Source organism: Nostoc sp. (assembly GCF_036917455.1).
Classification (GTDB): Bacteria; Cyanobacteriota; Cyanobacteriia; order Cyanobacteriales; family Nostocaceae; genus Nostoc.
Window position 1 is genome coordinate 57,672 of sequence record NZ_JBALDK010000089.1, and the last position, 42,438, is coordinate 100,109.

The 42,438-nt window shown below is 40.7% G+C and carries 38 protein-coding genes, 2 tRNA genes and 3 pseudogenes (1 of these 43 cut by a window edge); 21 read left to right on the forward strand and 22 right to left on the reverse strand.

Annotated features, from left to right (window positions below; genetic code table 11):
- On the reverse strand, window positions 1–1,141 hold the 5' portion of the coding sequence (murA, locus tag V7K42_RS09580; protein ID WP_334915675.1) for a UDP-N-acetylglucosamine 1-carboxyvinyltransferase. 227 nt of this gene lie to the left of the window's left edge; the window shows 1,141 of its 1,368 coding nt (coding positions 1–1,141); its start codon is at window positions 1,139–1,141; its stop codon lies off the left edge, out of view.
- Window positions 1,142–1,550: 409 nt separating this feature from the next.
- Between murA and V7K42_RS09585 the strand changes: the two genes are divergently transcribed.
- Together V7K42_RS09585 and V7K42_RS09590 are read left to right on the forward strand one after the other, a co-directional pair.
- Window positions 1,551–1,631 (forward strand) — tRNA-Leu (locus tag V7K42_RS09585).
- A gap of 68 nt (window positions 1,632–1,699) precedes the next feature.
- Window positions 1,700–2,482: a TrmH family RNA methyltransferase gene (locus V7K42_RS09590; protein WP_334915616.1), complete on the forward strand. Its 783-nt coding sequence runs from the start codon at window positions 1,700–1,702 to the stop codon at window positions 2,480–2,482.
- Window positions 2,483–2,517: 35 nt separating this feature from the next.
- On the opposite strand, the gene V7K42_RS09595 is transcribed toward V7K42_RS09590, so the two are convergent.
- On the reverse strand, window positions 2,518–2,898 hold the full coding sequence (locus tag V7K42_RS09595) for a hypothetical protein (protein ID WP_334915618.1): 381 nt from the start codon (window positions 2,896–2,898) through the stop codon (window positions 2,518–2,520).
- Window positions 2,899–3,142: 244 nt separating this feature from the next.
- Here V7K42_RS09595 and V7K42_RS09600 point away from each other — a divergent pair, with 244 nt between their 5' ends.
- Together V7K42_RS09600 and V7K42_RS09605 are read left to right on the forward strand one after the other, a co-directional pair.
- Window positions 3,143–3,826, forward strand: a complete 684-nt coding sequence (locus tag V7K42_RS09600; RefSeq protein WP_334915620.1) for a glutathione S-transferase family protein — start codon at window positions 3,143–3,145, stop codon at window positions 3,824–3,826.
- A 60-nt stretch (window positions 3,827–3,886) separates the two neighbouring features.
- On the forward strand, window positions 3,887–4,738 hold the full coding sequence (locus tag V7K42_RS09605; protein ID WP_334915622.1) for a CmcJ/NvfI family oxidoreductase: 852 nt from the start codon (window positions 3,887–3,889) through the stop codon (window positions 4,736–4,738).
- A gap of 78 nt (window positions 4,739–4,816) precedes the next feature.
- Here V7K42_RS09605 and V7K42_RS09610 read toward each other — a convergent pair whose 3' ends face one another.
- Window positions 4,817–4,939: a hypothetical protein gene (locus tag V7K42_RS09610; protein ID WP_334915624.1), complete on the reverse strand. Its 123-nt coding sequence runs from the start codon at window positions 4,937–4,939 to the stop codon at window positions 4,817–4,819.
- Window positions 4,940–5,582: 643 nt separating this feature from the next.
- On the opposite strand from V7K42_RS09610, the gene V7K42_RS09615 reads away from it, so the two are divergent.
- A complete protein-coding gene (locus V7K42_RS09615; protein WP_334915626.1) occupies window positions 5,583–5,897 on the forward strand; it encodes an S-layer protein in 315 nt (104 codons plus the stop codon).
- Window positions 5,898–5,940: 43 nt separating this feature from the next.
- Entirely contained in the window at window positions 5,941–6,462 is a 522-nt protein-coding gene (locus V7K42_RS09620) for an NUDIX hydrolase (protein WP_334915627.1), read from the forward strand.
- Here the strand turns inward: V7K42_RS09620 and V7K42_RS09625 are convergent.
- Window positions 6,448–7,026, reverse strand: a complete 579-nt coding sequence (locus V7K42_RS09625; protein ID WP_334915629.1) for a Uma2 family endonuclease — start codon at window positions 7,024–7,026, stop codon at window positions 6,448–6,450. The two genes, V7K42_RS09620 and V7K42_RS09625, sit on opposite strands and share 15 nt — an antisense overlap.
- A 59-nt stretch (window positions 7,027–7,085) precedes the next feature.
- Window positions 7,086–8,198 (reverse strand): 3-dehydroquinate synthase, encoded by a 1,113-nt coding sequence (gene aroB / locus V7K42_RS09630; protein WP_334915631.1) that lies wholly within the window; start codon window positions 8,196–8,198, stop codon window positions 7,086–7,088.
- Between the two features lie 164 nt (window positions 8,199–8,362).
- Here aroB and petL point away from each other — a divergent pair, with 164 nt between their 5' ends.
- Window positions 8,363–8,458 (forward strand): cytochrome b6-f complex subunit PetL, encoded by a 96-nt coding sequence (gene petL, locus V7K42_RS09635; protein WP_334915633.1) that lies wholly within the window; start codon window positions 8,363–8,365, stop codon window positions 8,456–8,458.
- A 77-nt stretch (window positions 8,459–8,535) separates the two neighbouring features.
- Here petL and bioB read toward each other — a convergent pair whose 3' ends face one another.
- Window positions 8,536–9,543: a biotin synthase BioB gene (gene bioB, locus V7K42_RS09640; protein WP_334915635.1), complete on the reverse strand. Its 1,008-nt coding sequence runs from the start codon at window positions 9,541–9,543 to the stop codon at window positions 8,536–8,538.
- A 357-nt stretch (window positions 9,544–9,900) separates the two neighbouring features.
- Between bioB and V7K42_RS09645 the strand changes: the two genes are divergently transcribed.
- Together V7K42_RS09645 and V7K42_RS09650 are read left to right on the forward strand one after the other, a co-directional pair.
- Window positions 9,901–10,476 carry a GNAT family N-acetyltransferase gene (locus tag V7K42_RS09645; RefSeq protein ID WP_334915637.1) on the forward strand — a complete coding sequence of 192 codons (576 nt, stop codon included), beginning with the start codon at window positions 9,901–9,903 and terminating at the stop codon, window positions 10,474–10,476.
- 243 nt (window positions 10,477–10,719) lie between these two features.
- Window positions 10,720–11,178 (forward strand): hypothetical protein, encoded by a 459-nt coding sequence (locus V7K42_RS09650; protein ID WP_334915639.1) that lies wholly within the window; start codon window positions 10,720–10,722, stop codon window positions 11,176–11,178.
- 25 nt (window positions 11,179–11,203) lie between these two features.
- Here V7K42_RS09650 and V7K42_RS09655 read toward each other — a convergent pair whose 3' ends face one another.
- Window positions 11,204–11,881, reverse strand: a complete 678-nt coding sequence (locus V7K42_RS09655; RefSeq protein WP_334915641.1) for an SMI1/KNR4 family protein — start codon at window positions 11,879–11,881, stop codon at window positions 11,204–11,206.
- A gap of 122 nt (window positions 11,882–12,003) precedes the next feature.
- On the opposite strand from V7K42_RS09655, the gene V7K42_RS09660 reads away from it, so the two are divergent.
- Window positions 12,004–13,482, forward strand: a complete 1,479-nt coding sequence (locus V7K42_RS09660) for a protein adenylyltransferase SelO (protein ID WP_334915677.1) — start codon at window positions 12,004–12,006, stop codon at window positions 13,480–13,482.
- A gap of 364 nt (window positions 13,483–13,846) precedes the next feature.
- Here the strand turns inward: V7K42_RS09660 and V7K42_RS09665 are convergent, their stop codons facing one another.
- Entirely contained in the window at window positions 13,847–14,485 is a 639-nt protein-coding gene (locus V7K42_RS09665; RefSeq protein WP_334915642.1) for a histidine phosphatase family protein, read from the reverse strand.
- A 467-nt stretch (window positions 14,486–14,952) separates the two neighbouring features.
- Window positions 14,953–16,677: an ABC transporter ATP-binding protein gene (locus tag V7K42_RS09670; protein WP_334915644.1), complete on the reverse strand. Its 1,725-nt coding sequence runs from the start codon at window positions 16,675–16,677 to the stop codon at window positions 14,953–14,955.
- Between the two features lie 267 nt (window positions 16,678–16,944).
- Between V7K42_RS09670 and cas12k the strand changes: the two are divergent.
- Window positions 16,945–17,295 (forward strand): annotated as a pseudogene (cas12k, locus tag V7K42_RS09675) (type V CRISPR-associated protein Cas12k); the annotation flags it as partial.
- An 870-nt stretch (window positions 17,296–18,165) separates the two neighbouring features.
- Here the strand turns inward: cas12k and V7K42_RS09680 are convergent.
- The 6 genes from V7K42_RS09680 to V7K42_RS09705 all read right to left on the reverse strand — a co-directional run bounded on the left by V7K42_RS09680 (window position 18,166) and on the right by V7K42_RS09705 (window position 21,061).
- Window positions 18,166–18,239 (reverse strand) — tRNA-Pro (locus V7K42_RS09680).
- A gap of 102 nt (window positions 18,240–18,341) precedes the next feature.
- Window positions 18,342–18,629 carry an IS66 family transposase gene (locus V7K42_RS09685; protein ID WP_334915646.1) on the reverse strand — a complete coding sequence of 96 codons (288 nt, stop codon included), beginning with the start codon at window positions 18,627–18,629 and terminating at the stop codon, window positions 18,342–18,344.
- A 13-nt stretch (window positions 18,630–18,642) separates the two neighbouring features.
- The gene (locus tag V7K42_RS09690) at window positions 18,643–19,050 is read right to left on the reverse strand and encodes an IS66 family transposase (protein ID WP_334915679.1); all 408 of its coding nucleotides are present in this window, start codon (window positions 19,048–19,050) and stop codon (window positions 18,643–18,645) included.
- Entirely contained in the window at window positions 18,987–19,181 is a 195-nt protein-coding gene (locus V7K42_RS09695; protein ID WP_334915647.1) for a hypothetical protein, read from the reverse strand. The genes V7K42_RS09690 and V7K42_RS09695 overlap by 64 nt, the downstream gene beginning before the upstream one ends.
- Window positions 19,182–19,449: 268 nt before the next feature.
- Window positions 19,450–19,839, reverse strand: coding sequence for an agenet domain-containing protein (locus V7K42_RS09700; protein ID WP_334915649.1), 390 nt, complete (start codon window positions 19,837–19,839; stop codon window positions 19,450–19,452).
- Between the two features lie 268 nt (window positions 19,840–20,107).
- Window positions 20,108–21,061 (reverse strand): lysylphosphatidylglycerol synthase domain-containing protein, encoded by a 954-nt coding sequence (locus tag V7K42_RS09705; protein WP_334915651.1) that lies wholly within the window; start codon window positions 21,059–21,061, stop codon window positions 20,108–20,110.
- A 137-nt stretch (window positions 21,062–21,198) separates the two neighbouring features.
- Between V7K42_RS09705 and V7K42_RS09710 the strand changes: the two genes are divergently transcribed.
- The 4 genes from V7K42_RS09710 to V7K42_RS09725 all read left to right on the forward strand — a co-directional run bounded on the left by V7K42_RS09710 (window position 21,199) and on the right by V7K42_RS09725 (window position 27,286).
- Complete coding sequence (locus V7K42_RS09710; protein ID WP_334915653.1) at window positions 21,199–22,182, forward strand: alpha/beta hydrolase; 984 nt, start codon at window positions 21,199–21,201, stop codon at window positions 22,180–22,182.
- Between the two features lie 138 nt (window positions 22,183–22,320).
- Entirely contained in the window at window positions 22,321–23,223 is a 903-nt protein-coding gene (locus tag V7K42_RS09715) for an alpha/beta hydrolase (protein ID WP_334915655.1), read from the forward strand.
- A gap of 648 nt (window positions 23,224–23,871) precedes the next feature.
- Window positions 23,872–25,542, forward strand: a complete 1,671-nt coding sequence (locus tag V7K42_RS09720) for a phosphatidylglycerol lysyltransferase domain-containing protein (RefSeq protein ID WP_334915656.1) — start codon at window positions 23,872–23,874, stop codon at window positions 25,540–25,542.
- A 352-nt stretch (window positions 25,543–25,894) separates the two neighbouring features.
- Entirely contained in the window at window positions 25,895–27,286 is a 1,392-nt protein-coding gene (locus V7K42_RS09725) for a hypothetical protein (RefSeq protein WP_334915658.1), read from the forward strand.
- 102 nt (window positions 27,287–27,388) lie between these two features.
- On the opposite strand, the gene V7K42_RS09730 is transcribed toward V7K42_RS09725, so the two are convergent.
- Complete coding sequence (locus tag V7K42_RS09730; RefSeq protein ID WP_334915659.1) at window positions 27,389–28,012, reverse strand: site-2 protease family protein; 624 nt, start codon at window positions 28,010–28,012, stop codon at window positions 27,389–27,391.
- A gap of 528 nt (window positions 28,013–28,540) precedes the next feature.
- Here V7K42_RS09730 and V7K42_RS09735 point away from each other — a divergent pair.
- Both V7K42_RS09735 and V7K42_RS09740 read left to right on the forward strand, forming a co-directional pair.
- Window positions 28,541–28,816 carry a DUF485 domain-containing protein gene (locus V7K42_RS09735; protein ID WP_096536625.1) on the forward strand — a complete coding sequence of 92 codons (276 nt, stop codon included), beginning with the start codon at window positions 28,541–28,543 and terminating at the stop codon, window positions 28,814–28,816.
- Window positions 28,817–28,869: 53 nt separating this feature from the next.
- Complete coding sequence (locus V7K42_RS09740; RefSeq protein WP_334915661.1) at window positions 28,870–30,438, forward strand: sodium:solute symporter family transporter; 1,569 nt, start codon at window positions 28,870–28,872, stop codon at window positions 30,436–30,438.
- Between the two features lie 132 nt (window positions 30,439–30,570).
- On the opposite strand, the gene V7K42_RS09745 is transcribed toward V7K42_RS09740, so the two are convergent.
- Both V7K42_RS09745 and V7K42_RS09750 read right to left on the reverse strand, forming a co-directional pair.
- A complete protein-coding gene (locus V7K42_RS09745) occupies window positions 30,571–31,413 on the reverse strand; it encodes a tetratricopeptide repeat protein (protein WP_334915663.1) in 843 nt (280 codons plus the stop codon).
- Window positions 31,414–31,779: 366 nt separating this feature from the next.
- A complete protein-coding gene (locus V7K42_RS09750) occupies window positions 31,780–32,700 on the reverse strand; it encodes a ribonuclease D (protein ID WP_334915664.1) in 921 nt (306 codons plus the stop codon).
- A gap of 471 nt (window positions 32,701–33,171) precedes the next feature.
- On the opposite strand from V7K42_RS09750, the gene V7K42_RS09755 reads away from it, so the two are divergent.
- Entirely contained in the window at window positions 33,172–33,630 is a 459-nt protein-coding gene (locus V7K42_RS09755) for a BON domain-containing protein (RefSeq protein ID WP_334915665.1), read from the forward strand.
- Window positions 33,631–34,227: 597 nt separating this feature from the next.
- Here V7K42_RS09755 and V7K42_RS09760 read toward each other — a convergent pair.
- Together V7K42_RS09760 and V7K42_RS09765 are read right to left on the reverse strand one after the other, a co-directional pair.
- The gene (locus V7K42_RS09760) at window positions 34,228–35,052 is read right to left on the reverse strand and encodes a carbonic anhydrase (protein ID WP_334915666.1); all 825 of its coding nucleotides are present in this window, start codon (window positions 35,050–35,052) and stop codon (window positions 34,228–34,230) included.
- A gap of 202 nt (window positions 35,053–35,254) precedes the next feature.
- Window positions 35,255–35,575, reverse strand: a complete 321-nt coding sequence (locus V7K42_RS09765) for a hypothetical protein (RefSeq protein WP_334915667.1) — start codon at window positions 35,573–35,575, stop codon at window positions 35,255–35,257.
- 96 nt (window positions 35,576–35,671) lie between these two features.
- Here V7K42_RS09765 and smc point away from each other — a divergent pair, with 96 nt between their 5' ends.
- Together smc and V7K42_RS09775 are read left to right on the forward strand one after the other, a co-directional pair.
- Window positions 35,672–39,301 carry a chromosome segregation protein SMC gene (smc, locus tag V7K42_RS09770; RefSeq protein WP_334915669.1) on the forward strand — a complete coding sequence of 1,210 codons (3,630 nt, stop codon included), beginning with the start codon at window positions 35,672–35,674 and terminating at the stop codon, window positions 39,299–39,301.
- Between the two features lie 58 nt (window positions 39,302–39,359).
- Window positions 39,360–40,358: a PRC-barrel domain-containing protein gene (locus V7K42_RS09775; RefSeq protein WP_334915671.1), complete on the forward strand. Its 999-nt coding sequence runs from the start codon at window positions 39,360–39,362 to the stop codon at window positions 40,356–40,358.
- 164 nt (window positions 40,359–40,522) lie between these two features.
- Here V7K42_RS09775 and V7K42_RS09780 read toward each other — a convergent pair whose 3' ends face one another.
- Together V7K42_RS09780 and V7K42_RS09785 are read right to left on the reverse strand one after the other, a co-directional pair.
- Entirely contained in the window at window positions 40,523–40,870 is a 348-nt protein-coding gene (locus tag V7K42_RS09780) for a type II toxin-antitoxin system VapC family toxin (RefSeq protein ID WP_334915673.1), read from the reverse strand.
- A 60-nt stretch (window positions 40,871–40,930) separates the two neighbouring features.
- A pseudogene (locus tag V7K42_RS09785) lies at window positions 40,931–41,169 on the reverse strand (type II toxin-antitoxin system Phd/YefM family antitoxin).
- Window positions 41,170–41,439: 270 nt separating this feature from the next.
- On the opposite strand from V7K42_RS09785, the pseudogene V7K42_RS09790 reads away from it, so the two are divergent.
- A pseudogene (locus V7K42_RS09790) lies at window positions 41,440–42,344 on the forward strand (IS701 family transposase); the annotation flags it as partial.
- Window positions 42,345–42,438: the final 94 nt, after the last annotated feature.

Genomic DNA, 42,438 nt, shown 5'->3' on the forward strand with positions numbered 1-42,438 from the left:
ATTTCGGCACTCCCCGAACGAAAGCAGCGTTGCCTTTGACACGAATATCTGCCCCCAAGCGATTCAATTCTGAGGCATGACGCAAGCGATTTTCAAAGACAGATTCGTTAATTACGCTGTCGCCTTCGGCCAATGTCAGCAAAGACATGAATGGCGCTTGCATATCTGTGGGAAAACCCGGATGGTATTGGGTTTCAATATCCGTAGCTTTGAGGGTTTCTGCTGGCAGAATGTGTAAGTGTTCAGGCTTATCCTCAATTATTGTCACCCCAATATCCCGCAGCTTGGCAATCACTGGGATAAGATGTTCTGGAGCGACTGGCGAAAGAATAAGTTCGGAACGGGTAATTGCTGCTGCCAGTAAAAATGTCCCGGCCTCAATGCGATCGGGGATAATGCTGTAATCAACAGAATGCAATTTGGGGACTCCTTCAACAATAATTCTGCTAGTACCCGCCCCCTTGATTTTCGCTCCCATTGCGTTACAGAAGTTAGCTAAATCAACTACTTCCGGTTCTCTGGCAGCATTTTCGATGATGGTTTCGCCCTCTGCCAGGGTAGCAGCCATCATCAAGTTTTCTGTAGCTCCAACGCTGGCGATATCTAAGTAAATCTTCGCACCTTTTAATCTCCGGTTGCTGCCAGGGACGTAGGCGTTACAAATGCCATGCTCAATCTGTACTTCAGCCCCCATCGCTTGCAGTCCTCGCACATGCAAGTCAACTGGTCTTGCGCCAATAGCACAACCGCCTGGTAAGGGCATCTGTGCTACTCCCAATCTGGCAAGAATGGCTCCAATGGCGAAGAAACTCGCCCTCAGTTGGGTAACTAGTTCGTAGGGAGCTTTTGAGGTTTTAATTTCGCTGGCGTTGATGTCTAAAATATCGCCTTGCCGGGTTAAACGTACACCCAAAGCCGATAAAACCTGACCCATCCGCTCTACGTCCGCTAATAAGGGGACATTGCGGATACGACAATCACCCGGACACAGCAAGGCTCCAGCCATAATTACCAATGCTGCATTTTTTGCCCCGCTAATTTTCACATGACCACGCAAAGGATGCCCGCCCCAAATTTGCAAGACTGAGGAGTCTGCTTCTGGAGCAATTTTTGCATCTGGTAAGCTGGTAGAAGGATTGATAAGCCTACCTCCAAAAGTAATACGTAATTTTATATGTTTGAAGTTGGTTTTGATTCTACAGTAAAGATTCAAATTGTCCACGTTTTAGGACAACTTCTTGCATCAAAAAATTGCTTTTTTGGAAAAATTAAGGGCTAAAAGAAAGTTATAGCAGGCTTTTTGGGATTTTGAAAAATTTAACAAAAAATAATGAATCAGTAGTAGTTTGAAGCAAAATTAAATACTCAGTAAAATGACTTAAGTATTTTCTAGGAATCAATGCTGTACTGTTCAGCTAATATTTTGATTTGACCTAATTTCCCGAAAAACTCGTTACAAACCTGAGACTTTTAACGGGTTTTTTATTTTAACTTGACAAAGGTAAAATTTTAGGCAATAATCAAGAAATTGTCGATAAGCACAAGTGCCAGCGGAACTGGCGGAATGGCAGACGCGCTAGATTCAGGTTCTAGTGCCGCAAGGCTTCCGGGTTCAAGTCCCGGGTTCCGCATACCAATTTTGGATTTTAGATTGCCAATTTTGAATTAATCTAAAATCCAAAATCTAAAATATAAAATAGTGTTGACCAGTTTACAAAATTCCCTAGTTAAGCAAATTCGCAAACTCCACTCCACTAAGGAGCGGCATAAGCAGCAGTTATTTCTACTGGAAGGGACGCACCTGTTGGAAGAAGCTTGTGCGGTAAATTACCCATTAGAAACGGTGTGTTGTACTTCAGATTGGCAAGCAGCGCACTCGTCACTCTGGGAAGAAGCTTGTGGTAAAAGCGATCGCACCGAAATTGTCAGCGAGGAAGTATTAAATGCGATCGCTACGACAGTCCAACCAGATGGTGTGGTGGCAACGGCAAAACGAAGGGATAGCCAAACTCAACTACCATTTACTGGTTTAGTCCTAGCTTTAGAAACGGTGCAAGATCCGGGAAACCTGGGGACGATGATTCGCACTGCTGCGGGGGTGGGAGCATTAGGTTTGTGGGTAAGTGGAGATAGTGTAGATTTAGACAGCCCAAAAGTTCTCCGCGCTTCAGCAGGGCAATGGTTTCGCCTAGCAACGGCCGTAACCGAGGATTTAAAAGCTACCGTTCAACAAAGTCAACAAGCAGGAATGCAGGTAGTGGCAACCTTACCCAGTGCGACTTTAACTTATTGGGATGTGGACTGGCGCAAACCCAGTCTGATTTTACTGGGAAATGAAGGTGCTGGATTGTCGGCAGATTTAGCCGCGATCGCAGATAAACAAGTCAGAATCCCTTTGAGTCCTGGGGTAGAATCTTTGAATGTGGCGATCGCAGCTGCTTTAATGTTATACGAAGCTCGGCGGCAAATGAGTCAAGAGTAGAGATGCGATTAATCGCATCTGTGCAGGAATTAAACTCATGACTTTTCTTGAATTTTTGTCTTTTCTTCAAGATATTGTTCAATATCAGCAACTGCGTCCTCAAGGGCCGCTAAATCAATAGCGATCGAGTCTTGAGCGAGTTCTACTTCACTGAGACTAGTAGTATGCAGTTGGGGGAGTGGTGAGATTTCTTCTTCCTCAGTTGAAATTTCTTGTAAAATATCCTCCAACTGATCGAGGGATTCTTGAAACACTCGATCGGCGACGCGGCGCTGTGGTGGTTGAATTGGCTCCATAATATTGACTTGAAAATCCTGATTTACTGACCTAATTTTGATTGCAGTTTCAACAGATTTAAATTTTGCACTTCTAACATCATAGTTGTGTGCTGTATCAACTTTAGCAGTGGTTATCAAGAATATCGATACTTGGCTTTGGTCACTTTTGCCAAGCCGTCTCCAATCGTTGGGACTTGTATTTTTGTAAAGACTATGGAATCCTCCTGAGATAAAATACTTTAATACGACCGACAAGCCGTAGTATATTATTGAGTATGCGATCGCCTCCGGCGGGCGGGTACGCCATCGCAGTCTTGTGTCCCAAATAACTGATATTTAGCCATACTGCGCGTCTACGCAATATTTACAAGGAAAGTATTTTATGAGCAACGTACAACTTTACTTTGCCAAAGCCTCCACCTTTTCTCAAAGAACCCGTGTAGTTTTACTAGAAAAAGGAATTGACTTTAGCAGCACTGAAATTGACTTACAAAACAAACCAGATGGCTACACACAGATTTCACGCTACGGCAAAGTCCCTGCGATTAAACATGGGGATATCGAAATTTATGAGTCTGCCATCATCAACGAATATCTCGAAGAAGTCTTTCCAGAACCAGCTTTATTACCCCGCGATCCAGGTGCTAAAGCGATCGCTCGGATTTGGATCGACTATGCTAACACCCGCTTTGTACCCGCCTTTAACAAATTTCTACGTGGTAAAGATGCACAAGAACAAGGACAAGGACAAAGAGAGTTTTTGGAATCGCTGTTGTACATTGAGCAAGAAGGAATAGGTAAGCTTTCTGGTAATGGCCCTTACTGGTTAGGAGAGCAGCTGAGTTTAGTTGATATCAGCTTCTATCCTTGGTTTGAACGCTTGCCCCTTCTAGAACACTTCCGTAATTTCACCTTACCAACAGAAACCCCTCGTTTGCAGAAATGGTGGAATACTCTGCGATCGCGTGAGTCAATTCAGGCTGTAGAAAATCCTACAAGCTTTTATTTAGAAAGATTTGCCAAGATTCTTGGTGCGCCCACTCCCGTTGCTTCTGCTCAAAAGTAGGGAATAGGTTGCAATCCTCTATTACTAAAACATTGTTGAATTCACTGGGAGATTTAACCCATGAGCTTAAACAGTCAATTACTCAAAGATATACCGCATGTTGAGGGAGAACTCCATTACCTCACTCCGACAGTAGAAAAACCTGTTAACTACACCTACGAACCACCGCCAGGTATTCCCCAACGAAGTGGGAAGTATGAGGTACATAAACTTCCAATTTACGATGCTCGGACGATCGCAGAGGATGTATCTTTGGATCGACAGGGATTCACCTTAGTCGAACAGCACAGCACTGTTAAAGACTTTTACGATCGGGATGAGGTACGCCGCGTTTACTACTCTGAAGCCGAGGAATTCCTCAAGGATTTGACAGGTGCTCAAAGGGTGATAGTGTTCGATCACAACCTGCGTAATGCCGAACGAGCGAAGCAGGGTGAGCAAGGCATAAGAACACCAGTAAGGGGCGTACACAACGACTTCACCGCTAAGTCTGGCTATAGTCGCGCCCGTGCCGTGTTGGAAGCAATCGGTACTGAAAATCCTGATGAGCTTCTGCGGCAGAGATTCAGTGTAGTTAACCTCTGGCGACCGATCGCAGGGCCAGTGCAGGAGTCTCCATTAGCGGTGTGTGATGCCCAAAGTATCGCGCCTAATGACCTCGTAGCTACCGATCTTGTGTATCGCGATCGCGTTGGCGAAACCTACGTAGTCACTTATAACCCGAAACATCAGTGGTTCTACTTTCCGCAAATGCAACGGAACGAAGCGCTACTCATTAAATGTTTTGATTCAGCAGAAGAAGGTTTGGCGCGGTTCGCCGCCCACACCGCATTCGATGACCCAACAAGCCAGCCAGATGCCCCGCCACGTGAGAGTATCGAGTTGCGGACGCTGGTTTTCTATGCCGCATAATTAGCAGGGGGGCGGAGGGGCAGGGAAGGCAGGGGAAGAAGAACTATTCATCAATGCCCAATTCCCAACGCCCCTTTACTACGACTCAAATCTTGCTTGAAAGAAGTGGAGAGACTTCGGCTCATAAATCATTTTGAGTCCGCGTAGGCGATCGCGTTCAGCACGAGTAGTAATTTTTAATGGCCTTATTTGTTGCACCATTATTTACCTACCATTTCACTCTTAGTTGTGTTTATTTTCAAGTCTAGATAAATCACGAGTGAAAGTGATATAGAGTCAGTATTTAAGTAGTTTTTGATTTAAAAAACACTAAGTTTTATACAGGGTTAAGGCAACGTTAAGAATTCTTTCAAAATCACAAAACTTCGGAGTGCAAACAGTTACGTATGGGAAAATAAAGTTAAGCATCAACAAATGTCTTTTGTAAAATTTTGTTCGTTTTTTAGCTCGGTAATGCGTTAAGACATACGTATTATCGTAAACATCACTGCATTAATTAATTTAAATCTTTGTTGGTTAGTCTTTGGGAATTAGCAAATAAAGGCTGATACTCCCAAAGATGAAATTTTCTTTACTCAATGCAAGCTTAATGCCTCAAGTCAGTTCAAATTTAATAAAAATTGGAGGTTATAAAATGGCAATTCGGAATAACTTAGTTACCAATTTATGGCAAAGAGTACAAAAAGATTCAGTTAGTTGGGGATCGTTAGCTCTTTGGATCGGTGCATTAACTGTTCTATTAGTAATGCTTACCATGTTTTCTAACGCTTAGGTTATTTTAGTTCCTGGGCGACAGCCTGGGAACTAACATAGGGTAGACTTTAATCCCTAGAAAACTCAAATTATGAACCACAAACTTCTGGTAACAGTCGTAGTGCTAGCTACTACTAGCTTTGTTACTCCTGTTAAATCTCAAGAACCTACTACCGACACTCCAGCAAAATCGAATCAAGTTTTGAATGCTTGTATCCAAAATCAAGCAGAAACTTTGCCAAATCCCTTTAGTGATGTGCCAAAAGACCATTGGGCTTTTAAGGCAGTTATGACTATGCATTACTGCGGTGCATTCCGTAAAGCTACGCCACCAGCTTTATTTAATAAATTGCAACCAACAAATAGCCAGCAGCAACCGCAAAAAGAACCGCAGTTTGAAAAATAAAATAGGAGTCTTATAACTATATTAAATAGCATAAATTAAACCAATGAGTGAAAAGGATTGCAGAAAGACTGTTATCCAAACAGGGCAAAAAGTCAATTTTGTAGATATTGGCAGTTCATTTTTGCCTGCCTTTGAAAAGATAACGAGTGTTCTAGTCGTACCTTTTACCAAGGATGGTTTAATTGTATGCGCTCTCCTTAACCGTGGTATTGACCTCCCTGGGGGACACGTGCAGATAGGCGAATTTACTTTTGAGGAAACTGCAAGACGAGAAGTTATGGAGGAGGTAAAAGTAACTCTAGGAGAATTAAAACTTGTGAAATTTATCCAATCTGATTTTTACGGGAGTCAACCTGAGCAGCTTACATACCTTGTAGTTATGACTGGATTTGTTGAGGAAATAATCTCTAACAATAGCTACAACGGTCTAAGCTTATGTACACATGAAAGTATGGGAAGAAACATTATAGATATTGATGAATTCATTTCTCAATATCAAGCAGGTGATAAAAATGATATGCGTCAAATTGTGCTAGACGCAAAAAGTGTGCTATTCGGCATCTAATGGTATTTTCGCTTTTTGAAATACCTGCTCAACAGTAAATTCCAGTCCCTCAAATAGGGAATCTGTGAGTAATTCGTCTCCCATATAAGTTTGTGGTGCTGCATCTGGATAAAAAACAGTAATACTTCTGGCTTTACTATCTACCACCCACACCCGTAGAACTTTAGCATCCAAATAGTTTTTGGCTTTAGCTGCCATTTTTCCAAAAATTTGTCCGGGTGAAATAATCTCAATCACCAAATCAGGAGGAACAGGACAAGCTTCGTTTTCATCCCAGTTGGGCGGTAAACGTTCATCAGAAATGTACAAAATATCGGGAATTGGCATCCAATCTTGCCCCCGACGAGTTAATGCAATAGACCATTCCGGGCAAACTTCTCCTTTTCCCTCGCACGATTGCTCAATCAAATTGAGAAGGACACGGGTAAGTTTTGCGTGAAAAAATTTTGGTGACATTTTAGGAATTGCCTGACCATCAATAAGCTCATAACTTATATCTCCTTCACCTGGTGGAAGATTTAGGAACTCTTGCAAAGTTAATTGATTTTTGGCTTGAAGTATCATGGCTCAATAATTTGTAATTCGTAATGTAATTCTGACTCCTGAATTCTTCTTGAAATTGTTTACATTGCCCGCAACACTTGCCGAATAATATCCGATGACACTTCATCGGTAACTGTAACTACACCAATCTCTGTTGGTAAAACAAATCGCACTTTTCCAGCTTTGACTTTTTTATCTAGTTGCAACGCATCAATAATGGCTTCAATATCCACCCCAGATGGTAACTGAGTCGGTAAACCCGTTTTTTGAATTAAAGCATTTTGACGTTCTGTGTCTTCTTTTTGCCACATTCCCAATTCCACGGCAATTTGACCGGCTGCTACCATACCAATAGCCACCGCTTCACCATGATTTACTAAACGATAACCAGTTAAGCTTTCGACTGCATGACCGATGGTATGTCCATAGTTGAGAATTGCCCGTAATCCGCCTTCTTTCTCATCTTTGCCAACAACGTCAGCTTTGGCTTGACAAGAGCGAGTTAATATGCTGTTTATTAGCTCAGGTTTTACATAGCGGAGTTGATCAAGCCGTTTACTTGCTTCCAACTGGGCAAACAATTCAGCATCCCAAATTACACCGTATTTAATAACTTCTGCCATTCCTGCCCGAAATTCGCGCATAGGAAGAGTTTTTAAAACATCTGGGTCAATCAAAACCAAGCGCGGTTGATGAAATGCCCCAATTAAGTTTTTACCGTGGGGATGATTTACACCAGTTTTGCCACCAATTGCTGAATCTACCATCGCCAAGAGAGTTGTAGGTACTTGGACGACATTAATGCCGCGCAGCCAGGTTGCAGCGGCAAAGCCAGTCATATCGCCAATCACCCCTCCGCCCAAAGCCACCATCGTAGCAGAACGTTCTAGGCGGTTTTCTAAGGCGACATCGTAGAGTTTTTGGATGGAATTGAGGTTTTTGTAGCGTTCACCAGGTGGTAAGGTGCAGCTAGCAACTTCAAATCCAGCAGATTTCAGGGATGTAATTGCTCTTTCGCCATAATGCTTAAAAATCGTCGGATTAGAAACTAGCAGTACCTTCTTGCCTAGCTTCAGATTGGCCATCTGTTGACCGAGTTGATCTAAACTCGAAGGTGCGTTAGCGCAGCTTAACGAAGTTATCGCAATCTCATAAGACTGCTCTGGTAAATTTACATTAATTACAGAAGTCATTGCTCAACCCCAAACAAGCGCCCGTGGGCTGTATTCTATCGCAATCTGGGAGTGGGGGAGATGAGGGAGACAAGAATAACCATGCCCCAATGACAAATGACAAATGACAAATGACTAATAACTAATGATTCAATATATTTAGGAAGTATTGTGGAGAAAAATAAATGTTTGCAATTGCAGCTTACATCGGCTTTTTAGGTTTGTTCTTTGGTTTATCAGTCGGTCTGTTGTTCGGTCTGCGGACTGCTAAGATAATTTAACCAAGACTCTTGTGGGGCGGGCATCTTGCCTGCCCTCAATCAGGGACGGGTGAGACACCCATCCCACAAGAATATATTTATCCGACAACAGCCGGACTTGCTACCTTTTCCTGCCTTTGGGAAGGTGGACGCATCCCTAAACCAAGCAAATTCAGCATTTCTCGGTCAGTATCGTAATCTGGACAGGGAGTTGTCACCGTCAACATTTTGTTGTCATCGCTGGAAAATATAGAATTGGCTCCTGCCATAAAGCAGAAAGCTTGTTCAACTTCAGAAAGTCTAGCCCTACCAGCACTCAGACGCACATCAGAAGCTGGCATTAAAATTCTAGCTGTAGCAATCATCCGCACAATATCCCAAATGGGGACATCAGGCTGATTTTCTAAGGGTGTGCCCGGTACTTGTGAAAGAATATTAATTGGCACTGACTCTGGATGCGGATGTAAGTTTGTCAGAGTGTGTAACATTCCAACCCGGTCATCAACGGTTTCACCTAAACCAAGGATACCGCCGGAACATACGGCAACATTGGTTTGACGGACATTCTCGATTGTATTTAAGCGATCGCTATAAGTTCTCGTGGTAATAATTGTGTTGTAATATTCCTGCGAGGTATCTAAGTTATGGTTGTAGGCGTAAAGTCCCGCTTCTTCTAGTTTCCTGGCTTGATTTGCCGTCAACATACCCAGAGTGCAGCACACTTCTAAACCCATTGCAGTTACATCCTTGACCATTTCCAGGACTTCCTCAAATTGTGAGTTATCCCGCACTTCCCGCCAAGCAGCACCCATGCAGATGCGACTAACACCAGTTTCTTTGGCTTTCTGGGCGATGTTAACTACCGTTTCCTTTTCTAGGAGTGCTTGTGCCTTGACCTCTGTTTTATAGCGCGAAGATTGAGCACAGTAGCTACAATCTTCTGGACAACCCCCCGTTTTAATGGATATAAGCTTACAAACTTGTATTTTTGTTGGGTCATGATATTGGCGATGCACGCTAGCAGCTTGATAAATAAGCTCTAGCAATGGCGTGTTGTATATCGCCCGAATCTCTAATTCCTGCCAATCGTAGCGTATTCCCACCACATCACTATCCTTCTTGTAGACTGGGTTGAATCTTGAGCTGTCTTTTGGTTGAATTTCCTGCGGTACAGCGTTTGGGCAAAGCGATTTTATCGAAGTTATGCCGTGTACTGTGCTTTGTCACCCATTGGCTCTCAATCCTTGCGCTCTAGATATTAGACATCAGCTTATCAAGATTTTGGTGGAATGGCAGATTAGCAGTAAAAATACTTACGCTGTTTATTGTACAGAGTAGTGGGCAAAAAATTTCTGAGTAAAGAGGTGAGATTCCCCTTTAACTGCTACCGCTAAACCGTAGGTATGAGAGAATTTATAAAATACAAAATTTAGAGAATGTGCTGGGAAGAGATCCCATCGATTATGATATCAGAACTGCCACTAATTACTAGCGATCGCCTATTATTACGAGTGGCGATTCATGAAGATATACCCCAAATTCTCAAATACTTCATTTATAACAAAACCTATCTCACTCCATTTTACCCTCTATGGGCTGATGGTTTTTTCACTGAAGAATATTGGCAATATCAGATAGAGAATAGTTTTTTAGAATTTATTAATGGGCAATCATTAAAACTATTTATTTTTACAAAAAAAAATCCTACTGTAATTATTGGAACGGTCAATTTTAGCAATTTTGTTCGAGGAGCCGCTCATTTTTGCTATGTGGGATATAGCCTTGCTGAAAGTAAACAAGGTAAAGGATATATGACAGAAGGGCTAAAAGCCGCAACTCAATATCTTTTTCAACAGTTAAATTTTCACCGAGTTATGGCTAATTATATGCCTCACAATCGGCGCAGTGGCAATGTCTTAAAAAGACTCGATTTTGTCATTGAAGGATACGCTAGAGACTATTTGTTAATTAATGGACAATGGGAAGATCATATTATGACAAGTCTGACAAATCCTAAGTGGCAAGCACCAAAATTTTAAGCATCTTTTTTCTAACATTAGAATATCGGATTTATTTGAGAAATTAAGTATCTGTGTATTATGTTTATTTATACATAGCTAATTAACAAATTTGAGATATGAGTTTGTAGCATCTAGAAATTCATATTAAATCCATAATAAATACACAACAACTCCACAAGCAAATGCAAGAGTAATATTTGTTCGCTCTCTGGCTAATGAGCCAATGGGCGCATTTTTTAGATGATTGAGGAGTTTTTCAAAATGTCCATTAATTCTATAAAGCGCTTATCTGTCTTTTCTACTATCTTCGCTTTTGCTACCATATTACACGGAGTTGTATTGGCAGCACCAATTCCAACTTCCCCAGCTACACAACCAGCCTTAACAACTCAGAATAGTCCTTCAGCCCACCAAAAAATCAATATCACAAAGCAACAGCGTCTACAAATCCAGTTAGCTCGCCAGCAAAGAGATAAGGATATTGAGGCTCTATTAAATCCATCCCAAGATACTAAATTTAAGGCAGCAATTCAATCCCGGCAGAGAATCAGGATAGTGTTAAAAACTTTGGATTTGAATCAAGCTCAACAAAAACAGGTTCAATCAATTTTACAAACTTATAACCAGCAAGTAAAACAAATTCTATCTTCACAGGCATCACAACCAACATCAAACTCAGTAGGTATTACTCAACCACCATCAGAACCAATGAAAAAGTAAAAAACTTAGTTTGATTTAATTAAGGTTAAGTTTCCAAAGACTGGCGAATTTGATGCAAACTTCGGTTAAGCCAGTCTTCATACCAATCATAAAAACTCAAAGGCTGCTCCTCATCGTTATTTGGATGCAAATCATCAGGGTCAGTGTCATGGAAAGCATGACAAAAATTTAAAGAGGCAGGATATATCCCATTATCATTAGTCCGGTCATCTATCCAGATTTGTCCTGACTGCTCCCCAGTAACAACTAACATCCCATAAATTCCACAACCATAATTTGTCATGGTGAGAGTGCCTTGAATAAACTTATCATCGAAATAAGCGTCATTGTTAATAACAAAATCTGTATTATTCTTGACAATTAAATCCAAATTATTCCATTCTTTTATTAAAGGAAATGGTTTAGAGAGAATTTCATGCTTTTCTTGGTATATTTTTTCTATAATAATACCTTCACATTCAATTACCGATAGTCCAGATAACCCATATCCTGGCCCTGCACCACCATTACCAATTTCTAACAGAAAGTTTTTATATTCACTTGGTAGCGTAATATTATATCTAGATTCAAAGACTTGAATTTCTTTGTTACTCAAGCAAGGTTTTAATTGATATTGGTGCGATTCTGAGCCAAAAACCTCAAATGTAGCGTCTAAAATAGCTAATTGAGTTAATTTTTTCTTTAATTGCAAAACTTTATTCATTATTCGCTCTAGATTTTAATGGTAGCGCTGCCATATTTTAGATATGGGTCGCTTTTTGCGTCTGTGCTGATGCTGAAGCCAGAGGTAGTATTAAAGGAAGAATGAATTATGCTTTGCTCGTAATGACTCTGGCTGAAACCCCAAACTACAAAAATTCTAGCAATCCTTTTCTCTCCCTCAACTACGAAAGCGCCTTGGAATCTCTAGGCGATGACTACTACGATGAGGTTGGAGCAGAGGAATTTCCCCAACACGTCTTGCGTTGGCGTAACGATGCACTACTACCTCGTTTGGGTCTAGACCCTCAAGTAGTCAAAGATGAAGATTTTATCACAGCTTTTGGCAAATTTCAGGGGCGTAAACCCTTGTTGGCGCTACGTTACCACGGCTATCAATTTGGTGAATATAACAGACAGTTAGGTGATGGTAGAGGCTTTCTCTACGGCCAAGTCCGCGCCACTGATGGCGAATTGTACGATTTTGGCACAAAAGGCTCTGGGAGAACGCCTTACTCCCGTGGTGGTGATGGTATGCTGACGCTCAAAGGTGGAATGCGGGAAGTTCTGGCTGCGGAAGCACTACACCACTTGGGTGTACGAACCTCGCGCTGTTTGAGCATGATTGAGACAGGTTTACCTCTGTGGCGAGGCGATGAACCTTCACCTACCCGCTCATCTGTGATGATTAGAATGAGCAGTTCTCATATTCGGTTTGGTACTTTTGAGCGACTGCATTATTTCCAGCGTTCAGATTTAACTAAGAAGTTATTAGACCACGTAATTGAGCAGTATTATCAACACTTAAGTAGTGAAGAAGATAAATATGTTCTGTTTTACGCCGAATTAGTTAAACGGGTTGCAGAACTAGTGGCGCAGTGGATGGCGGCTGGCTTTTGTCATGCAGTCTTGAATACTGATAATATGTCGATTACTGGAGAGAGTTTTGACTATGGCCCTTACGCGTTTATCCCGACTTATAACCCATCCTTTATAGCTGCATATTTTGACTATTATGGACGTTATTGTTACGGTAATCAACCAAGTATTTGCCACTTGAATTTACAAATGCTCCAGGAACCTTTAAAGGCAATTATTGATAAAGGCGAAATGGAAGCTGCATTAGCTAAGTTTGATGAGTATTATGAAGCTGAATACAGTTCTTTGATGTTGAAAAAGTTGGGTTTTGAGGATTTGCCGTATCCAGAAACAGTGGAACTATTGAATCTAACGATTGAATTTTTGAAAGAGAGCCAAGTTGGTTATCACCAATTCTTTTATGAGATGGCTCGGACTTTTTCATCGAAATGGCGAGATGAGCCAGGTTTTGTGATGAATAATTCAGATATTGTGCCAGTACCGGGTGCGTCAATAATTTTTGATGATTGGTGCATATTATACCATAAAATTTTGAACGATTTTGATAGCGATGTCTACGACGGGCTACGCCTACGCACCGATGTAATTGCTCAAACTTTAGCTGTTCATAATCCCAAAACGGTATTATTAAGACCTGTGATTGAGTCTACTTGGGAAGCAATTGCTCAAGAGGATAATTGGCAACCTTTTTATGACTTAATCCAGGCAATTCAGTCTAGTAAATAGTAGTATTACAGCTATTTGTTTCTGAACAATGAGATCCCCGATTTCTATAAAAAGTCGGGGATCTCAGCTTGAAAATTTTCACAAATCACATCAGTACAAGTTTAATTTACATACGGCATTATGACTTATCTTGGAGAATAAAAAACGAACCGCAAAGGAGAAGCAGCGCGGTCTTGGGGGTTTCCCCCATGAGTGACTGCCGTCACAAAGGACACAAAGAGAAGAAGATTTAAAAGGTTTTTACGTCAGTTCCATATATTTTTGCCAAATTGGAATACTCCCCTTTTTGAAAGGCTGTTTTCCCTTCTTGGCAAGTCATGTCCAAGCCGGCTTGCATCCCACTCATAACAAAACTTTTCGCGAATTATGTTCCCGGACGAGAGCGAATACGCTCGGGTATATGATGACGATCGCCTAATATTTCTAACAAAGGCCCATTAACGTCAAATTTAACCATACTTACCGACGCGACCAAAATATTCACCCGATAGCGATAGCGTCCCAAATCAATACCCAGTAAACTGCAAAGCATAATCCGAATCGTGGCTTTATGGGAAACTACTAAAACATTACCTTGGGGATGTTTTTCTTGAATTTCAGCAATTACAGGCATAGAACGGTTAGCTATATCTACCGCAGTTTCTCCACCTAGTGGTGCATTCCAAGCGGGTTCTGTCAACCATTTTACATAGTTCTCTGCGTAATTCTCTTGAATAAAGGATTTACTCTTAGTTTCCCATTCGCCGTAACTACCTTCTCTAAGTCCGTCACGCAACTGCATATCCATACCGATAGCATCACAAAATGGCTTGGCAGTTGCAATTGTGCGCTTCATCGGGCTAACATAAACAGCCTCCCATTTCAACTTTTGATAAACATCGGCAAAACCGGATGCCATCTGCATCCCCTCTGTTGTCAACTCCGCATCAGTTTTACCGCAGAAATTACCACTTTGACTAAAAGTAGTTTCTCCATGTCGCAGTAAATATAAATTGAGTGTCATAGCTTGTATAGCGATTAGGATAAAGGAGTTGGTGCAAACATAAAGTACCATCAATCTCGCAATCGAATATGTGACACCAGGACAAAGTAATCAACCAAAAAAGTCAATCAAAGACAAACTTTTGAAATCGAAGATAAAAGTAGCGGTTTCAGCTAGTACTAGGATGGTGCGTTAGCCTCCGGCATAACACACCCTACAAAATGAGATTTGGGGTAATTAAATTATTTGTGTGTACACCGTAGGATGCAGAGAGGAAAAAGGATTGACAATTCAAAATTCAAAATTCAAGAAAATTTCAGGCGTTCGCGTAGCGTCTCCCCTTCTCATATTGTGAGAGGCTAACGCCAAGGGAGAAGAGGAGCAACTCCGGGGAATTTAAACCCTTTTATTTATGATAATTCTGATACAAAATCTTCAAACTATTAAGTTTAGGTATTAAAGTCTTCAGTTCTACTGATTCCCTACCTTTAACTAAATTGCTGGGCATAAAACCGCGCGTAGCGATGCTCTAGGGCTAATAATTCTTCATGGGTTCCTGATTCAACAATTTGTCCCTGTTCGAGAACTAAAATACGATCGCACCTTCTCACGGTCGATAAACGGTGAGCAATAATAAACACTGTGCGTTTTTGCATCAATCTTTCCAGTGCTTCCTGTACCAACGCCTCTGATTCAGAATCTAATGCTGATGTCGCCTCATCGAGAATCAAGATTTGGGGATTGAGCAAAACAGCACGAGCGATCGCAATTCTTTGTCTTTGTCCTCCTGATAAGTTTACCCCACGTTCGCCCACCCAAGTCTGATAACCTTCTGGCAGTTGGCTAATAAACTGATGAGCATTAGCAATTTTCGCCGCCTCTTTAACTGCTTCCATGTCAAAAGCTTTTTGTCCAAAGGCGATATTTTGGGCAATTGTCCCCGAAAACATGATGGTTTCTTGAGGAACAATCCCAATTTGTCGCCGCAAACTATGCAACTTCACATCCCGAATATCAACACCGTCAATGAAGATTTGACCAACTTCGGGGTCGTAAAAACGGGGAAGAAGGTTGACAAATGTGGTTTTACCAGCACCAGAAGCACCCACAAGAGCGATCGCTTCACCTGGCGATACTAATAAGCTGATATCTTTTAATACGGGTTCACCTGGCTTATAGGCAAAGGAAATATGACGATATTCTACCTTGCCATTAACTGGAGGAAGAGCGATCGCATTTATTTTTTCGATTACCGTTGGCTGAATCGCCATCAATTCAAAAACCCGGTCAACAGATGCTTCACCCTGCTTAAATTCGTTGTAATTGTTAGTAGTATGACCGATGGGATCGATTAACAGCGCCGCCGCCGCCAAATAACTGAAAAAATTTGCCACTGTCAAGTTATTTTGGGAAATTTGCCACGCTCCCACAATCAATAACGATAACGCACTTAAAGCTTCCAAAAATCCCACAATGGGAATTTGAATCGCTTTGAGGCGTTCGGCTGAGTATTTGGCTTTGAGACTGCGTTCTGCTTCATGGCCAAAGCGGGCGATTTCATAATTTTCGGCAGCAAAAGCCTGTACCAAACGAATACCGTTGAAAACTTCCGCGAGGATGGCTGATAAACCCGACACGCGATTTTGACTTTTTAAGGAATACTTGCGTAACCGTTCGCCAAACCAGCCGACCAAAATACCCATCAGGGGCGCAACTATGACTGTTGCTAGTGTCAGTTGCCAATTCAGATAAATCATGTAAATCGGAATTGCCAGCAACTGCAAAATGCAGGGGATAAAGTCGTGAAATCCTTTATTGACGACTTCGCCAACCCGGTCAACATCTTCGGTGAGGCGGTAAGATAAATCACCTGCTTTTGCGGTTTCAAAAAAGCTGAGATTTAGCTTTTGAAGATGGGCGTAGACTTGCTGGCGGAGATGAAAAGCAACTCTCAAGGAAGCTTTCGCCATGTACATATCTTGTATAGACTGAAACAAGCCTCTGACAAGAAAGATTAAGGCACAACTACCAGTTATTTGAGCGATCGCTATTACATTACCCTGTGCAAAGGGAATTGCCAATTTCCCGGCAAGATTTATCAACACTAATGTCGCCAGCACGTATCCCAAGATACCAATAAGTCCCTTGGCGATGGTTTTCCACTGGAGGCGGATATAAGGCAGCAATTGCCAGTAATTAGAACGGGTTTTCAAGCTCGAAAGTCCACAACGATATTTATCCTTTGTTTGACGCTAGCAGTTTTTGGTGAGTTTCTGAACAGTTAACTAATATACCCCTCTTCTGTCACTCTCCGAAAACATTTGCCTTTTATAAAACTTAGAGCTTTTGTATAGCAACCGATTGCGCGATTCTTTTCTAATAACAAATACAAGACCTATTTTTTTCTAATAGTATAGCTTGTATTGATTGCCTCATGAGGCTTCTAGCGATCGCCCTCCCGGAGAGTGACAGAAGAGGGGTATATAGATAAATTATTAGCAGATGCAATTATTGCGATCGCCAAAACCTATCAAGCAGACAGCATAGTTATCCCAAAACTCCGCGATATGCGTGAGCAAATCAGTAGCGAAATTCAATCCAGAGCAGAGAAGAAATGTCCTGGTTACAAGGAAGCTCAACAAAAATATGCCAAAGAATATCGTATGAGCATTCATCGCTGGAGTTACGGTCGATTAATTGAAAGTATTAAATCCCAAGCTGCAAAAGTCGGAATTTCTACTGAAATTGGTACACAGCCAATCAAAGGTAGTCCACAAGAAAAGGCGGGAAATTTAGCCGTCTTTGCTTACCAAGAACGTCAAGCCGCTTAAATTTAATTCACTAATCCGAAGCTAGAAAATATAATATTTTTATAACAGCGCCGCAGTTCATGCTCTTTTGAGCCAATGTACTGTGAAAAATCTGGGTTAGTTTGGCGGTTGGAAGATCGTCATGCTTTCTGACCCTGGTAGCTACCCGCTTCTGATACTGCTGTCGCAAGACAGGATAGGTGCGCTCCCAGCAATAAGGAGTAAGGCTTTTAGCCATAGTCGTTATTCATAACGGTGTGGATTACCACAGTGGTGGCTACTGAATCACCCCCTTCGTCGGGGAAACCCTCCAAATATTTTTTTGGCGTGTCAAAGCGGGGGCAAAATCCCTGGAGTCCCGCCAAAACTTTAAAACCCTTGTGATGTCTTAATTTCAGAGACTAGTGTGTCAATTGATTTAGTTTTTTAATGCGAGACGAAAGAAGCTTTTTAAGGGATATGCCAAATTTGTATCTGAAAAGCTTTATTTGCAAGGGGTCTAGGCGGCAAGGGTTTCAACCACCATTCTGGCTAGGGGTGGGTTGAAAGAAAGTTACGCGGTTTTTGGCGCATTCCCCAATGGTGGGTTTCAACCACCATTCCGGCTAAGGGTGGGTTGAAAGGAAATTTTTGTTGTTACTACGTGAGATATTTGTTTCAATTAGGAGGGTTGAAAGGCGCACTTCGTTCGGGAATATTCTTAGCTTTGTAGCATATCCTACAAATGTAGTGGAATCAACTCCACCACATCACAGTTGCGACATTAATTTGCGAAAACTCAGTATAATTAAATTGACTCTAAAAAAAAGTCAAAGCGACACTAATTTGCAAATTGCGACATTAATTTGCAAATTGCGACATATAATTTGCGAAAGTACACTACAGTACAAATCGGGATGACTGGATTCGAACCAGCGGCCCCTTCGTCCCGAACGAAGTGCGCTACCAAGCTGCGCCACATCCCGCCATAAAAATGGCATCGTAAATTAAGAATATCACAATCTGTGCCAAATGACAGAATTACATCTATGAGCCGTAGTTGTTCACTCTCCCCCAGTAAAAAGAAATTAAGAAGCAACAGGCTTAGGAGGATGTTTTATACCTTTACGAGCCTGAGTAATAACCATCGCAATGTAACCCCAAGAGTCAATTTTTCTCAGACGACAAGTTTCAATCACACTCAAAATTGAGCAGTAAGCCAAACTACCTTCAGTAGAGCGAGTCCCATAGCTCATACCTCGAGCAATAACGGCATGTCGTAAAGCTCGTTCAGCCTCATTATTGGTTGCTGGTAATTGCGGATGATAAAAACACGCAACCACAGCATCCCAATCAGCTAAAATTTCGTTTGCCAAAGCCTTTAACTTGTTATGCTCCGCAACCGTAGCCAATCGGCAGACAAGGGTTTTGGCGAGCGGGGTATGAGTCAGTTTCCGAATTATCCCCGTCGCCAGTAGCAAGTGTATGTATTAGTTCCCTCAGTTCCTCTAAAAGCCACTGTCCCAAATCCGCCACCTCCTTATCTACAGCTTCCGTCAAAGCTATAGCTTTACGGATGAGATGACCCAAGCAATGTTGACGTTTTGAGTAACTACTATAGGCTCCATACCCATCAGTGACTAACCATCCTACAAATGCGTTAGTTACCAGGTGCAGTAATTCTTCTTTACGACGACTACCAATGTGGTAAACGGCAATTGTTGTTGTAATCGCTACCCATAACCAGCAATATTTTCCTTTTTCGTACCAAGGTGGATTATTTCTGCTGATTGCAATTCTTCAATTAATTCTTCAACTACTGGGGAACAAGCTATCCCTACCTCTCGAATACATTTGTCGATTGTTCCGACCGACAGCAATACACCAACCCAATCATTCAACAATTCTCTTATTTTCGGTCGGGACATACGATATCGTATTCCAAGAGAAGCAATAAACGTTGCCAACATCGGACCGACGAGTCCATACTCCTGCAAGCTTAAATCTCTACTTCTTCCTTCAACTAATAGCGAAAGCGACAACCAAAGAACTTGGTGCATCAAAACCTAAATGAACCCTCATAAAACAGAGCGAGTGGCTATAATCATTGGTGCAGTGAGGATTATAGCCTTGAATATTCCAGCGACATTAACTTGTTAAGACGGCATTTAATTTGTTAACCGACAGAAATATTCTCTATCTGCTTACTCTAGAAGGTTCAACCCACTCATCCCAAGTACTATTGTAGCCATCATAAGTAATTTTATAAAGATTGTTACTAACTTCTAAAACCTGCCCTTGATACCATTTTCCCTTCCACAAAATTCTCACTGAATCTCCAGCTTGAAATGATGCCCGGAAGCGTGCATTGCCAACCCATTCATTCCAGGAACTATCATAACCATCGTATGTAATATAGCACTTCTCATCATTAACCTTGAGTACTGTTGCTGGATACCATGCTTGCTTCCAAAGAACCTCAGCCTTTTGTCCCACAGAACAGGGTGAGGCAGCTAAAGCACCAGGAATCAGTGTTCCTACCCAAGTTGCCATGAAAATAGCACCAAACAATACTTTGTTTTTCATGATTATTTCTATCCTCAAACTGTAAAACGGAATTTTGATAATGATTTATGAAAATCTAATTCAAAATTTCTAACTAACTGTTACTATTGTTATGGAATTAGATTAGCGATCGCCTCAGCAAAAATTATGAACTTTTGCCGCTAGTTGTGAAGATATCGCATTTAAAATTAACAGCGTTTATAAATTTAAATTATTTGAAAGCCTAAGATACTTGACTTATCCGATAAGTCGGGTATCTCATTGTTAGTGTTCATACTGAAGCTGAATTTTACAGTTTATTGATATTTTTTAAATTACGGGTTCTAAATATAATTTCATAAAGTCCTAGCAAACCCGATGCTACTAGCAAAGGTAAGAAATAATAGACTCCCCGGTAAGCTAGCATTGAGCCTAAAATTGCCGCCGCCGAAACTTTGGATGAGAGAATCAGCAAAATTATAGTTTCAAATACTCCCAAACCACCGGGAACATTACTAACAACTCCTGCAAACATCGCTAGTAAGTAGATACCCAAAAAGTCCAGATAGGACAGAGATATATTACTGGGAAGCACAGCATAAAGAACTGCTGCGGCTAAAATCCAATCAAGACTAGAAATTGCTATCTGGATAAGGGATATCTTAAAATCAGGAAATCGAAATTCTTGTCCACGAATTATTAACGGTTGTTTAATAAAAATACTTCCTACCAAATAACCAGCGACTAATAGCAGAAAAATTACGCCGATGGGACGCACAGTGGTAAAAGGTAAATGTAGTTGAGTAGGAATTTTCAGGGGATTGATGAGAAATAAGCAACCAGCAACGGTAAACATCCCCAGCCAAAAAGTAAAATTGGCGAAAGCGATTACTTGAGCGATCGCAACTGCTGACACTCCCCAACTGGAGTAAAATCGATAACGGATAGCACTACCAGTCAGTAAAGCAAAACCGATGGTATTACTAAATGCAGAGCTAATAAAGCTGGTTAAAGCAATCTTGTTCCAACTTAGGGAACGATTAATGTAACTAAAACCCAAAATATCGTACCCAATCATCACTAGATAACCCAAGATTGTCAGCCAAATTGCCCAGCTTAAGCGGCTTTTGGGGATAGCAGCTAGAGAGTTGAGGATGTCACGATAATTATACTCGTGCAGTTCGTTAGCGATCGCCCACAAAGAAAGCACCAGCAACGACAAGCCAAACAGTGTGCTGAAATTGATTTGCAGTTTTTTAAGCATCGTAAACAAACTTATTCTAACTCTTGACTTTTAACTTACAACAAGTCGCAAAGTTTCCATCCTGTTGACACAACATTGACAAATTACTTGCGTAAACTTGATTGTTGCCAGCACAGACTGTCCAGTGCCCTTCAAAAATGAACTACAAACAATCAAAAAATCTCTTGCTAGTTTCACTATTAACCCTAGTTGGCTGTAATTTATCTCCAACTGTTGTAGCAAAACCACCTCAACAGCAGGATTTACAAACAACGCCTTCCGCGATTCCAACCCAGCCTAATACTGGTAACTTAGCTACTCACTTAACCTACAAAATTGCAACCTACAATAGTCAATTAATGGGTGCAAGTCGCACTTACGGCGTTTCTTTACCCCCTGGCTATGAGCAAAATCCAAAACAAAGATATCCTGTAATTTTTCTCCTCCACGGTGGACATGGTAATCCCACTGATTGGTTTATTCAAGGCAAGGGACAAGCTCTTAAGACTGTGGAACAACTTTATACTACAGGTAAGTTGCCACCCAGCATTATTATCACACCAGATGGCAACGACAAACGTGGCTCTAGTCCCTATTGGGATCCTCAATATATTGATGGCCCTAACGGTAAAGTCTCCACAGCCTTGGGCGATGAGTTGGTAAAAGTTGTGCAAAACCGTTATCGTACACTAACTAATCCAGATTTTTGGGCAATAGGTGGTTTATCTTCTGGTGGTTGGGGTGCAATGAATGTGGGATTACACAACGTGAATCATTTCTCAATTTTATTTAGTCATAGTGGTTATTTTCATGATAAAAGCGGCCCGATAAATAGTCCAATAACTTATATTAAAAGCATTCCCACACCAGCTAAAAAAAGATTGCGAATCTACCTAGATTCTGGGACATCAGATATTGAAGAAATTGACGCAGCTAAAAACTTTTCTAAAGTATTGAATAACCTAAAAATTTCTAATTCGTTTCGTCAGTTTCCTGGCAGTCATACTTGGCAATACTGGCGAGAACATTTAGCTGATTCTTTGACATTTGTGGGCGAACAATTTAAATCGGCTGAAATAGCACATGCACATAAGGCTACTAATTTAGGTATTAACGATCATAAAAATATTCAAAACAATTAGCAATTACCAATTGAAATAATTCTATTTTGCAAAACCGTTGAGATTTAAACATCAATGTGGAAAACTCTACTGCCATTTCCGATCGGATTAACTATAGTAAGTTCTAAGGGAGGTGATTTTTTGGAACGCTAAATAAATATGAAGAATTCTAAACTTTTAATTAGTTTGATCGGAGCGATCGCACTCCTCGCTTCTGCTGGTTATTATTATGTATTTATTTTGGGTGCGCCACAACTAGACCCACCCAAAGAAGAGGCAGATACTGGACTCAAGTTTCAATTAGCAACCTTCAATTCCCAAGCGATGGGTGCAGTCCGCAACTACGGTGTGATTTTGCCCCCTGGCTATAATAAAAATCTGCAAAAGCGCTACCCTGTAATATTTTTGCTCCACGGCGGTCATGATGATGCCCGTGCCTATGCTGACAAGTATGCAGTCTTAGACGTACTACATGAACTTTATAAAAGTGGAAAATTACCGCCATCAATTGTGATTACACCTGATGGTAATGATAATCGCGGTTCCAGTCCTTTATACGATCCCGATTACTTTGATGGGCCGAATGGCAAAATGGGGACTTTGATTGGCTCAGAATTAGTGCAGGTTGTCAAGTCGCGCTACCGCACTTTAGAACAACCCCAGTTTTGGGCGTTAGGAGGTCTGTCTTCTGGGGGATGGGGGGCGCTAAATATCGGGTTACGCTATCTTAACAACTTTCATATTCTGTTTAGCCATAGCGGTTATTTTACTGATAATAGCGGTTCAAAAAATAGTCCCCAACAAATCGTGCAACAGCTACCACCTGAAGATAGAAAGCAATTACGTGTTTACCTGGATGCAGGTCTGAACGATACTAATTTGCTGGCTTCGACCAAAGCTTTCAACGAAACCTTAAACAAATTAGGCATTGCTCACGTATTTTATGCCTTTCCAGGCGGTCATGGTTTGTCAGGTGCAGATATAGGCTGGAACTACTTCCACAAGCATCTTAAAGATTCGCTCTCGTATGTAGGAGAACAATTTAAAAAAGTTAAGAGTTAAGAATTATGGAGTTAGGAGTTAGAATTTTAAAAATCAGGTTCTACCACTTCCGTTGTGCTAATACTAATTAGTTGTGAGATTGCATAGAACCAGTTGCCTAAGCCCCAAGTCTTACCAAGACTGACTTTTGTGCAATTTCACAAAGAATTGGTACAAGGCATTAAAATTAAGGTGTTATGGAGAAAATTCAAAACATTAAAACTTAATCGGTATAGATAATACAGCCTGTAAAATTGGTTTGTTTATTATTTTAGTCTCTAAGAGGATGAATAAACAAGTATTTCGCCGTGATTTTAGGCACTTAGCGATCTCCCCTAACCCCCCTTAAAAGGCTACCGTGTATACACAAGTCAAATTACCCCCTTAATCTCCCCGATGTATTGGGGGGAAATAAGATTTCCGGTTCCCTCCCCAATATATCGGGGAGGGTTAGGGTGGGTTAAAACCGATATTCATTAATGACTTCAGACTTGTTTATACACAGTAGCTTAAAAAGGGGAAAGAATCAAAGTCCCCCAATTTATCGGTGGATTTAGGAGGATATAGAACGTTTTGATACCTACAATAGAACTTTTAAAACATCCTCTAAAAACAGTGGTAGAGCAAAAACTTCCTAACTTCTAACTTCTAATTAATACTTCTAGACTAATGACCAATAATTTAAAAACTCAGATTGGACTTTGGAGTGCAGCTTTCCTTACAGGTTTAGTCGGAGTAGTGAATTTGTTGTCAGCAGTGACACCTAACCTATATGGGCGAAATCACTGGCTGAAAGAATTTTTTCCGTTTGATATTCGTGCTAGCGGTCATGTATTTGCAGCGCTAACTGGGTTTGTTTTACTCACACTTGCTACTAACTTATTACGCCGAAAAAGAATAGCCTGGTTACTGACTATTGGTTTACTAGTAATTTCTATTTTCAGCCACTTGCTTAAGGGACTGGACTATGAAGAAAGTCTCCTCTCTGGAGTTTTATTGGTGCAGTTAATCTTGATGCGCCATTTTTTCACGGCGCAATCAGACCGTCCTTCCATTGCACGGGGAGTTCGAGTGCTTATTGGTGCTTTACTATTTACTCTGGCATACGGAACTATTGGATTTTACTTGCTAGACGGCAAATTTTCGGAAAATTTTAATTGGCGTGAAGCTGTACTTCAGACTTTAGCAATGTTCTTCACTGAGGATAATTGGGGACTGCAACCAAAGAGCAAATTTGGAGAATTTTTTGCTAATTCTATTTATATTATTGCCGGAGTTACTATTACATACGCAATGGTAATGCTGTTGCAACCTGTGTTTTGGCGTAATTTAGCAACGCCAAATGAGCGAAAAAGAGCAAAAGAAATTGTCGAACAATATGGACATTCTTCTCTAGCAGCGATCGCACTCTTAAATGATAAAAGTTATTATTTTAGTCCTACTGGTAATAGTGTAATAGCTTATGTTCCCAAAGGCAGGGGTGCGATCGCATTAGGAGATCCCGTAGGCCCCATTGAAGACCGCAAAGAGACAATTGTTGCTTTCCAGCAGTTTTGCCAACGCAACGACTGGTATCCAGGCTTTTACCAAACTTTGCCCGATGATGTTGAGCTTTATAGGTCATTGGGGTTTAAGGTACTCAAAATTGGAGAAGAAGCGATCGTTGACCTGAAAAGTTTTACATTACAAGGTAAAGCCGGTAAAAACTTTAGACCATCAATCAGTCGTTTAAGTAAGTTAGGATACCAAATCGAATTTTACCAACCACCCATCGCCAATGATTTATTGCACCTGCTCAAATCTGTAAGTGATGAATGGCTGAAAATGGTACAAGGTTCGGAAAAACACTTTTCTTTGGGTTGGTTTGACGAAGCTTACCTGCGAGAGTGCGAGATTGCTGTGGTGCATAATCCTGAAGGTAACATCAGCGCCTTTGCCAACATTCTCAAAGAATACCAACTCAACGAAGCCACTATTGACATGATGCGACATCGCGCGTCCATCGAAAATGGCACAATGGACTTTTTATTTGTTTCCCTGCTTCAACATTTTAAAGAGTGTGGTTACGACAGCTTTAATTTCGGTCTTTCTGCCCTTGCAGGAGTTGGAGAGAACCCAGAATCACGCCGCTTAGAGAGAGTATTGCACTATCTTTACGGGCACTTGAATCGCTTCTACAATTTCAAGGGACTGCACGCCTACAGAGAGAAGTTTCGTCCCCGTTGGGAACCACGTTATTTAGTTTACCCCAGTTTAACCGCCTTACCAGATGTAGTTGTAGCATTGATTCGCGCAGATTCAGGCGATCGCCTTTTTGATTATTTCAAACCTGGTGCGTAAATAACGAGTTTATACAAAGTCACTCAGAGGCGCAAAAATTAAAAAGAGTCAGTAGTATGGCATAAATCCGCGATCGCAGCATAACACCTCATTGCACAGCGATATCTACGATGGACTATGCCTACACAACTAAATTTTATATAGTATAATTGTACTATATAAAGCTGCAACGCTAAGTTTGGCAGGCAATGCCCAAAGTTTACCTACCTTCAACAAGGAGATTTTTTCCCTTGTTTAGCACATATTTGGCATGATTTTATTGTGTGTTTGTCCTTTAAGTTTTTCCTTTGGCAGAACTGATTCTCAACTGTGGCTTTAACAGATTATTTACCTTTAGATGGAAGGTGACAATATGACAAATAATCAAATTTGTCTGCTAGAACTCATCAAAATTTTTGCAGAATATCGTAACAATATTATCGTCAATATCAAGCATCTGCAAGAACATTATCAAAGAACAGGCATCAAACGGGTTAGAGGTGTGAGAAACGAAAGTGGAGAACTGCTTCAACCTTGGCTGCAAACAGAATATATAGATAATGTTGAGTATGTTGGTATGGGCGAGTTTCAGTTTAATCGCAATACTGCTACTATCAATCTGCTTATCAAACGGAAAGTTAGACTTGCTAAATCTGAAGATAAAACCCCCACTCTTGAAGTAGCAGGTTTACTGATAAATAACCTCAATAGTTTTAATAACTACACAATTGTAAGTGATGGCAAAATCAATATAAAGTCCTTACAAGTCAAAATTAGTAGTAAAAAAGCTTTTGATTTACTCAAAAAAAAGGGTGTTTTAGATGCAGAAAAATTTGACTTCCATACTGAATATTCTATCCATCTAGATAACTTACCGCTTGTAGCTTATGATAGTTCTTACAGTAGTATTAATGGATTATTCAATCAACTTGCAGAAATTAAAGTGCTTACTAGTATTATTTCTGCTCACTTGAAAAAGGAGTCAGATGTATTCATAGCACCACAGTTAGATGAGTTTCAAAAGCACTATCTATCCAAAAATGCTTACATCAATTTTCCAACAACTAACGAATATATAGACATTCATGAAGCTCTGTTTAATGGTACTCTTGACTCAAGATTGAGCTATAAGATTGACATTGGCAGTCAAGATATTCTAAACCTAAGTAAGTTACATTCTGCCAACAAGTTTCTGAATAAAATGTATCGTCTTTATGACAAGGAAACTGGAGAGATTATCATTAAGCCAAGTTTTGAGATGGCATTTAATGAGAATCTCGCTGTTAGACACAGGTTACTTTCATCACGTACCAAGATTACAAAAGTCGATGAGTTGATGAAACCAATTTTTGATGATTTTCTTGGGTTTGAGCAAAATGGCATTGTTGTAGGTATTCTTAAGAAAGTTGGTGCTGATAGTTTGGCGCAGTTATTTCAGGATAAACAAACTGGTAAGCAAATCAGCAAAGAGGAAACGATTGCAGCTTTGACGACAGCGAATAACAAGCTAGAGAAATATATAGAAAATATCTACCAAGATAAAATTTCTCCTTTGGTATTTTACATTGGTTGTACTGGACTATTGCCAGAGCAAATAGAAGCAAAACCTATGACTGCTGAAGAAGCTGCTGCTAAATACCCAAATTTGCAATTTTCCAAAAATGAGCAAGAGGGCAGTTTTTTTGCAGTTGGTGATAGTATAATCAGCATCTATGTCAAAACTGAATATTACAGTAAAAATGTGCCCATACTAAATATTTCATAAACAACAAGAACCCCGATGTACTAAAAAATCGGGGTTTTATCGGTTTAGTTTAAATTATCTCAAAAAATAAGATTATTATATGAATAAATAATCTATTCTTACTTAAGAAGCTGCTGATTCTCCCCCAAGCACCGACTGGATAACTAAATCAGTCATATCACTAAGTCCCGTCCCAAATTCTGGAATTATAAATAGAAGCATCATTGCAAAAATTCCAAATTGGCTATATTGCAGTGGCTTTAGCTGAGGAAAAATTTCACTGAAAACATGAAATCCATCTAGGGGTGGAATTGGGAGCAGATTAAATAGAAATAAGGTCAAATTTATCCGAGCCGCTAAGTAAATAAATTCCTCATTGAAAAGCCCTGTAAGACTCTGATTAGAGATAAATTTCAGCACTAAAATAAATAGAATGCCTAAAGCCAGATTTGATAATGGCCCAGCTGCCGATACCAAAATATTACCTAGCTTGGGAGAGCGAAAATTAGACGGGTTTACGGGCATTTTTCCCCAAGCTATACCTATGAGGCACAGAAAAATAATCGATTCTTTGCCCATGTGAACTAGAGGATTAAGCGTAAGATGACCAGTTTTTTGTGGAGTATTATCTCCTTGGCTCATAGCAGCCCAGCCGTGAGCAAGTTCATGCAAAGTAATGGAAAATATGACAATTAAAACGATTCTGAAAAAAAGAATCGGCTCTGTGATGAGTATTTTGATAAACATACTTTACTAAATTTTGGTAATGCCCTATTTGTCCAGTAACAAGCTCTTGATATAAATGTTATTAGAATATTTGCTTAATCTGCTACTGTGATTTCTGGTATATTTTATAAATCAAAATTTACTACTTTTATTAATCTCAGTTGATTTGATAGCTTAAAAAAATATTTTATAACACTCGAAGGATTTTAAAGCCTGGTGGCAACTACGTATATATTGTATTTTTTAGTATATAAAAGGTAAATGCTGAGCCAGATAAGAAGTAAACTAGTATAATAAAATACAAAACCATAAATTATAAATTATAAATAGTTCGGCTTTGTTTGTGTCTAACTGCATCTATAGTTTCATGTGTCTCTGCCTAAAAACAGAGCGGCTATGCTATTGTCTTGTTATTTTGTTACATCACCTTGCAAGGTTAATTTTATTACCTGAAATAACAATAGATTTACTAATAATCTTTAAGAAAATTGTGCATAAATCAACTTCAATGAGACAATCTGACCTAATCTTCTCAACCTAAAGGAAGACATGAACGATCGCACAAAGGCTCTCCAGGCTCTCGCGGCTGAACGTTGGCGCGTATCCCTGATTCTCAGTGGAGCCATGATGTTTATTTACTTTGGCTTTATCTTGCTAATCGCATTCAATAAGCCCCTTTTGGGGTCATTAGTAGTTCCTGGTCTCAGTCTGGGAATTTTACTAGGGGCGTTAGTAATTGTCTCAGCATGGGTATTAATTTTTATCTACGTGCGCTGGGCAAATAGCAGTTATGACGACCAAATCGCTAGGCTGACACGTAAGTAAATTAGCTATTAGCAATTTCTAGTTCCAAATCCAAAATACTAAACCAAAAAAGCATGAATAGTGTGTGGTTGGATCTGCCATTAGCGGCGGATATTACCAGTCTTGGTAAGTTTAACCCGTTAGCGATCGCTTTCTTTTTTCTGTTTGTTGTCAGTTCTCTAGGTATTACCTTTTGGGCGGCAAAGCTTACCAAAAATACTGCCCACTTCTATACAGCTGGCGGTAATATCAGTGGTTTCCAAAATGGGCTAGCCCTAGCAGGAGACTTTATGAGTGCAGCTAGCTTTTTAGGTATTACTGGGCTGGTGGCACTCAACGGCTTTGACGGCTTAATTTATTCTATTGGCTTCCTGGTGGGCTGGCCGATTGTGATGTTTTTGATTGCGGAACCATTACGTAACTTAGGCAAATACACCTTTGCCGATGTAGTGGCTTATCGTTTACAACAAAAACCTGTCCGCATCGCATCTGCCATTGGAACGCTGGCAGTGATTAGCTTTTACTTAATTGCCCAAATGGTAGGAGCTGGGGAGCTAATTAAACTACTGTTTGGCTTTGATTATGAATTAGCCGTGGTCATCGTCGGTTGTGTGATGATGGCCTATGTGATTTTTGGCGGCATGATTGCCACTACTTGGGTACAAATTATTAAAGCAGTTCTGTTGCTCGGCGGAACTATCTTGCTAGCTATCTTGGTACTGGCAAGATTTGGTTTTAACCCACTCGCTCTTTTCGCCGCCGCGGCAGACAAGTATCCGGGTGTATTAGCTCCAGGCAAACAGGTTTCTGACCCCTTTGATGCCATCTCCTTGGGGATGTCGTTGATGTTCGGCACTGCTGGATTACCCCACATCCTGATGCGTTTCTACACAGTACCAGACGCTAAAGCAGCGCGGCTCTCTGTTACTTACGCCACAGCTATTATTGGCGTTTTTTATCTCCTTACCTTCATCCTGGGCTTTGGAGCAATGGCGTTAGTAGGGCAAGATGCCATCAAGCAAATTGGGACTGGTGGTAACATGGCTGCACCGATGTTGGCAGAATTTCTCGGTGGTGATGCTTTCTTAGGCTTTATTTCTGCTGTTTCCTTTGCGACAATTTTGGCAGTTGTAGCGGGGTTAACCCTCTCAGGAGCGGCTGCACTGTCTCATGATTTATGGGTGAACGTGGTGCGCTCAGGTCATGCTGACGAGTCAGAACAACTGAAGGTAGCTCGCGGCGCGACAATGGCTTTGGGATTACTGGCGATATTTCTGGGTATCTTGTTTAAAGGACAAAACGTCGCTTATATGGTAGGTTTAGCATTTGCGATCGCAGCTAGTGCCAACTTCCCAGCATTGCTGCTATCAATGCTTTGGCGACGCTTCACCACTAGCGGGGCGGTTGCGAGTATGTTAGTTGGTACTTTCTCCTCGTTACTGCTGATTTATTTATCACCTACTATTCAGGTGACAATTCTCAAGCACGCTTCTGCACCCTTCCCACTGAAAAATCCGGGATTAGTTACTATTCCCTTAGCGTTTATTGTGGCGATTGTCGTTTCATTGTTGACTACTGAACAACAAGCACAGGAAAAATTTGCAGAAGTTGAGGATCGCATCCACATTGGTTCTGGGATGTGATTTTGTCATTTGTAATTGGGCATTGAGCAATATTAATAGTTCTTCTCCCCCTGCCTCCCCTGCCTCCCCTGCCTCCCCTGCCTCCCCTGCCTCCCCTGCCTCCCCTGCCTCCCCTGCTCTCTACCTCTCTGCCTACTGTCTAAGCTCTTTGATGTTTTTCATCACTTGTTCATATAAGTCGTTGCTACCTTGACTTTGAAAGATGCTTGCTGCTTGTTGTAAATCCTTAAGCGCTCCCTGTTTGTCTCCATTGGTGGCGCGGGCGTTTCCTCGGTTGTTGTAGGCAGGGGCAAAGTTAGGGTTGAGGCGAATAGCTTGATTGTAATCTGCGATCGCACCCTTTGGATCTCCATTGGCAGCACGAACATTTCCTCGGTTATTATAAGCGATCGCATATTTGGGGTTGAGGAGAATTGCTTGATCGAGATCGTCTATTGCCCCTTTTTTGTCTCCATTGGCGGCGCGGGCATTTCCTCGGTTATTGTAGGCTTCGGCATAGTTGGGATTAAGGCGAATCGCTTCACTATAATCTTTCACTGCTTCTCTGTTACCTTCTAGTGAAGCACGGGCATTCCCCAAGTTATTGTAAGCTTCAGCGTCGTTAGGATTAATGCGGAGGGCTTGATTGTAATCTGCGATCGCTTTTTCCTTGTCTCCCAAATCAAAGTAGGCTAATCCGCGACCGTTGTAGGCAGCACCATATTGAGAGTTTTGAGCAATTGCTTTACTATAGGAAGCGATCGCAGCTTGTAAATCGCCGTTTAAATGCTGATTTTTTCCCTGAAGATAGAATTCTCCACCTCTGGAAGCTGTAGCTGAACGACGGCTAGGTGTAGTAACTCCTATTTCTGTCACCAAAACATTGTCATTCTTGCTACAAGAAACACTGCTAATTGCTGTCAATGTAGTAAAAATAGCTATGGTAAATATTTGATTTACCCTTGTTCGCTTTTGTCTAAATAAACGCCGTCTCATAATTTAATATAAACTGCCATAACACCTGAACACACTTAGTACCAAAATCTAGATTTTAATTCTTTAACTCAATTGTCATTCTAACTTTTGATAGACGTTTAAAGTCAATTAACAAATTTACCTGATATTCAATATATTTCTTTCATAGTTATATTAAATAAAAAATCTTAATTATAAAGTATAAAAATTGTCAATCCTACTTTTTAGTATTGTCATCTCTCTACTTCTTGACAATAGATTTCTGAACAGAAAACTACTGTCGAGCATGTTTTTTATGATACTTTTTGAAAATTTATATTTTAAATGTTAAGATTTGTTTTAAATAAATACTCCCTAAATTCTGACATTTGTAGCCTTATAGACAATTTACTCATCTTCTGTTTCACTCTCTTGAGTTTTGGGAGTTAGTCGCCAAGAGGTAGTTTTTTCAATATCTACAGACAGTTGTTCCAGATTTGTCCCTAAATCTTTTTGGAGTTTTTGAGTTAGTGTGACAGGGAAATCTAAATCAATATCTTGGGTTTGTACCAGCTTTAATAATTCTGTAAAACTAGCTTTGATTGTAGTGCGATCGTAACTTGTCAGCTTATGATAAGAAGTTTCAGATATATTCTGAGCTTGCATGGCTTTTTTCATCCGTTCTTGCAAATGCTCAAATTCTGAATTCAACAACTTGTATTGTTGCTCAAGTTGTGAGTATCTAGTACTTAGTGATATTAAATCTTCCGTTGCGGGTTCGGGGCTGGCTTGGGCTTGTAAACCTAACAAATTTAAGTGGATTTGAGCAAGATAAATACAGTCTAAGTAAGCATACTCTATCTGTTCTTCAGTCAGGGGGCGTTTTGCCCAATCGCTTGTTTGTTCTTGTTTATCGATATTGTTAAAGCTACAAAGTGCCGTAGCTATGGTTTTGAGTTGGTAATTAGGTAATGGCAAAAGATAGTAGGGAATTTTTTTTGCCATTTCCAAAGTGCAAGTAATATTTTTAGCTTTCTTACTACCGAGAAGTTTTAAATCATAACTGGCGTTGTGAAAAACTTTTTCAATGGCAGAATTTATCATAATTTTTTCAATAAATTCAGCTATAATATTAGGCTTATCTAACACATCTAAAAGGTAGACGCGATCGCCACTCATATCTTGAGGATTATCTAACACTTGAATCAGTGATAGTCGGGGATTACGACTTTTATAATCAGCTACTTCTGTATCTATCCACAGTGTTTTTGCACTGGTATATTCAGCGACAATAGCACTAATTTCGCTGGCACAAGTGAGGTAGGGCATTAGCTGATATTTCCTGAATATTTAGGGCATTGTAAGCAAGCCATAGTTTTATAAAGTAGCATTTAGTTGGTAATTTTGCTGGCACAATATTGTAAAAGTACCGAAATTTTGAGCTGTGTAGGCGTAGATATCGCCAAACTTGCCTCAAATCTGATAACATCAAGTCACCACTGTAAGGCTGCATAGTCTACACTCAAAAAAGCTCCTTAGCATCTACGCTAAGTTGACAGAGAGCGACAGACTCTATGCAGAGCTATGCTGGTTAGCAGCCGTTAGGAAAATTGAATTGGCGCTTTTCAAAAATGGCTGCAAAATCTTAGCCTTAAGAAATAGTCCAAGTTTCAGTTTTCAGTAACCTGAGTAATTGCTTGGGCACTTTTGCTACTTCACATTTAATTGCTTTTTAACATCTGCTCCTCACCATCACACACCTCAATTAATCGCTTCAAATACTCAATTCGGAGATAGATAATGAAAAAGCTAATTCTATTACTAGTTAGTAGCATTTTGGTAGTTGGTACTTTTGGCTGCCAAGAGGCTCCTAAAACTGGTTCAGAAACTCCTAATGCTACTAATGAAGCTGCTCAAGTACCAGCAAAACCAGCTTCTGTGACAAATGAAACTGCTAAAGTTCCAGCAACAGAAGCGACTCCTTTAGCAGCTACCACAGATACTAAAGTTAAAACTGGTTCTGAAAAAACGGCAGCAACAAAAGTTAAAGGTGACTTAAAAACTGAAGTGAGCGCAAAGTTGAATAAAGGCTTACCAGGCAATAAATTACAAGTTGAAAACAAAGAGGGTGAAATTATCCTCAAAGGTACAGTAAGTTCTGCTGAAGAACTCAAGAAAGCTGAAACTTTGGCTAAGGAAGTTCAAGGCGTGAAGACGGTGAAGGTAGAAGCAAAAGTTGGAACTGTAAAAAAGCCATAAAAGAATAGCTGAAGCTTTCAGTTAGTATCGGCATAAAAGCCAAACAGAGACTTACATAAATGTAAGTCTCTGTTTTTTACTTGGTTAAATAAAATGTAAAGTAGGTAGTTGATACCACTTGAATGACTTTCTAAACCTCTAGTTAATAGTTAAAGTCTTATAAAAAAGACTGAAACCATTTTTCCGTCCACTTGAGTAAACTTTAGTTTAGCTATGACTTATTTTTAGAAATACCGGAAAATCTTTAAGATGTAATTAAAGCGAAATTTGATTAGTCTAAAGTTTTTTCATGCAGTGCTTACCGCCAGCTTATCTCACAAGCAGTCTAAGAGGATGAATGAACAAGTCCTCTCGTTGGTAGCAAAACATTTCATATCTCCCTAAATCCCCCGATAAATTGGGGGACTTTGATTCCGGTTCCCCCTTTTTTAAGGGGGCTAGGGGGGATCTCTAAGTGCCTAAAATCACAGCCAAATACTTTTCAAACAACCTCTTAAATCACGGCGAAATACTTTTCAAATATACTCTAAGTCTAATCCTGCCAAATCTTTTTCAGTTATGGTGATATGTGAAGTTGTTATTCTATATTCTCATATTTCAACTTCCATTATTATTTGAACCTCGATAAATTCGCTCCATCTGCTCTGGAGAAAGGCGTTTCATTGGAAACCACTCAAATTCAGAAACAGACACTTTTTCATAAGGTTGAACATCATTTTGCTGGTTTTGAGGTAAATGCACTGGTCCATTGGTATTTGCATACTGACCTCTGAACGACTCATCTATTTCTGATTCTGGAAGCTGAGTCTGAGGTAAAACATAAGCGTGCTTCTGGGGATCGTATGCGAAAACTTCTCCTGTTTCAATGTGATAAATCCAAGCATAAATGCTGAGTTCCCCCTGATGAAGCTTAGAGTGAATCACTGGATAAGTCCGCAAATTCTCAATTTGAGTAAGAACATTTTCGGCAATCATAATCTCTAGCAGTTCTTCTCCATCGTAGTCACTGTAGTGGTCTATAACTAACCTTCGAGTTGCCTCTGCGTATTTAAGCCAATCATGTACAAGCGGCATTTCGTCGCTGAGATTATGTAACTTCATTAATCCTTTCATTGCACCGCAATGAGAGTGACCACAAATAATAATTTGGCGAATATCTAAAGCTTGAACAGCATATTCAATTGTCGCACCTTCACCGCCATTACTTGCTCCATACGGTGGAATGATGTTACCTGCATTACGAATGACAAATAATTCACCGACTTGGGCTTGTGTAATTAGATTTGGATCGAGACGCGAATCAGAACAGGTAATAAACAATACCCTGGGCTTTTGTCCATGTGAAAGTTGCTCAAACAATTGTTGATGTGTCGAAAAATAGCTAGATTTAAATTCACGCAGACCTTTAATTAATCTCTTCATTACTAAGTTCTACAAATATTTGCGGGTTAAGAGCCAAATTATACGGAGCAGATTGAGGTAGTAAAGAGGGCTTTCTTTCTACGTTTTTACAATTGTAAAGATTACTATATTATAAATTCATTTGGTGCTTTTAATATCCTCTACCATTGGGTTGACTGGCTTTTTTCCCTTGCTCCTCTCTGTTCCTTAGCAAGTCACGTTACTAGTTATATCCTGAGGGACTTCCAAGAAATAAATTATCCAAATGAAACGAACCACAGAGATACAGAGAAGCCAGTGCGTTGCGGTGAGTCCAGCGCTGTAGGCGGGTTTCCCGCCGTAGGCGACTGGCGAACCCGGAGGGGGGTTCGCCCCGTTGTAGCACCTGGCGCAACACAGAGGAATGAGGAAAAGAGAGTTTTTTCGTCAGTTTTTTGAGTATTTTTTTATTTGGAAGTCCCTGAGATAAGAATTTTCGCTGTACACTGAGCGATCGCCTGCGTTCAGCCTTTCGGATGAAGCTTGCAGTCTCACAGCAACGCATCTACCTACAATAATTCTCAATCCTCCCTCCTACCCTATTGCGAATTTTTAATTAGTTGATACACTTGTTCTTCATTAGCCCAGTTAACCAGCGCCTATGGTTCATATCAAGCGCGTGGAACTTACCAACTTCAAATCCTTCGGCGGTACTACCTCAGTCCCTTTGCTGCCGGGGTGTACTGTTATATCTGGGCCAAATGGTTCCGGTAAATCTAATATTCTAGATGCACTGCTATTTTGCCTCGGACTCTCCAGTTCTAAGGGAATGCGAGCCGATCGTCTCCCAGATTTGGTAAATAACACCCAAACGTCTAAAGGACGGTCTTCTATTGAAGCTAGCGTCACTGTGACGTTTGATTTGTCAGATGAAATCTCACACAAAGACACAAAGGCGCAAAGGGAGGAGGTAGAGGAAGTAGGGGAAGCAGAGGAAGAACCAAAATCCAAAATCCAAAATCCAAAATCGGCAGAGTGGAGTGTTACTAGAAGGCTGCGAGTCACTCACCAAGGAAGTTATACGTCGAATTACTATATCAATGGTGAATCTTGCACGTTGACAGAATTGCATGGAGAATTAAGTAACCTGCGGGTTTATCCTGAAGGCTACAATGTGGTGCTGCAAGGCGATGTCACCAGCATTATCTCAATGAATGCGCGGGAACGGCGGGAAATTATTGATGAATTGGCGGGGGTGGCGGCGTTCGATCGCAAAATAATTCAAGCCAAATCAACTTTAGATGAGGTGAAGGAAAAAGAAGATAGCTGTCGGATTATTGAAACAGAATTAACTGCACAGCGCGATCGCCTTTCCCAAGATCGCGCCAAAGCTGAGAGATATCAAAAGCTTCGCACGGAATTTATTGCCAAACAATCTTGGGAAGCTGTTTTATCATGGCGATCGCTACAAGCACAACAAGAAAAGTTAGTTCACGAAATTCAAACAGGCGATCGCAATTCTAGTGAACTCTCAACCAAACTCACAAATCTCAATTCCGAAATCGTCCAAAAAAGTGCTGAACTCGAACAACTCAATGCCCATGTGAAAGCATTGGGTGAAGATGAACTTTTGGCGGTACAATCTACCCTTGCCACCCAAGAAGCAGAACGAAAACAACTCCAGCGTCAGCTAACGGAATTAGAAACGGTAACGCAGGAAACCGCTAAACGTCTGACTCAAACTCAGCAAGAGATTCAAAAACACCGTTTTTCCCTAGAAGAAATTGCCAAAACACAAATTGTAGAGACGCGATTCATCGCGTCTTCACAACAACAAAGAAACGAAGCGCACCAAGCCTTAGAAACCTCCCGCGAAGCCGCCGCAGAAATCGCCTCGGCTTCCGAAGCGTGGGTGCAGCAACAAACGGCATTCAACCGTCAAATTGAAACTCTGCTGCAAACTCTAGAACCGCAACGCACAGAAAAAGCACAACTCACGGAACGGAATAATCAGTTACAACAACTTATCGAGGAGCAAACTCAGTTAATTGAACGCGATGAACCCCTGTTAGCCCAAAAACAAACTGAATGTAGTCAAATTGAAACAGAATTTAACGCCTCTAGCGAACCCATCCAAAATTTAGCCCAAAATCTCTCAGCTACAGAACAAGAATTGCAAATCCAACAGGAAACCCAAAAGCGTTTACTTTTTGAACAACGGGAAAAACAACGCCAGTTGGATAAAATAGAGGCGCAAACTCAGGCACAGCAAGAAGTCCAAGGAACCCAAGCGAGTAAAGTCATTTTACAATCGGGAATGCCTGGACTTTGTGGCTTAGTTGTGCAGCTAGGAAAAGTTGAACCCCGCCATCAGCTAGCTTTAGAAATGGCTGCCGGTGGACGCTTAGGACATATTGTGGTGGAAGATGATGGTGTCGCCGCAGCCGGGATTGAATTGCTCAAACAGAAGCGTGCAGGGAGAGCGACTTTTTTACCACTGAATAAAATTCACGCTCCCAAATTTACTCAAGATGCAACGCTGCGTTTTGCTAGTGGCTTCGTTAATTATGCTGTTAATTTAGTCGATTGCGATCGCCGTTACAAAGATGTATTTAGCTATGTTTTCGGTAACACAGTCGTATTTGCCAGTCTGGAGGCGGCGCGGAAAAATTTAGGATTGTATCGCATCGTCACCTTAGACGGCGAACTCCTGGAGACTAGCGGTGCAATGACTGGTGGTAGCAACAGCCAGCGTTCAGCCTTGCGGTTTGGTAATGCAGAAGCGGCGGAATCTGATGAAGCGATCGCTTTGAGAAGTCGTTTGGTGGACATTGAGCGAGTTTTAGAGCGTTGTACAGAAGCGATCGCTACTTTGTCAGTCAGAAGCAAAAAACTGACGCAGGAACTCACAGAAGCGCGTCAGGCGCGACGCGAACAGCAGTTGCAATTGGAACAGTTGCAGAAAGATATTAAAAATTTAACAACGCAATTAGAGGGGACGCGATCGCAACTCGCCCAAAACACCGAAAAGTTAGCCACCGCTCAATCAAGATTAGAAATTTTAGATCGGGAATTACCAGGACAAGAAACTCAGTTGCAACAATTGCGACACGCTTTAGCAGAGTTAGAAGCATCGCAAACACCTAGTGAATGGCAACAAATTCAAGCGAAAATTAAAATTCAAGAGCAACAATTACAACAACGTGAGACAACATTACGCGAAGCTGAACAAAGATTAAAAAATTTGGAAAATCAGCAACAGCGATCGCAAGAAAAAATCCAAGAAGCAGAGATACGAATTACCGAATATGAAACCCAAAAAACCTCTTGTGGAGACGCGATGAATCGCGTCTTGAGCCAAATCACAACGATAGTCGAGCAAATCACCCAAACCCGTTTATCGTTGAGTCTTATGGAGCAAAATTTGGGAGAAGAGAAACAAAAACGTGACGCTACAGAACAAGAAGTGCGATCGCACCTTTTACGCCAACAACAATTGCAATGGGAAATCGAAAAACTCAAAGAAACCCAAGAGAAGCGGCGGGAGGAACTAATTGCACTGCAAAGCCAGTTACGGGATATGGGAGCAGAATTACCAAATCCCTTGCCAGAGGTTCCAGATAAGGTAGATTTAGAAGAATTGCAGAAAGAATTGCGATCGCTAACCAAACGCTTACAGGCGATGGAACCTGTGAATATGCTGGCGTTGGAAGAATACGAACGCACTCAAAACCGCCTCCAAGAACTCACGCAAAAATTAGAGACACTAGAAGGGGAACGCACCGAATTACTTTTGCGGATTGAAAATTTTACCACATTGCGGCAACTTGCCTTTAAAGAAGCATTCGATGCTGTCAACGAAAACTTTCAATCAATTTTTGCCATTCTTTCAGACGGCGACGGCTTTTTACAACTCGAAAATCCCGAAGATCCCTTTAGCAGTGGACTGAATTTAGTCGCGCACCCCAAAGGTAAACCCGTACAACGCCTAGCTTCCATGTCTGGGGGAGAAAAATCACTTACAGCCTTGAGCTTTATCTTTGCCCTGCAACGCTACCGTCCATCGCCATTTTACGCCTTTGACGAAGTAGATATGTTCTTAGATGGGGCAAACGTAGAACGATTAGCTAGAATGATTAAGCAACAGTCACAACAAGCGCAATTTATAGTTGTGAGTTTGCGTCGTCCGATGATAGAATCAGCCGAACGCACAATTGGCGTTACTCAAGCACGAGGAGCTTACACTCAAGTTTTGGGGATTAAATTACAATCATCCAATACATCTGCTTGAGTTTTTGTTAATAATAGTGTATGGACAAACCGGATTCGAGATCAGGACTCGGTATAGAATGACCTCCGAACAGATAATTAGACGTTCCGATATATTAAACACTCAGGTGATTACCCGCGACAACGGCAAGCGGCTAGGCATCATCAGTCAAGTCTGGGTTGATATTGATCAACGAGAGGTTGTGGCTCTTGGTTTGCGAGACAGCCTGATCTCCATTTCGGGCATACCGCGCTACATGTACCTCAACAACATCAGCCAAATTGGTGATGTCATCTTAGTTGATAACGAAGATGTAATTGAAGATATTGAAGTTGAATCTCTCAGTAATCTGATTAACTGGGAAGTAATTACAGAAACAGGTGAAGTATTAGGCAAAGTTCGGGGCTTCAAATTCAACGGCGAAACCGGAAAGCTTAACTCCATAGTCATCGCTTCTTTAGGATTGCCCCAGATTCCCGACCAATTTTTGAGTACTTACGAGTTCTCAGTGGATGAAATTGTCAGCACTGGCCCCAATAGATTGATTGTATTTGAAGGAGCCGAAGAACGGGTGAATCAGTTGACAACTGGTTTACTAGAGCGTTTAGGTATTGGCAAAGCGCCGTGGGAGAGGGATGCAGAAGAAGAAGGATACGGCTATACTCCACCCCGGACAATTGCAGCACCCAATCAACTGCCTAGTGGAGTGCCATTGCAGCCACCCAAGCAGAGAGTTCGCGCCCCCGAACCCGTAGCGCGAGAAGAGGAATGGACAGAAGACTATGTGGAAGAAGAAAGGCCACAGCGTCAGGTAATGAAGGCGCGGCAATATGAGTCTATTCAATACGAAGAAGACGAGGAAGAAGATAACTGGAGTGAAGCAACAGGTACCGACAGGTATCAACAACCGCAGCCGCTAAAGTATGAAGCCAAGCCTTACAGCAAGCCTTATGTTGATGAATACGATGATTATGACGACGTAGACGGCGATGCTTGGGAAGATGAGCCGAAGCCTGTGAATATTCCTAAGAAAGTCAAAGAAAGGCAGCCAGAATACGAAGAAGAAGGCGGGTATTAAGTAATTCGTAATTCGTAATTAAATTTGAAGATTAGTTTAGCTCTTTCCTTACAAGTAAGGAGAGGGCTAATTTTTTATAATGCTCAAACCACAGAGGCGCAGAGGACACGGAGGAATAAGCAGTAAACAAAATTTTTTTAATTTACAAGGAAATGGCTAATTTTTTAGCAAGGTTCGAGCCAGTTTTCTACTTTTAAATTAGGAACACGGGAAAATTCACGAGTATTGGCGGTAACGAGAGTTAGACCAAGGGTTAAAGAATGGGCAGAAATTAATAAGTCATTACCTCCAATCGGTTTACCAAGTTGTTCTAAATCAGTGCGGATTTCTGCGTAATATTGCTCTAAAGGATGAGTTTGGGGTAGTATTTCAATACTATCCAAAATTATTTCAACTTTTTCTATGAGCTTTTGGGAGTTCTTTTTTCTAGCCCCAAATCTTAATTCACAAGCGACGACAATACTTGTACAAATTTTGTCTTCTCCAACATCTTGAATTTTTGAAAATACCACTCCTCTGGGGTTTTTAATTAGTTCGGAAATAATGTTTGTATCTAACTAAGTATAAATAACTCATTTTGAAAACTCAATATCATCTAAGGGTAATAATCCTTCGTCCACATCGGCAAAGTCTTCGTCCAGTGGTTCAAGGGTGGAAAGGGTTTCCATGAGGGATTTTTTCTTGATGGGGGAAATGATGGCGAAGGGGATACCGTTTTGGGTAATAGTGAGGGGTTCGCCTGTTTTTTGGCTTGGTTGAGTAGGGTTTGGATGCTTGCGGGGAGGTCGGAAAGGGTGATTTGTGTCGTCATAGTGGCTTCTGGGGTTAGCGTATTGGGACTTGGCGCACATCTATTTTACCTGTGACGGCTTTGGCGATTGGGGCAGCGCAATATTCTTTTAACACAGGACTTACGCAACTGGCACAGTGCGATCGCTAGATAGTAGTACATACATATTCAATTAGCGAGAATGTGTTTGATTGGCTTTATTTGAATTACTAACAATAATCAAGGATGTATTTTGTTCTTCAAAATTTTATGAGAAAATTGATAGAAGGTACATCAAAAAGTTAGTTAGTGATGAGATTTACTAAACTTAATTATTGTCAATATTTACTGAGCAGCCAAATTAACTATACAATGACTAATCTAGCAGAACATTTGTCAAATATTAGTCATGATAAAATCAATTATTATTTAAAAAGCGAAAAATTAACTCCTCGTTTACTTTGGGATAATGTCAAAGATTTAATTGTCCATGACGAGGATGCTTATATTATATTTGATGATCCAGTTTTAGATAAAAGATTTTCTGAGGAAATAGAAATAGTACGAAGGCAGTATAGTGGTAATGAACATGGCGTTATTAAAGGGATAGGAATAGTAAATTGCATATATGTTAATCCTAAAACTCTCAATTTTTGGGTAATAGATTATCGTATTTTCAATCCAGAAAATGATGGTTTAACTAAGATAGACCATGTGAAAAATATGCTGCAAGGGCTTGTATATCAAAAGCTTCAACATGAGCGATACAGTTTTAATGGATATTTGGTATGCGGTCAATAATTTAATGCAATATAATAGATAGTCCAGACAAAATTTATTATTGTCCTTTGAAGACTAATCGTTTAGTGGATGATAGTTTTGGTAAAGAAAAATATAAAAATATTGAATCTTTAGAATGGAGTAATAAAGATTTAGAATGTGGTAAAATCATAAAAATTAAAGGATTCCCTGCGGAGAAGAAAGTGAAACTCTTCCGGGTTACTATCTCTACCGATAGAACGGATTATGTCGCAACCAACGATTTATCTCAAAGCTCTACTGATGTTACACAACAGGTGTGTAAAATCCGTTGAAAAATAGAGGAGTTTCATAGAGAAATAAAACAACTAACTGGCATTGAATAATGTCAATGTCGTAAAGCTCGTCTTCAAAGAAATCATATTGCTTGCGCTATGTTAGTTTGGCTAAGACTGAAAACTGGAGTTTAGACTAAAAGCGATATGAGAGAACGCAAATCAAATGCAATTAGAGATTAAAAATATTATCTTGTCAGTCTCAAAGTCTCCGCGA

Coding starts and splice junctions, on each gene's coding strand:
- V7K42_RS09700 (WP_334915649.1), bottom strand. CDS start 19,839: ATGAAAAACAAAGTATTGTTTGGTGCTATTTTCATGGCAACTTGGGTA.
- smc (WP_334915669.1), top strand. CDS start 35,672: ATGGTTCATATCAAGCGCGTGGAACTTACCAACTTCAAATCCTTCGGC.
- V7K42_RS09715 (WP_334915655.1), top strand. CDS start 22,321: ATGAAGAATTCTAAACTTTTAATTAGTTTGATCGGAGCGATCGCACTC.
- aroB (WP_334915631.1), bottom strand. CDS start 8,198: ATGACTTCTGTAATTAATGTAAATTTACCAGAGCAGTCTTATGAGATT.
- V7K42_RS09605 (WP_334915622.1), top strand. CDS start 3,887: ATGAGCTTAAACAGTCAATTACTCAAAGATATACCGCATGTTGAGGGA.
- V7K42_RS09600 (WP_334915620.1), top strand. CDS start 3,143: ATGAGCAACGTACAACTTTACTTTGCCAAAGCCTCCACCTTTTCTCAA.
- V7K42_RS09725 (WP_334915658.1), top strand. CDS start 25,895: ATGACAAATAATCAAATTTGTCTGCTAGAACTCATCAAAATTTTTGCA.
- V7K42_RS09705 (WP_334915651.1), bottom strand. CDS start 21,061: ATGCTTAAAAAACTGCAAATCAATTTCAGCACACTGTTTGGCTTGTCG.
- V7K42_RS09660 (WP_334915677.1), top strand. CDS start 12,004: ATGACTCTGGCTGAAACCCCAAACTACAAAAATTCTAGCAATCCTTTT.
- V7K42_RS09760 (WP_334915666.1), bottom strand. CDS start 35,052: ATGAAGAGATTAATTAAAGGTCTGCGTGAATTTAAATCTAGCTATTTT.
- V7K42_RS09695 (WP_334915647.1), bottom strand. CDS start 19,181: ATGTCCCGACCGAAAATAAGAGAATTGTTGAATGATTGGGTTGGTGTA.
- V7K42_RS09615 (WP_334915626.1), top strand. CDS start 5,583: ATGAACCACAAACTTCTGGTAACAGTCGTAGTGCTAGCTACTACTAGC.
- V7K42_RS09710 (WP_334915653.1), top strand. CDS start 21,199: ATGAACTACAAACAATCAAAAAATCTCTTGCTAGTTTCACTATTAACC.
- V7K42_RS09765 (WP_334915667.1), bottom strand. CDS start 35,575: ATGCGTTGCTGTGAGACTGCAAGCTTCATCCGAAAGGCTGAACGCAGG.
- V7K42_RS09730 (WP_334915659.1), bottom strand. CDS start 28,012: ATGTTTATCAAAATACTCATCACAGAGCCGATTCTTTTTTTCAGAATC.
- petL (WP_334915633.1), top strand. CDS start 8,363: ATGTTTGCAATTGCAGCTTACATCGGCTTTTTAGGTTTGTTCTTTGGT.
- V7K42_RS09745 (WP_334915663.1), bottom strand. CDS start 31,413: ATGAGACGGCGTTTATTTAGACAAAAGCGAACAAGGGTAAATCAAATA.
- V7K42_RS09665 (WP_334915642.1), bottom strand. CDS start 14,485: ATGACACTCAATTTATATTTACTGCGACATGGAGAAACTACTTTTAGT.
- V7K42_RS09755 (WP_334915665.1), top strand. CDS start 33,172: ATGAAAAAGCTAATTCTATTACTAGTTAGTAGCATTTTGGTAGTTGGT.
- V7K42_RS09650 (WP_334915639.1), top strand. CDS start 10,720: ATGTCCATTAATTCTATAAAGCGCTTATCTGTCTTTTCTACTATCTTC.
- V7K42_RS09735 (WP_096536625.1), top strand. CDS start 28,541: ATGAACGATCGCACAAAGGCTCTCCAGGCTCTCGCGGCTGAACGTTGG.
- V7K42_RS09655 (WP_334915641.1), bottom strand. CDS start 11,881: ATGAATAAAGTTTTGCAATTAAAGAAAAAATTAACTCAATTAGCTATT.
- V7K42_RS09720 (WP_334915656.1), top strand. CDS start 23,872: ATGACCAATAATTTAAAAACTCAGATTGGACTTTGGAGTGCAGCTTTC.
- V7K42_RS09645 (WP_334915637.1), top strand. CDS start 9,901: ATGATATCAGAACTGCCACTAATTACTAGCGATCGCCTATTATTACGA.
- V7K42_RS09750 (WP_334915664.1), bottom strand. CDS start 32,700: ATGCCCTACCTCACTTGTGCCAGCGAAATTAGTGCTATTGTCGCTGAA.
- V7K42_RS09610 (WP_334915624.1), bottom strand. CDS start 4,939: ATGGTGCAACAAATAAGGCCATTAAAAATTACTACTCGTGCTGAACGC.
- V7K42_RS09775 (WP_334915671.1), top strand. CDS start 39,360: ATGACCTCCGAACAGATAATTAGACGTTCCGATATATTAAACACTCAG.
- V7K42_RS09620 (WP_334915627.1), top strand. CDS start 5,941: ATGAGTGAAAAGGATTGCAGAAAGACTGTTATCCAAACAGGGCAAAAA.
- V7K42_RS09740 (WP_334915661.1), top strand. CDS start 28,870: ATGAATAGTGTGTGGTTGGATCTGCCATTAGCGGCGGATATTACCAGT.
- V7K42_RS09625 (WP_334915629.1), bottom strand. CDS start 7,026: ATGATACTTCAAGCCAAAAATCAATTAACTTTGCAAGAGTTCCTAAAT.